This window comes from Hydrogenophaga sp. RAC07 (assembly GCF_001713375.1).
Lineage (GTDB): Bacteria > Pseudomonadota > Gammaproteobacteria > Burkholderiales > Burkholderiaceae_C > Hydrogenophaga.
Genome location: NZ_CP016449.1, coordinates 4,612,744 through 4,670,414, shown reverse-complemented (window position 1 = coordinate 4,670,414; position 57,671 = coordinate 4,612,744). Strand labels below are relative to the sequence as shown.

48 protein-coding genes and 5 pseudogenes (2 of these 53 only partly in view) are annotated in these 57,671 nt (G+C 59.7%); 25 read left to right on the top strand and 28 right to left on the bottom strand.

Going from position 1 to position 57,671, the window contains the following annotated elements:
- The 3 genes and pseudogenes from BSY239_RS21855 to BSY239_RS21845 form a co-directional block, all read left to right on the top strand.
- A pseudogene (locus BSY239_RS21855) lies at positions 1-45 on the top strand (IS21 family transposase); its annotated part reaches 213 nt to the left of the window's first position; the annotation flags it as partial.
- Positions 46-162: 117 nt separating this feature from the next.
- On the top strand, positions 163-507 hold the full coding sequence (locus BSY239_RS22570; protein WP_156775567.1) for a hypothetical protein: 345 nt from the start codon (positions 163-165) through the stop codon (positions 505-507).
- A gap of 118 nt (positions 508-625) precedes the next feature.
- The gene (locus BSY239_RS21845) at positions 626-1,093 is read left to right on the top strand and encodes a helix-turn-helix domain-containing protein (RefSeq protein WP_069048664.1); all 468 of its coding nucleotides are present in this window, start codon (positions 626-628) and stop codon (positions 1,091-1,093) included.
- 50 nt (positions 1,094-1,143) lie between these two features.
- Here BSY239_RS21845 and BSY239_RS21840 read toward each other — a convergent pair whose 3' ends face one another.
- Both BSY239_RS21840 and BSY239_RS22735 read right to left on the bottom strand, forming a co-directional pair.
- On the bottom strand, positions 1,144-1,614 hold the full coding sequence (locus BSY239_RS21840) for a hypothetical protein (protein ID WP_069048663.1): 471 nt from the start codon (positions 1,612-1,614) through the stop codon (positions 1,144-1,146).
- Between the two features lie 33 nt (positions 1,615-1,647).
- On the bottom strand, positions 1,648-1,983 hold the full coding sequence (locus tag BSY239_RS22735; RefSeq protein WP_156775566.1) for a hypothetical protein: 336 nt from the start codon (positions 1,981-1,983) through the stop codon (positions 1,648-1,650).
- A 427-nt stretch (positions 1,984-2,410) separates the two neighbouring features.
- On the opposite strand from BSY239_RS22735, the gene BSY239_RS21830 reads away from it, so the two are divergent.
- The gene (locus tag BSY239_RS21830; RefSeq protein WP_069048661.1) at positions 2,411-5,587 is read left to right on the top strand and encodes an autotransporter domain-containing protein; all 3,177 of its coding nucleotides are present in this window, start codon (positions 2,411-2,413) and stop codon (positions 5,585-5,587) included.
- A gap of 488 nt (positions 5,588-6,075) precedes the next feature.
- A pseudogene (locus tag BSY239_RS23125) lies at positions 6,076-6,168 on the top strand (DUF4113 domain-containing protein); the annotation flags it as partial.
- Positions 6,169-6,225: 57 nt separating this feature from the next.
- Here BSY239_RS23125 and BSY239_RS21825 read toward each other — a convergent pair.
- On the bottom strand, positions 6,226-7,362 hold the full coding sequence (locus tag BSY239_RS21825; RefSeq protein WP_069048660.1) for a sensor histidine kinase: 1,137 nt from the start codon (positions 7,360-7,362) through the stop codon (positions 6,226-6,228).
- Positions 7,363-7,723: 361 nt separating this feature from the next.
- Here BSY239_RS21825 and BSY239_RS21820 point away from each other — a divergent pair, with 361 nt between their 5' ends.
- Complete coding sequence (locus tag BSY239_RS21820; RefSeq protein WP_083240128.1) at positions 7,724-11,863, top strand: GAF domain-containing protein; 4,140 nt, start codon at positions 7,724-7,726, stop codon at positions 11,861-11,863.
- Between the two features lie 32 nt (positions 11,864-11,895).
- Here the strand turns inward: BSY239_RS21820 and BSY239_RS21815 are convergent, their stop codons facing one another.
- From BSY239_RS21815 to BSY239_RS21795, 5 genes are all read right to left on the bottom strand, one after another.
- The gene (locus BSY239_RS21815; protein ID WP_069048658.1) at positions 11,896-12,831 is read right to left on the bottom strand and encodes a hypothetical protein; all 936 of its coding nucleotides are present in this window, start codon (positions 12,829-12,831) and stop codon (positions 11,896-11,898) included.
- A 331-nt stretch (positions 12,832-13,162) separates the two neighbouring features.
- Positions 13,163-14,329, bottom strand: coding sequence for a response regulator (locus tag BSY239_RS21810; protein WP_069048657.1), 1,167 nt, complete (start codon positions 14,327-14,329; stop codon positions 13,163-13,165).
- Entirely contained in the window at positions 14,326-17,247 is a 2,922-nt protein-coding gene (locus BSY239_RS21805) for a PAS domain S-box protein (protein WP_083240127.1), read from the bottom strand. The genes BSY239_RS21810 and BSY239_RS21805 overlap by 4 nt, the downstream gene beginning before the upstream one ends.
- Positions 17,248-17,324: 77 nt before the next feature.
- Positions 17,325-17,564, bottom strand: coding sequence for a hypothetical protein (locus BSY239_RS22560; protein WP_069048655.1), 240 nt, complete (start codon positions 17,562-17,564; stop codon positions 17,325-17,327).
- Between the two features lie 421 nt (positions 17,565-17,985).
- On the bottom strand, positions 17,986-18,699 hold the full coding sequence (locus BSY239_RS21795) for a FliA/WhiG family RNA polymerase sigma factor (RefSeq protein ID WP_069048654.1): 714 nt from the start codon (positions 18,697-18,699) through the stop codon (positions 17,986-17,988).
- Between the two features lie 657 nt (positions 18,700-19,356).
- Between BSY239_RS21795 and BSY239_RS21790 the strand changes: the two genes are divergently transcribed.
- Positions 19,357-19,989, top strand: a complete 633-nt coding sequence (locus tag BSY239_RS21790) for a response regulator (RefSeq protein WP_069048653.1) — start codon at positions 19,357-19,359, stop codon at positions 19,987-19,989.
- A 798-nt stretch (positions 19,990-20,787) separates the two neighbouring features.
- Here the strand turns inward: BSY239_RS21790 and BSY239_RS21785 are convergent.
- Positions 20,788-21,924: a sensor histidine kinase gene (locus BSY239_RS21785; RefSeq protein WP_069048652.1), complete on the bottom strand. Its 1,137-nt coding sequence runs from the start codon at positions 21,922-21,924 to the stop codon at positions 20,788-20,790.
- Positions 21,925-22,002: 78 nt separating this feature from the next.
- On the opposite strand from BSY239_RS21785, the gene BSY239_RS21780 reads away from it, so the two are divergent.
- Both BSY239_RS21780 and BSY239_RS21775 read left to right on the top strand, forming a co-directional pair.
- Entirely contained in the window at positions 22,003-23,085 is a 1,083-nt protein-coding gene (locus BSY239_RS21780) for an ATP-binding response regulator (RefSeq protein ID WP_172823141.1), read from the top strand.
- A complete protein-coding gene (locus tag BSY239_RS21775; protein WP_069048650.1) occupies positions 23,085-25,730 on the top strand; it encodes a hybrid sensor histidine kinase/response regulator in 2,646 nt (881 codons plus the stop codon). The genes BSY239_RS21780 and BSY239_RS21775 overlap by 1 nt, the downstream gene beginning before the upstream one ends.
- A gap of 318 nt (positions 25,731-26,048) precedes the next feature.
- Here BSY239_RS21775 and BSY239_RS21770 read toward each other — a convergent pair whose 3' ends face one another.
- The 5 genes from BSY239_RS21770 to BSY239_RS22940 all read right to left on the bottom strand — a co-directional run bounded on the left by BSY239_RS21770 (position 26,049) and on the right by BSY239_RS22940 (position 30,237).
- Positions 26,049-26,864, bottom strand: coding sequence for a hypothetical protein (locus BSY239_RS21770; protein ID WP_069048649.1), 816 nt, complete (start codon positions 26,862-26,864; stop codon positions 26,049-26,051).
- A 149-nt stretch (positions 26,865-27,013) separates the two neighbouring features.
- Positions 27,014-27,811 carry a hypothetical protein gene (locus BSY239_RS21765; protein ID WP_069048648.1) on the bottom strand — a complete coding sequence of 266 codons (798 nt, stop codon included), beginning with the start codon at positions 27,809-27,811 and terminating at the stop codon, positions 27,014-27,016.
- 137 nt (positions 27,812-27,948) lie between these two features.
- Positions 27,949-28,311: a hypothetical protein gene (locus BSY239_RS21760; protein WP_156775564.1), complete on the bottom strand. Its 363-nt coding sequence runs from the start codon at positions 28,309-28,311 to the stop codon at positions 27,949-27,951.
- Between the two features lie 149 nt (positions 28,312-28,460).
- Entirely contained in the window at positions 28,461-29,933 is a 1,473-nt protein-coding gene (locus tag BSY239_RS21755) for a tyrosine-type recombinase/integrase (protein ID WP_236944221.1), read from the bottom strand.
- 43 nt (positions 29,934-29,976) lie between these two features.
- Entirely contained in the window at positions 29,977-30,237 is a 261-nt protein-coding gene (locus BSY239_RS22940; RefSeq protein WP_069048646.1) for a hypothetical protein, read from the bottom strand.
- Between the two features lie 150 nt (positions 30,238-30,387).
- Here BSY239_RS22940 and BSY239_RS21745 point away from each other — a divergent pair, with 150 nt between their 5' ends.
- The 10 genes from BSY239_RS21745 (at position 30,388) to tnpC (ending at position 36,459) form a co-directional block, all read left to right on the top strand.
- The gene (locus BSY239_RS21745; protein ID WP_069048645.1) at positions 30,388-30,603 is read left to right on the top strand and encodes a helix-turn-helix domain-containing protein; all 216 of its coding nucleotides are present in this window, start codon (positions 30,388-30,390) and stop codon (positions 30,601-30,603) included.
- Between the two features lie 607 nt (positions 30,604-31,210).
- Positions 31,211-31,639 (top strand): Hg(II)-responsive transcriptional regulator, encoded by a 429-nt coding sequence (merR, locus tag BSY239_RS21740; protein WP_069048644.1) that lies wholly within the window; start codon positions 31,211-31,213, stop codon positions 31,637-31,639.
- A gap of 77 nt (positions 31,640-31,716) precedes the next feature.
- A complete protein-coding gene (locus BSY239_RS21735) occupies positions 31,717-32,088 on the top strand; it encodes a mercuric transporter MerT family protein (protein ID WP_069048643.1) in 372 nt (123 codons plus the stop codon).
- 7 nt (positions 32,089-32,095) lie between these two features.
- Positions 32,096-32,377 carry a mercury resistance system periplasmic binding protein MerP gene (gene merP / locus BSY239_RS21730; protein WP_069048642.1) on the top strand — a complete coding sequence of 94 codons (282 nt, stop codon included), beginning with the start codon at positions 32,096-32,098 and terminating at the stop codon, positions 32,375-32,377.
- On the top strand, positions 32,374-32,595 hold the full coding sequence (locus BSY239_RS22935) for a GDCCVxC domain-containing (seleno)protein (RefSeq protein WP_083240124.1): 222 nt from the start codon (positions 32,374-32,376) through the stop codon (positions 32,593-32,595). Before merP ends, BSY239_RS22935 begins: the two co-directional genes overlap by 4 nt.
- A 193-nt stretch (positions 32,596-32,788) precedes the next feature.
- Complete coding sequence (locus tag BSY239_RS21725) at positions 32,789-33,724, top strand: hypothetical protein (RefSeq protein WP_069048641.1); 936 nt, start codon at positions 32,789-32,791, stop codon at positions 33,722-33,724.
- A 166-nt stretch (positions 33,725-33,890) separates the two neighbouring features.
- A complete protein-coding gene (locus BSY239_RS21720) occupies positions 33,891-34,328 on the top strand; it encodes a hypothetical protein (protein WP_156775563.1) in 438 nt (145 codons plus the stop codon).
- Positions 34,329-34,407: 79 nt separating this feature from the next.
- Positions 34,408-34,803: an IS66-like element accessory protein TnpA gene (gene tnpA / locus BSY239_RS21715; protein WP_069048639.1), complete on the top strand. Its 396-nt coding sequence runs from the start codon at positions 34,408-34,410 to the stop codon at positions 34,801-34,803.
- Complete coding sequence (tnpB, locus tag BSY239_RS21710; protein ID WP_069048638.1) at positions 34,800-35,132, top strand: IS66 family insertion sequence element accessory protein TnpB; 333 nt, start codon at positions 34,800-34,802, stop codon at positions 35,130-35,132. Before tnpA ends, tnpB begins: the two co-directional genes overlap by 4 nt.
- A gap of 76 nt (positions 35,133-35,208) precedes the next feature.
- A complete protein-coding gene (gene tnpC / locus BSY239_RS21705; RefSeq protein WP_156775630.1) occupies positions 35,209-36,459 on the top strand; it encodes an IS66 family transposase in 1,251 nt (416 codons plus the stop codon).
- A 55-nt stretch (positions 36,460-36,514) separates the two neighbouring features.
- On the opposite strand, the gene BSY239_RS23120 is transcribed toward tnpC, so the two are convergent.
- The 4 genes from BSY239_RS23120 to BSY239_RS21695 form a co-directional block, all read right to left on the bottom strand.
- Positions 36,515-36,889 carry an FMN-binding negative transcriptional regulator gene (locus BSY239_RS23120; RefSeq protein WP_083240122.1) on the bottom strand — a complete coding sequence of 125 codons (375 nt, stop codon included), beginning with the start codon at positions 36,887-36,889 and terminating at the stop codon, positions 36,515-36,517.
- A gap of 175 nt (positions 36,890-37,064) precedes the next feature.
- Positions 37,065-37,445: a hypothetical protein gene (locus BSY239_RS22555; RefSeq protein WP_156775562.1), complete on the bottom strand. Its 381-nt coding sequence runs from the start codon at positions 37,443-37,445 to the stop codon at positions 37,065-37,067.
- 153 nt (positions 37,446-37,598) lie between these two features.
- Entirely contained in the window at positions 37,599-37,790 is a 192-nt protein-coding gene (locus BSY239_RS22550; protein WP_156775561.1) for a hypothetical protein, read from the bottom strand.
- 258 nt (positions 37,791-38,048) lie between these two features.
- Positions 38,049-41,099, bottom strand: a complete 3,051-nt coding sequence (locus BSY239_RS21695; protein WP_083240121.1) for a transglycosylase domain-containing protein — start codon at positions 41,097-41,099, stop codon at positions 38,049-38,051.
- 678 nt (positions 41,100-41,777) lie between these two features.
- On the opposite strand from BSY239_RS21695, the gene BSY239_RS21690 reads away from it, so the two are divergent.
- From BSY239_RS21690 to BSY239_RS21670, 6 genes and pseudogenes are all read left to right on the top strand, one after another.
- The gene (locus BSY239_RS21690) at positions 41,778-43,382 is read left to right on the top strand and encodes a GAF domain-containing sensor histidine kinase (protein WP_069048636.1); all 1,605 of its coding nucleotides are present in this window, start codon (positions 41,778-41,780) and stop codon (positions 43,380-43,382) included.
- Positions 43,379-43,792, top strand: coding sequence for a response regulator (locus tag BSY239_RS21685; RefSeq protein ID WP_069048635.1), 414 nt, complete (start codon positions 43,379-43,381; stop codon positions 43,790-43,792). Before BSY239_RS21690 ends, BSY239_RS21685 begins: the two co-directional genes overlap by 4 nt.
- A 31-nt stretch (positions 43,793-43,823) precedes the next feature.
- Positions 43,824-44,120, top strand: coding sequence for an integrase core domain-containing protein (locus BSY239_RS23115; RefSeq protein ID WP_083240118.1), 297 nt, complete (start codon positions 43,824-43,826; stop codon positions 44,118-44,120).
- A pseudogene (locus BSY239_RS22930) lies at positions 44,110-44,322 on the top strand (IS110 family transposase); the annotation flags it as partial. The gene BSY239_RS23115 and the pseudogene BSY239_RS22930, both read left to right, overlap by 11 nt.
- 190 nt (positions 44,323-44,512) lie before the next feature.
- Positions 44,513-44,917, top strand: coding sequence for an OmpA family protein (locus tag BSY239_RS21675; protein ID WP_269465945.1), 405 nt, complete (start codon positions 44,513-44,515; stop codon positions 44,915-44,917).
- Between the two features lie 365 nt (positions 44,918-45,282).
- The gene (locus BSY239_RS21670; RefSeq protein WP_069048632.1) at positions 45,283-45,762 is read left to right on the top strand and encodes a hypothetical protein; all 480 of its coding nucleotides are present in this window, start codon (positions 45,283-45,285) and stop codon (positions 45,760-45,762) included.
- A 288-nt stretch (positions 45,763-46,050) separates the two neighbouring features.
- Here the strand turns inward: BSY239_RS21670 and BSY239_RS21665 are convergent, their stop codons facing one another.
- From BSY239_RS21665 to BSY239_RS21615, 10 genes and pseudogenes are all read right to left on the bottom strand, one after another.
- Positions 46,051-48,081 carry a PAS domain-containing sensor histidine kinase gene (locus BSY239_RS21665; protein ID WP_069048631.1) on the bottom strand — a complete coding sequence of 677 codons (2,031 nt, stop codon included), beginning with the start codon at positions 48,079-48,081 and terminating at the stop codon, positions 46,051-46,053.
- A gap of 189 nt (positions 48,082-48,270) precedes the next feature.
- On the bottom strand, positions 48,271-48,492 hold the full coding sequence (locus BSY239_RS21660) for a hypothetical protein (RefSeq protein WP_156775559.1): 222 nt from the start codon (positions 48,490-48,492) through the stop codon (positions 48,271-48,273).
- Between the two features lie 263 nt (positions 48,493-48,755).
- Positions 48,756-49,031 (bottom strand): annotated as a pseudogene (locus BSY239_RS21655) (IS3 family transposase); the annotation flags it as partial.
- Positions 49,032-49,035: 4 nt separating this feature from the next.
- Positions 49,036-50,412, bottom strand: a complete 1,377-nt coding sequence (locus BSY239_RS21650) for an IS30 family transposase (RefSeq protein ID WP_083239850.1) — start codon at positions 50,410-50,412, stop codon at positions 49,036-49,038.
- A gap of 67 nt (positions 50,413-50,479) precedes the next feature.
- Positions 50,480-51,366, bottom strand: a pseudogene (locus BSY239_RS23110) (IS3 family transposase); the annotation flags it as partial.
- A gap of 449 nt (positions 51,367-51,815) precedes the next feature.
- Positions 51,816-52,823, bottom strand: a complete 1,008-nt coding sequence (locus tag BSY239_RS21635; protein WP_069048628.1) for a DUF4238 domain-containing protein — start codon at positions 52,821-52,823, stop codon at positions 51,816-51,818.
- A complete protein-coding gene (locus BSY239_RS21630; RefSeq protein WP_069048627.1) occupies positions 52,820-53,026 on the bottom strand; it encodes a hypothetical protein in 207 nt (68 codons plus the stop codon). The genes BSY239_RS21635 and BSY239_RS21630 overlap by 4 nt, the downstream gene beginning before the upstream one ends.
- 99 nt (positions 53,027-53,125) lie before the next feature.
- On the bottom strand, positions 53,126-53,443 hold the full coding sequence (gene xseB / locus BSY239_RS21625; RefSeq protein ID WP_069048626.1) for an exodeoxyribonuclease VII small subunit: 318 nt from the start codon (positions 53,441-53,443) through the stop codon (positions 53,126-53,128).
- Positions 53,440-55,176: an exodeoxyribonuclease VII large subunit gene (xseA, locus tag BSY239_RS21620; RefSeq protein ID WP_069049148.1), complete on the bottom strand. Its 1,737-nt coding sequence runs from the start codon at positions 55,174-55,176 to the stop codon at positions 53,440-53,442. The genes xseB and xseA overlap by 4 nt, the downstream gene beginning before the upstream one ends.
- A gap of 26 nt (positions 55,177-55,202) precedes the next feature.
- Positions 55,203-57,671, bottom strand: partial view of a UvrD-helicase domain-containing protein gene (locus BSY239_RS21615; RefSeq protein WP_069048625.1) — the 3' portion only. The gene runs 855 nt beyond the window's last position; the window shows 2,469 of its 3,324 coding nt (coding positions 856-3,324); the start codon falls outside the window, past its right edge; it ends in the stop codon at positions 55,203-55,205.

The following is a 57,671-nucleotide window of genomic DNA, read 5'->3' as shown; positions in this document are numbered from 1 at the left end:
GCAACAAAGTCGCGGAAACAGCGGCGCACTTTGCTGCAGCTCCACACACACCGATGCCATATTCTGGAGACCGGAAACGACAGCTATCGGTTCAAAAACAGTTCAGCAGGCCCCAAGTCTGAAAAGGAGAAAACGAAGCACTTATCCACAACGTGAGCTGCTTTGCTCACACAAGCGGGTGGGTCAGCATTCGATGGAAATCTCGGGTCAGAGATCAGTGGAACTCAACACATTGGGGTTCCCTCAGGTCAGGAAGTCATCATTCCTATCGGCACCCAGTTGTTGGTGAGCTGTACCGATGACAAACTCCGACAGGAAATACTTCTTGCTCAGGCAACTCATTGCCATCTCAAGTTGGACTTGACGGTTCCCAAGGTGCCGCTGACGACAAAGCTTCGCTCTCTTGAATGTGGCTTGCTTGGCTTGAAACTGGTCAAGACGGAGCAGGCAGCTCGGTCTCTGCTGGATTTTCAACAGTTGGCTCTAGATTTCGGGAAACCGATCTGAACACTGTTTGATGAGAAGTAATCTTTCGCGGTACCGTGGCCCTTTAACTGTGGCCAAAGGTCATCATGGTGTGTTCCACCCTCACACCTAAAACGCGACACGGCTTAACATATGCCATATGACTACCTTTGCCGATTCCCTTAAACGCGAAATCGCCCGTGTCGCTCGAAAAGAGCTGCGCGACGAAATCACTGCTGTGCGTAAGACTTCTGCAGTTCAACGCGCGGATATTTCTGTATTGAAGAAGCAGCTCAGCGTCCTGCATTCACAGGTTAAGAAGTTGTCTAAGGTGCAAGGCACGCAACCCGTGAAGGCACTGCCTTCAAAAGCTCTCCCTGTCGGTGCAGAAAAAAAAGGCAAGCCAGGCCGCAAGGCGGTCTTCACGGCCGAGCGCCTCAAAACCAACCGCGCTCGCCTGGGGTTCACGCAAGACCAAATGGCCAGATTGCTGGAGGTCTCTGCACTGTCGATCTGGAAGTGGGAATCCGGCGGTGCAGCGCCGCGGGCTTCACGGGTCCCTCAGATTCTCCAGCGGCTTTCCTTGGGCAAACGTGAGGCATTGGCTCTCATCACCGAGGTCGAATGACGATGGGCTTTGTCTAACCCGAGATCTTTAAGTTTCATATGCAGCCGAGCTCAATGCCCTTGTGCCGCTGCAAGTTCAACGATGCGCTGTCGCATCACGCCCTGCTCCAAGGCGATACGTGGTGCCAGCCCTCCTAGTGCCACGTGCGGGGTTTCCAGAAACGACAGCATCTGCCATCCGTCCGTAGTGGCCAAGGCCTCGGACACCGCCTGAAGCACCGGGAACACGTACGGCTCAAACTGCCATTTCGGAACCTTGATGCAGCTGCGCAAATGCTTCACACCAATGCAACGGCCGCTCTTGAGCCAGGCATTGAACGTCACGCGGCTGATGCCGCTCAGCAGAACCGCTTCGCCGGTTGTGATCATGTCCGAGGCATTGATTCGGTGAAACCTGTATTCGGCACCACGGCGCAACAGTGCACTGGTCTGCGCCTCACTGGCGTAGGGGTCTGCCTTGCTTGAGTGACGTGGTTTGACAGAGTCAACGGCAACAGGAAAAGGGGAAGTCAATATTTTCATGGCGCTTGAGTGTTGAGCACCGGTTTTCGCTGTCTAAGAGCAACCGAGCTGAGTGTCCAGCAGCAACCGAAACACGCAGGCCTTCCATTCATTGTCCACGCATGGAATTTCCGACGTGCTCCCTTGGCGAATTGTCACAACGTCCGACGATGCAGTCTTTGAACTCATCACTTCCGTCGTGCAGTAACACGAGCCCAGCGCACAAGGGACATGAGGCGGTGTGGCGAACGAAGCGAATTCGACTTTCTTGACGCCTTGTTTTGGCCGCATTTCCAAGGTGACGTGATCCGCCTTGAACGGCACGTGGAGTTCTGGAGCCATCACGATTCCCAGTTCGGCCAGTTGACCCAGAAACTTGAAAAGGCGCATGACCGTCCATGCCGCGAAGCACCACAGGGCCAAGATCGAGATGTGCGCGGTTGCGAGCGGTGCGTTCCAAAGCAGGCCTAAGACAAATACACCTCGATGCGCTGGTAACGAACGTGGGGCGGCATCGCCGACAGAGGCTCCAGCGTGTCTCTCCTGAATGTTATGCAGGTGCGAGCTCCTGTCCCGCCCCTCCCTTGGGCCGGACTGTGCCCTGATAAGCCGCTGAAACATACCTGTTTTCCCGCGAACAGACTTGAATGTAACCCGTACGATGGGCTCGCCACTACATAGATGAGAGCGGCATCGGCGGGGAATACGCGATCTCGTGGCACTGCCTATCGCAGAACGCGCTGTGTCTATCGACCAAACACCCCATCACCGGCAGGTGGCCACATTGGTTATTCAACAAAAAATCGAATGGAGAGCCATGAACAAAACCTATAAGACTGTGTGGAACGAATCGCTTGGCGCGTGCGTCGCTACCTCAGAATGCGCCGCCCACGGCAACAAGTCCCATGCGCGCAACGCCCTGTCGCTGGCGGCGGTGGTGCTGTTCTTCACACCGCTGGGTACCGCACAAGCAGCTTGCTCGACCGTCGGCTCGACCGTGACTTGCTCCGGCGTTCCTGGTATGCCGCTGTTTCTTAACACTTACACCAGTGCCACCAACAACCTGACGGTCAACGTCAACGCGAGCGCCACAATGAACGGGACGCCGGGCAGCAAGGTGATGAGCCTGACCGGCACCGGCATCACGCTGAACAACTCGGGCCTCATCGACCCTTTCTGGCTGGGGCGGGAGCCCGCTTTGAACGGCGGGGTGGTAATGGGGTCGGGCGTGTCCACCACATACAGCATCACGAACCTGGCGAGTGGAACGATCAAAGGCACTGCCGGAGTGGAGGGTGCGACGCTGAGCAGCCTGGACGGACTGGCGTTGAACGTGAACAACGGCGCATCTGGCGTCACCAATGTCGTCAACAGCGGCCTCGTCAACTCCGTCTCGCTGTTGGGCGCCACGGTCGTTGCTTCGGACGCGCTCATCGTCGGCGTTCGTGGTGGTGGTCAGGTCAACATGACCAACAGCGCCAGCGGCGTTCTAACCGGCCGCACCGCCTTCGAGGCCTCCGCGGCAGGCAACGCCTTCACCAATTTCGGCACCATCAACGGCGGGGTCTCGATGGGCGCGGGCGGTGGTGCCAACAGCTTCACGGCGGTCACCGGTTCCAGCGTGAGCGCAGCGGGCGGCACTGGGCAGGCACTGGGTGGTCTTTCTGGCGTCAATCTGACGTTCGCGGCCACCGGCCAGATCGACGGCGGCTCTGGCGGCGCCAACACGCTGACGTTGCGCAATGTGGCCGACGACCACAGCAGCACCGGCACCGGGACCGTGTCTGCTGCCACCTACGTCAACTTCGCCAACCTCACCGTGCAAGGTGGTAGCTGGGCGCTGCAGGGCGCGCTGATCAGCGGCAGCACCACGCTTAACGGTGGTGTGGCACTGTTCAGCGACCCCGCCGCATTCGGAGCCGGGGTGCTGACTTCCAATGGCGGGGCCGTGCAGGCAACGGTCAATGACCTCACCGTCGGCAACCTGGTGTCGCTGGGCGCAGGGGGCTTGACAGTTCAGGGCGTCAACAGCATGAGCCTGACCGGGACGATTTCCGGTGCGGGCGGGCTCACCAAAAGCGGGGCGGGCCAGCTCACGCTCACCGGCGCCAACACCTATTCCGGAGGCACCACCATCACGGCGGGCACGCTTCAGGGCGACAGCACCAGCCTGAAGGGCAACGTCCTCAACAATGCGCAAGTCATTTTTGACCAAGCTGCCACAGGCACGTATTCCGGGGTCGTAAGCGGTATCGGGGCATTGACCAAAGCAGGTGGAGGCAACCTGATTCTGTCGGGCATCAACACCTATAGCGGCATCACCAGCGTGGATGGCGGCACGCTGTCCGTCAATGGTTCATTGGCCGGTTCGTCCATCAGCGTAAACAGCGGTGGCGCGCTGGGTGGCAGTGGCATCGTAGGCAGCACGACCGTAGCCGCAGGCGGAGCGCTTGCACCCGGCAACTCCATCGGCACGTTGAGTGTTGCCGGCAATCTCAACTTTGCCCCCGGCTCCATTTATCGTGTAGACGTCGATGCTGCGGGCAACAACGACCGCACCAACATTACCGGCATCGCGACTCTAGAGGGAGCTGTCGAGGTCCGAGCGGCACCGGGAAGTTACGCTGACAGCACGTCTTACACCCTCCTCAGCGCCGCGGGTGGTTACACCGGTACTTTCGCCGGCGTGACGACGGACATGGCATTCCTTACTCCCTCGCTGACGTATGACGCAAACAGCGTTTTCCTCACCTTGGCACGCAATGACATCAGCTTTATTTCGGTGGCGCGCACGCCCAATCAGATGGCTACCTCGGATGCACTCGAAAGCGCAAATACAGGAGCGACAGGCGACATGGTGACGGTACAGAGCGCCTTGGTTGGCCTTTCTGCCGAGCAGGCTCGCGCAGCATACGACTCTGTCAGTGGTGCCGGACTGGTAGCTCTTCGCGGCATAGGCACTGGGTTTTCTGCTGGATTCGGCAACCTATTGCAGACCCGTATGGGCACGGTGCAAGCAGGCGGAACAAGAAGTCCGACCAATGCGTTCAGCAATCGGCCCTTGCTTCTCGCCTCAAATGACCACATGTCTGCTTTGAGCGAGCTTGTTTCTGATTCACTGCAGAAGATCAGTTTGTCGGAGGGATTGCTTTGGCCTCCGGTCTCCACCGTACAGGGCCACGGTTTCTGGCTGCGCGGCGCAGGCGGCTTCCAAGACAACAGCGCCGATGCCAACGCATCGGGCAGCAAAGTCAGGTCCACGTCGTTGAGCGTCGGTTTCGATACCCAGTTGGGCGAAGGTCTTCTGGTGGGTGCTGCGCTGAGCAGCGGTACTTCACGACTGAGCTTTGCCAACAACGATTCGGGCAAATCACGCAGCACCGCCCTGGCGGCGTATGGCAGCTTCGTTGCAGGCCCGTGGACCTTCAAGGGTTCGGCCAGTGCGGCTTGGAGCAGCAACAAAATGGATCGAACAGTCACGGTGGGTGCCCTGGTTCGTGAGGCCAGTTCGGACTTTAGCGGTAACACGCTCTCCGCCTATGGCGAGGCTACGTTCAGCATTCCGCTGCTTGGTTGGACTTTGAGTCCCTTGGCGGCTCTTTCAATCAACAGCGACAAGGTCGACGGATTTACCGAAACCGGGGCTGGGGCTCTGAATTTGCAAGTGTCTGGCCAAACCAACACATCCACCAAATCCCTATTGGGCGCCAAGGCAAGCTTTGATGTCGGTAGGGTGCGGTTGGAACCACGCGCCATCTGGGCACATGAGTTTGGGGATGTCAACAAGCCCATGAGCGTCCAATTTCAGGGTGCGGCTATGGCTTCACCATTCCAGGTCTCCGGCGTAGCGCTCAAACGTGACACCCTGATCGTTGGCCTAGGCGCCAACGGGAGCATCAGCAGGGGAATAGATCTTTTTGCCGATGTGCAGTTTGAGCACAACAGTCGTCAGCACAATGCGGGCGTGCTGGTTGGCCTGCGAGCCAACTGGTAGGAGGGTATGAGGCTGTCCGAGCAGCAAATTGCCACTCTCACTCAGCTCGATACGCTGGGTCCTGAGGGTCGTTCTTCTGCTCACGAATGATCTGTAGAGCGATTTCGACCGAAAGCGTTTCGGCCGCTTTCGACCACGACCAAGTTGACGGCATCTAGCCCTTGTCGATTTCTGCCAATGCAAGCGTCAGCCTTTCTTCCAATGTCTCGCGGATAGCGGTTAGGTGCGGTCGCTGAGCTCGAAGCTCTCTCGGATGAGGCGGGTGAGCCTAGCGTCGTCCTGGCTGCGCTGGCTCGCCGCCCAACTCCAGTTTAAAAGTGACCGGATATGGGGGAGACGTCAGTGTGATGCTGCTGGACATCGATTCGTAGAAATCCGAGCAGTTTGTACTTGAACTTGAAGACGGTGAGCTGGGAGCTCTCAATCCACCCATGGCATCAAGCTCGCGAGTGCAACTCATGGTGGCCCTGGATTAGCTCAACGAGCGCTTCGGACGGAACATGCTCAAACTGGCCAGCGCAGATTTGGGTGGTGCACCGCGCAACTGGACCATGAAGCAGGAACTGCGCACGCCGGCATAGACCACGCGCTGGGAGGGCAGCTTGTTCAGCGTAGCCGTAGCGCACTCAATGTGCAAATCACGACGCATCAGCAGCGGGAAGCGTCAGTTTGAAGCATGCCCCACCTCCGGGGTTGAGTGAGGCCGCGACAGTACCCCCATGCCGCTCCACAATGCGCTTTACGTTCGCCAATCCCATACCCTCGCCGGGAAACTGATCGGGATGATGCAAGCGCTGAAAAGGCTTGAACAGCTCGTGTATCTTGTTTGCCTGAAAACCCACCCCGTTGTCCGACACCGTGACGCAAACCCACCCTTTGGTATCGCCGGGTACTGAGGCAACCCGTACGTGTGGGGATTTCACGGTGCCGGAGTACTTGATGGCATTGCCGACAAGGTTGACCAACACTTGGTGCAACAGCCCTTCATGTCCTTGAACTGTGGGCAAATCACCGACTTCAATCGCACAGCCCTGAGCGGGGTGGAGTGTGCGAAGCTCTTCAAGGACCGTTGCGCACACCTCATTCAAATTCAGGCGCTCGAGATGCAACTCCCGATGACCCAAACGCGAGAATTCAAGCAGATCGTGCACCATCTTGATGGCCTTGTCTCCTGATCGAATGCCCGAAACAACCAGGTGTTGCAGGTCATTCTCAAGCGCATGTAGTGCTTCATCGTTCAGCGTTTGCAGCACCATCTTCATGGTGGTGATCGGGCCTCGAAGATCATGGGAGATCCGGGCTGCAAAGGCGTCGAGTTCTCTGTTGATGAGCAAAAGCTCGTCATACCGTAGCTTCAAGTCACCTTGGAGTCTTGCAATCTCCCGCCTCAGCCTTTCTTGCTCCAATGCCTTGGAAACTGTCGTGAGCATGGTGCTCAGTTTGAAAGGCTTGATCACATAGTCAACCGCGCCGATGCGCACGGCGTCGATGGCTGTTTGCAGACTTGCCTGCCCAGTCATCAGGATCGCGCCGACATCTCGATTCCGATGGCGCAGTGCCTCGATCATTTCCAAGCCGCTCATCCCGGGTAGGTTCAAGTCGGTGATCAACAAGTCCGCATCACTCAGTCGTGGATCGGCAAGGGCAGCGATCGGTGAAGCGTAGCCCTGGCAGCTGTAACCCTCGATCTGCAGCACATCGATGAGCGCTTGCCGCTGCACCGCTTCGTCCTCCACGACCGCGATTCGAAACGGACCAAGCGTGGAGGTGTTCATGGAAAGTTGACCTTTGTAGTTCGATCTACATCAAGTCTTGAGCCTAACAGACGATGAAGTGCACATCGGCACAACTTATGCCTTTTTTGTGTACTTAGTTTGTACACCGAGTTTAGGCGTTGGCTGGTGGAAGTGCAGATTTAAGGAATGACTTGCGCTTGAAGCGCACTTGTTCAAAACCTTGAATCAAGCCAGTGGGGGCATACTTGAACGCGGGCATGACTTTGGGCACTTCGCGGCTGTTGGGCCGCTTGGGCTGCGATGTCAACCTGTATCGGAAAATCCAGGATCACCTGTGAAGGTCACAAGTTCTCAACGAGCTCAAGCGTTGCTCAACACATCGGGATGCGCTTCATGCTGAATGAAATGGGCCGTCAACGGACAACTGCAGATGAAGTCTGCCGAGAGTTCAGGCATGACTGAGACTCGGGGACCAACTGGCTTTCAGATAGGCATCCAGTCCCTCTTGCTGCTGCTGGTCGGCATGTCGCTCTTGCCAGGTTTTTTCCTTGTTGCGCAAAACTACCGGCAGGCCCGTGCCGATGCTGAGCAAAACCTCAAACTTGAGCTTCAGTCGGTGTCGGTGCTCGCGCACTCAGGCCAAGAAAACGTGGTTGCGGGCGTGCGCAATATTCTGGAGACGGTGGCTAGTGGGCCCTCGGTGCGCCGAACCGACATTCGGAATTTGTGCTTTGAGTTTCTGGGAAACATCGCCTCTCGCTCTGCCGACTTCGCCAATCTGGGATTTGCCGACGTGCGAGGCGACATACAGTGCATCGCGCGAGGGGCAGGGCAGCAGCTCAATATAGCTGACCGGGATTATTTTCAAACAGCATCGAGCACTCGGAGCTTCACCATCGGTGGCTACATCGTGGGAAAAGTGCTGGTCATACCCGCAATGGGATTTTCCATTCCTGTCTACGACTACCAGGACAATTTTGTCGGAGTCGCCTTTGCATCACTCAACCTGCAGAGGGTGAATTCGGTTCTTCAGGGTTTGATGCTGCGAGAGGGGATCAGGGTGGACCTGGTGGATGCGAACGGCATCTTGCTGGGCTCAACAGGGGCGGGGTTTGGTCAGGTCGGGGCCGATTACCCGGACTCAAGGATCCGAGCTGCCATTGCTCAGGCGGTGCAAGGTAAGGAAGAGGTTTCGACCAGTGAGCACGACGGGCATTGGGTTCAAGTTCGGGCCGTCGGTCCGCAGCAAAGTGGCGCGATGTATGTGGTTGCCAGCGCAAACACCCTTCAAGTCTTCGGAGCGCTCAACGAGCGTCTCCTGGGACAACTTGCGTTCATGTCGACGCTGCTTGTTGCTGGTCTTTTCCTGGCGTGGCGATTGGGCGTGGCATTGGTAGTCAAACCCGTCCTGGCTTTGCAACACAGCATGGATGAGGCGTCTGTATCGCCGCACCGGCTCTCCACGCGGTTTCAACACCGTACGAAGGAATTGCACGGTCTTGCCGCAGGGCTGCAGACGATGGTCGGGCGATTGCGTCACGGGCAGCAGGAAATCGCTCGTGCGCAGAGGATCGCCGGGATCGGCTTTTACGCGCTGGATATCCAAGCGGGTGTGTACCGCATGGACGGGACACTGGAGTCCATGCTGTCCATGGCGCCCGGCGCATCTGGCCACAATGAAGCCGTTTTTGAAGCCCTGTTCGCCAAAGCGGACATTGAAGACTTGAAACGCAAGAGAACACTGCTCTCGCAAAGCGGGGGCGAACTGCGGATCGAACTGGGCTTTCTGCGTCCCGATGGGGAGCAGCGGATTGTTGAGGTGTTTGAACTGCTTTCGGCCGACGTGGATATCCACCGCCCCGATCAAAGCGTCATTTCGGGCGCGATCCAGGACATCACCGACCGCAAGCGCCTTCAGCGCATGTTTGCTCTGCTGGGCAGTGTGAACCAGGTGGCGGTGTTCTCGAAGTCACGCGCTGCGTTGTATTCACAGCTTTGCGAAGTGGCTGTCGGGGTGGGCGAGTTCAGGATGGCCTGGGTAGCTTGCCGGGATGCGGATGGCCACGGTCTGGCGCCCTTGGCGGTGGCAGGACACGACGACGGCTACGTCAACGAGGTCATGCTGCACCAGCAGATTCCTGGTGCAAGCGAGTCGCTGGCAGCCACCGCTTTTCGCACTCAGAAACTCAGCATCATTGAAAATTTTCGTCTCGCGGATGAAGGTGCGTGGTGGCGCACCGAGGCATTGCGCCGGGGGTACCGATCGGCTGCTGCTGTACCCCTGATGTTGGATCAGGAGGTGGTTGCGGTTGTGATCCTCATGGCTGGCAGCGCTCACTATTTCCAAGCCGCCGAGTGTCGTCTGGTGGTGGATCTGGCGGCCAGTTTGTCCAATGCACTTGCCCATCAGCGTGCTGTGCTTGAGCGTGAGCAGGTGCTGGCTGAACTGACGACAACCTCACAAAGCCTGATACGAGCGCAAGCTCTGGTCCAACTGGGCAACTGGACCCGCTACGCTGCCGACAAGACAGCGATCTGGTCTCGCGGTCTCTACGACTTGCTTGGACGTGACCCGGCAGAGGGACCTCCACCGCTAGAGGACGCTCGCCGCAACGTTCACCCAGATGACCTGGAACACTACATGGCGACGATGAATGCAGCCCTTGGCGGTCGCACGCGCACGCCCCGCATGCGGTACCGCGGCCAGCGTGGTGATGGCCAGTGGCGCTGGTTCGAAGAGGTCATCGATGCGCCGGTTGTTGGTGAACAAGGCCAGGTGCTTCACGTGAGCGGAACCGTTCAGGACGTCACGGAACAGATGGAGGCTGAGCGCACGCTGCAGCTGCAGCTGTCTCGAACGGAGCTCCTCAACCAGATTGCCCGAGCGACTGAAGAAAGACATGATCTCAAGAGTGTTTTTTCGGTGGTGTGCGAGAACCTTGAAACCCATTTCAGTGTGGACGTGAGTGCAGTCCTCAAGCGCGGCGACGGCGTTGATGTGTTGTTGGTCGAGCACCTGGGCGAGCGTGGAAAGCACCTCGCAATGGCGGCAGGGCTGCGCGAGGGAACCGTATTTGACGCCACATCCAACGGGTTGGCGAGGTGCCTGCGAGGAGAGCTGATTCATGAGCCCGAGCTGGGCTTCAAAGACCAACCTCTGCCTCGCTCACTGGTGGCGGCCGGGCTGAATGGGCTGGTGCTGGTTCCACTTCAGTCATCAGGGGAAGTTTTCGGTTTGATCCTTGTCGCGCGAACAAAGGCCCGGGCATTCTCCAGCGGTGAGTGCGAATTTCTCCGCCAGTTGGGTGAGCATGTGTCGTTGGCGGCCAACCACGCCCGTCTGATTGAGTCGCTTCAGAAGGCATACAAAGAGCTGGAGGAGGCTCAACATGCGGCACTGCATCAAGAGCGCCTGAGGTTGCTCGGACAGATGGCCAGCGGCATTGCACACGACATCAACAACGCCATCTCACCTGTGTCGCTTTACGCTGACTCGTTGTTGATGCGTGAGGCAACCATCAGCGAGGATGGGCGGCGACAACTGGAGACTATTCAACTGGCGGTGCGTGATGTGGCGGACACCATCGCACGCATGCGCGAGTTCTACCGCCCTGGCAGTGAGACCACACACCGCGGGTTCGTTCAGCCAGGCAAGTTGGTCCTACAAGCGTTGGAGCTGACCAAAGCCAGATGGAGAACCCAGTCACAGATGAGTGGGGTAACCATTGAGGTTGAAACCGACTTGGTGTCGCCTTGTCCAGACATTCTGGTCATGGAGGCGGAGGTGCGCGATGCGGTGATGAACCTCATCCTCAATGCAGTGGATGCGATGCCATCGGGTGGTCAGCTGACTGTGGCGACTCGGGTCGTCGCTAACGGTGGACTGGATAGGTTGGAGATCGAGGTGCGCGACACCGGTGTGGGAATGGACGAAGAGACCAGCCGTCGATGTATTGAGCCTTTTTTCACCACGAAAGGGGACCAAGGATCTGGCCTGGGACTGGCCATGGTTTTTGGTTGCATGAAACGCCATGGTGGTGAAGTGGCGCTTGACAGTCGTCAAGGCGAGGGCACGCGTGTTCGCCTGTTGTTCAATCTCTCCCAACCTGATCGGCCTCTGTCACGGGGATCTGTCGGGATTGCATCGGACGCCATCCGGCTCCAGGGACGGCATATCCTTCTGATAGATGACGACCAGTTTCTTTTGCAGGCTGTGTCCACGGTGCTTCGAGAAACCGGTCATGAGGTGATCGCCATGGCCAACGGTGAGGCTGGACTGGCAGTATTTGAGGAGCACTTGGACAAATCACCTTTTGATATCGTGCTCACCGATCTCGGTATGCCTGGCATTGACGGTCGTGCGGTTGCCTTAAGGATCAAGGCCATGTCACCTGCGACCCCGGTGATCATGATCACGGGATGGGGAAGGAGGATGAGCGAGGACGGAGAAATACCGGACCATGTGGACACGCTGTTGAGCAAACCACCGCAGCGTGGCGAACTGCTCGAAGCGATAGAAAGGCTCACCTCACGCTCGTAGTCACTGTCACAGCGCTTAGCTGATCCGAGAAACTAGGAAACACGCATTAGCACGTGCAGCACGCGAGCAACATGCGCGTTGTGCGTCGCCACCATCATGTCTGTAAACGGCAGACGCCCATCCCAGCCAGGAAGACACTCTACGTAAGATCGCAAGTTGTTGAACTGAACACGCCAGCTGCCGTGTACAGACTCTGCATCGTGGCGGCATTCACGGTACAAGTCCTCAAGCCCGCGCGCCGACAGTGCCAGAACGAGAACCGCCAGCGTAAAGGGTTTGCCTAAACCATTTCGCCGAAAGCTCAGCGCCTCGACAATACCTTCTAGTGCCCTGTCTGCCGGCGCGGTTTGTCCAGCGAGCTCATTTGTGCCTCCAAGCGATTGGGCTTGCCTACCGATTTCTGCACAAATTACCATCGCATCGACTTCCTCACGGAGCATGCGGATCAGAGGGTTTCCGTGGTCTGGCACGTCTGCAAAAGATCTTGGTACTGAGCCTTTGCAGAGGTGGGCTTGAACAAAGCGCATCATAGACATCATGTCCAAAAGCCGCCGACTGGTCCAGAGCTGACTAAGCTGTGGGTCATCCAGGACGGATATGAGTTTGTTGATCTGCGAGTATTCGTCGGACAGGTTTGAGGATGCAAAATTCTCTTCGGTGAACTTGTGTCGTGGCAGGGCGATCTGCCGCGCCCGCGCAATAGGGCTGTCGACTAGTTGAGGCAGACATCGCGAAACCGTGCAGCCAAGCGCAAGCCATTCTGCAACGTCCCCCTCCCCTTGAGGCAAGCCAGCCCAAGTAGCGCTGACTTCATCCACGAATCCTTCCAGTAGTTTTGACCTGCCGAGCAAGATGCCCTGCTGGTCGCGCATCTCGCAAGCCTCCGTCCTCAACGAAAAATAGGCTGCAGCAAAGCCGGCTGCAGTCAGCACCAGCACGAAGAAAACGAGCGCTGCGTACATGTTCATCGAGAGTCAAGTGTGCAGGCACTCGATGCGTGCAAAAGACGCGTGAGATAGCGGTCGGGCGCCACCAGGCACTGGTCGCCTACAGGCATGGTGACCCTCAATTTCGAGCGCGACGAGTTGGTCAGTTGGCTGCATGCGTTCAGCACACTCAGATCAAATCTGCGTGACTCATGCGACAACTCAACACGAGACGAATGCATAGCAAACATAACTTCTCCGAGGAAGAAAACCCAAAGCGGAACTGTTCATACTTGACCTCTCTGCGTAGATACTGAAAACTAAACAAACCCACCCTTCGATCCAGTCTGAAGATGGGGGACCCGGTCGTCCCTCAGGGTCCAGTCCTCAGATGCTGGGCAACCTTCTTCAGAAGCAAATCGCGATTGAAGGGTTTGGCGACGAAGTCCACTGCGCCAGCCTTCCTGCTGTCCACAATCACCTGCTTTGCAGTCTGGCCGGTCAACATGATCACAGGGATATCCAGATTGAGTTGACCGCTCCTGATCTCACGCATTAGCAAAATTCCGTTCGAATCAGGTAGTAGAAAGTCCATCAGAATCAAGTCAGGTCTGTTCGTGAGAAGGTAGCGCTGGGCGTCCATTGCCGTGCCCACAGCCTCGACGTCATAGTGTGCGCTGCTGAGCAACTGCTTGAGCAGACGGCGCATGTACTCGTCGTCATCCACCACCAGCAGCTGCGGCCGACTCACTTTGGCGTGCTTCACCAGATCACGCGTGGCCTTCAAGGGTTCGGCTAGCTCGCTGGTGATGGTGTCAACCCACTCTCGCAAAGGCTCCGTTGCCTGCACCACATCTTCAAGCGTGGGGATCAATGATTCGCGCTGCAGTACGCCAAAAGCCTGTTCGAACCTAGATGGGTCCCGCACAGTGAGCGCGTTGTCAAGTCCGGTAGCCAAGATTCGCTCAGACAGGCCACCCATGGCACGACTGACCGAGGCCTGAGCCTGACGTGCAGTGGATTGCGCATGTTGAGCGTGGATGCGCCCAACCTTGACCTGCTGCGCCAACTGCTCCTCCAGCGCTTCAGCTCGGCGCGCCAACGTGGCCAACTCCGACAGCGGTGCCAGAGCGAGTTCCTGGTGAAGTGCCTCAAGTGCGAGATGCACCGACATGGCCAGTCGCTTGGCATCGTGCACCAGTGGCCAGAACAGCACATAGTCGTCGAACACATCCTGCAGGCAGAGATCGAATGCGCGGCCCACGCTTTCCTTATCGCAAAGCAAGAGCGTACGGTGCATGAGTGACTGGATCACGTCGCTACGCCGATACAAACCCAGGTAAAACCGTTCGCAGGCCTCCACCGACTTGAAGGCTAGCACAAGCACCTGCGGCCTGACCCGATCAAAGACCGCGTCCGACTTCATTGGATCTGTCGTGGCTTCTACGTGCGGGTAGCGCTCGCGCAGCATGCTGCAGACCTGTTCGCCGTCTACCGCGTTATCTCCAACCACGAGGATGCGAGCTTCTCTGTGGCTCATTCAGTGTCCTTTTGCGCCCAAGAGCCGTCCTGAAAATGCGGTACACCGGTATGCTCGGAAAGACGGGTCATCACGTGTGCCAGTGCGTCTTCCATCGATGCCAAATGTCCGTGCATCTGTATAGCCACAGCGGTGGGTGCCTCGCGCTCAATACGTTCGCAGCAGGCACCCAGAGAGACCGCCCCGATCGCACGCGAGGAAGATTTGAGGCGATGAGCCAAATCGGCCATGCTCGCGAAGTCACCCCTACTGGCGGCTCTGTGCATTTCGTCCTTGGTGCTGAGCGCGGACAGCACGAAACGCTGGCGAAAGTCGGCTAGCAATTCCGGGTCGTCGCCAACCAGCCGCGAAAGAGCATGGTCGTCGTACGCGCAAAGGCCCAGCTCGACGTCGAACACATCAACTTCCTCGCAATCTACGTGATCCAGTAGTTCCAGTCGGCACACTTCCTCCGGCGGTAGCCAGCGCTTGAGCATCTCGCCCAGCTGGTCCGTTTGTACTGGCTTGCTAAGGTAGTCATCGATGCCGGCGGCGCGGCAGCGATCGATCTCGCCGACCAAGGCGTTGGCGGAGAGGGCCAAGATTGGCAGACGCGACCCGTCGCTCTCTTCTTCCCGAATGGTTGCTGCCAGCGTATACCCATCAAGGCCCGGCATGTGCAGATCGGTAAGCAACATGGCATGGCGCTGCGAGGCTCGACCGTCACGCCATCGTGCCAACGCATCCGGTCCGTTGTCGACCATCTCCGCCGCTACGCCCAGCAAGGCGAGCTGGTGACCAATCACCTTCCTGTTGATTTCATTGTCTTCAGCTACCAGCACCAGCGGACCACCCGCCAGTGCAAAGCGTGGTCCGGCTGACATGGTGATCGTTGGCTTGTCGTCTTCGATCTGCTTCGGTGCCTGTGCTGGCTCGAACGGCAGGGTCACCTTGAAGCAAGATCCCTGACCCTCCACGCTCTCAGCCTCAATCCAGCCCCCCATCATGCTGGTCAAGCGCTTGCATATCGACAAGCCCAGGCCAGTTCCGCCAAAGCGTCGCGTTGTCGTTCCCTCGGCCTGGACAAAAGGTTTGAAAATACGTTTCAACGCATCTAGAGGCATGCCAATACCGTTGTCGACAACGCTGATCTCCAGATGTCCTGGCAGCTCAGGCCCGCATAGCCGCACCCGTAGTTCCACTCGGCCGGCGCGCCCGGTGTCTGTCGAAAACTTGAGTGCGTTGCCCAGCAGGTTGTAAAGAATCTGACGCACCCGACCGCTGTCACTCTGGATCCAATCCGGCACGCCTTGCGCAACTTCCGCATGCAGGGCGATCGAGCAAGACGCCGCCGTGGCACGCAGTGCGTCGCACACACTGTCACTGAGCCTTTCGAGGGAGACCGGCTCGCGCTTCAGCGTGAGATGACCAGCTTCGATTTTTGAAAAGTCCAGGATGTCATCAATGATGTTCAACAGCGCTTGAGCCGATTCTCCGACGGTATCCACCAGATCACGTTGGTAGGGAGATAGCTCCGAACGCTGTAGCAGGTCGACGCTTCCCACCACGCCGTTCATGGGGGTACGGATCTCGTGGCTCATGGTGGCTAGAAACGCACTTTTCGCATCACTGGCCGCCTCAGCTGCACGACGTGCCTCTACCAGCGCCTGAGTTCGCTGCTCCACCAGATCCTCGAGGTGATATTGGTGACGTTCCAACTCCTCGGAGAGCCGTCGCCGTTCTGTCACATCAAGCATCAGCGCCAAGTATTGAGTCACTTGTCCCTTGGCGTCACGGATCGGCGTGATGGTCGCGTCCTCGACGTATTCCACGCCGTTCTTACGTCGGTTGAAAAGTAAGCCGCGCCAGGACCTGCCGGACAACAGGCGATCCCACATTTGGTTGTAGGTATCTCGTGGTGTCTTACCCGATTGCAGCATTCGCGGGTTACGCCCAAGAAGTTCATGAATGCCGTAGCCTGAGCTGGAAAGGGCTGCGGCATTGACATACTCGATGTTGCCTTCCAAATCGGTGATCACAACGCTTTGCGCGCTCTGCTCCACCGCCATAGATAGGAGGCGGACCTCCTGTTCCTGCACATGGCGCTGTGTAATGTCGCGCATGATCACGACAAAGCGTTTTTGATCCAGCACACGGATACTGACCTCAGCCATGAGGCCAGTGCCGTCGTTCCGCAGCACCTGCCAGTCGGCCAAGGTTTCTGCGCCCTTGAGCACACGCAGCGCAGTGCGGGCAAGTCGCGGGTGTTCACTGGCTGGTAACAACTCTTGGAGACGAATCTGCCGCAATTCGTCCACGCTACGACCCAGCATGCGGGCAGTCGAGCGGTTGGCGTCGATCACGCGGTAGCTCCGGTCGAGCAGCAGCATGCCGTCGCCCATCTGGTCAAAGAGGTTGCGCCGATCGGCGTCGGCGCTCTGGATCTGCTGGTGGACTCGCTGCGTGTTCAACCAGTGTTCTGCTGAGCGCGCGAGGTCACGCAACAGGCTGCGCTGCTCTAATGTGAGTTCGCGCGGTTGGTGATCGATCACGCATAACGTGCCCATCGCATGGCCGTCCACCATCAGTGGCACACCTGCATAGAAAATCACCCTGGGTTCACCGGTTACGAGCGGGTTGTCTGCAAAGCGCTCATCTCTGCGGGAGTCCCGTACCTCGAACAGCTCGGTCTGCAAGATAGCGTGGGAACAGAACGCCAGCTCGCGCGGGGTTTGCTGCGCGCCGAGACCTTCGCGCGCTTTGAACCACTGACGAGTTTCATCGACAAGACTGACCAGTGAGATTGGGCATCCGATAAGCTGGGCGGCAGCGCGCACGAGGCCGTCAAGCACAGGGTCGGCTGGCGTGTCGAGCACGCTAAGGGAGTCCAGTGTGGAGAGGCGAAGAGCTTCATCAGATCTCAGAGGTGCGGATTGCATGGCGACGCTTCAGTGGAAATGAAATAGGGTTGTGCCCCGTGCCCGGCGGGATACCAGATCGACAACGGTGATGAACTTTAGAAAGTCTCCGGCGCGGTGTCTGTCAGGAGTTCTTGACGCAGCCTCCTGCTGGCAGTGTTTCCCGGGCAGTTGATGCGACACGGCACGCTCTGCGGCAACAGCAGACGTACACACAACGTCAGCCCCGTCGATAAGTCTGGAATCTGCGACAGCAACAGCGACAGCAACAGCAACAGCAACAGCAACAGCAACAGCAACAGCAACAGCAACAGCAACAGCAACAGCGACAGGAACACATGGCAATAAGCGCGATCTGTCGCATCGCGTCAGTGACTACATCGCACCCAGCGTGAACAATTTGTCGTCATTTGCATTCCATCCGGACATGCAACGAAAACGCCCGGTTGAATCGACCAGAAAGAAGCTTGCAGCCCCACCAAAATCCATGAAGCCAACCGAGAAGGCAAGTGCCCAGAGGAAGTCTTCAGTGACTTTCCACCGCCTCCCTGAGGCCACACACTCAGCCAGTTTTTCAGTCTGGAGAGCTGAAAAGGTAGGCAGTCCCGAGCTTTCCGCAGGAATGGCGGGACGACTGAAAGCATTGCTCGATCGCTCGGTTTCGCCAACGAACGGACAGGCTGTTCGCTATGAGCGCAACACGATTCTTCGTGTCGGAACCGAAGGCGCTGCACGGCCTGACCGATGAGCCAAGGAGGGTCAATGCGCTTGCAGACGAGCACGCAACATCGTGATGGCGTTGCTGCGCAATTGGCACACACGCGATTCGGTGACGTCCAGATCCAAGGCTATCTCGCGCAGCTTGCGATCATTTACATAGCATTCGACGATCACATATTGTTCGCGCTGGGGTAGGCCAACAATAGCCTCCACCAGCGCCTTGCGCCGACGCTGGTTCTCGATCTGACTGAGTGGGTCGGCATGCCAGTCGCCAAAGGCACCGTCCAACACCGATTCGCCCTCATCGTCGAGCTGGTCGATGTCTTCCATGTGCACAAGCTGCATGAGGTGCACCTTCCCCATCAGGGCGTGATACGCCTGAATGTCCAGGTGCAATTCGCTGGCCACTTCCTGCGCGACCAGCTGGCGGAGCAGCCTTTGTTGCAGGCGTTGCACCGCGCCATCAATGTCGCGGCGGCTCCGACGGCTGCCGCGAGGCATCCAGTCGCATTCACGGAGCTCGTCGATCATGGCACCGCGGATGCGGGGCATGGCGTATTTTTCGAGTTCACCCTCCTCCGGCACGCAGCGGTCCATTGCGTCACACAAGCCGATCATGCCGGCTTGAATCAGGTCGTCCACCTCTACCGAGGCCGGTAGTCGCGAGACCATGTGATACGCCGCCCGATGCACTATTGGGCTGTACTTTTTTAGCTGTTCGTTGCGGCTGAGCGGGGCTGTGTTCGAAGTCATGCGTTTCTCCAGTGGTATGCGACCTTCACAACGCTTGGAAACACCGTGGAATTGGTGCACGCCACCAGCGGGGGCCTTGTGGGAACTTTAAAAAGGCATGGGGTCTTTGTCTGTCAGGAGTTCTCAACAGGTCGACCCGACAGTGCATCCGGGGGGGGCATGCATCTGGGTCGCGTTTCACCATGTATAGGCTGGTATCTCATGAACGATGCCTGGGCGAAAAGGACACTTTCTCGGACCTACGCGCCACCACCCGATGTCGACTGCGTGGGCAACTCAGTCAAGCTGTTGGTGCAGCAAATGCCCGCCTCGGCGTATCGCACCCGAACGAATCGCAGTTGTGCCGTGCTGTTCGAGGCAACCGACGGCACCTACGGCCGGGGGTGGCCGACCGACAGGGGGGTAGAGCCCCAGCACGATCACACGCGATGCGCTCGATCTAGCTGATGCGCGAGCTGACGTGTGCCAAGTAAAACTGATGCTGGATGGCAGCAATCACGCATTGAGCCTTGAAATTTCTGGGCGGCGGCACGCAATTCACGCCCTGTGGCGACGGGCAGATGGAATCCTTGACTTGCCTGGGCATGCGCGAACGCGCCCCAGGCGTGCACACTTGAAGCATTTCAGCGGGTGGTCATTAGCTGGGACAATGTGCCCATGAGCCGCTGTTACTTACTCGACGACCATTCCTTGCTGCGCGATGGCTTGCGCTTGGTGCTGGAGAAAAATGGCCACAAGATCCTGGGTGAGGCGGGCGATCTCACGCGTGGCAGTATGGAGATCCGCGAGATGGAGCCGGAAATCGTGGTGCTTGACCTGCACCTGAATGGACGCTCTGGGCTGGAGCTGTTGGAGGAACTGCGCAAGCGCCGATCACAAACCCGAGCCATCGTGCTCACCATGTCCGCTCAGCCGCGCAACGTGGCTGAATGCATGCGCCAAGGCGCCCGAGGTTATCTGCTCAAAGGCGGCCCTAATCATGAGTTGCTGCTGGCAATCCAGCAGGTGATGGCCGGACACACTTTTCTGGGGGAAGGCGTGTCCAATCTCATGGCCGCAGCGCCACCCGAGGGTGATGGGGTAGCCGCGTTGTCTGCGCGCGAACGTCAGATTGTTGTGCTGGTGGCAGAAGGCCAATCCAGCACTGAGATTGGCCGATTGCTGCATCTGTCGCCCAAGACGGTGGATACCTACCGAAGCCGACTCATGGCCAAGCTGGGCACCCCCGATCTACCGGCACTCGTGCGCTACGCTTTGACTAAAGGTCTGATCGAGCCCGAAGGCCAATGATCCCCGGCGTAGCACCGCCGCATCCCAAACCTCAGTCTGCGCGGCGGGAGATCGCGCACCCACTGCGTACACTGCAACACAGAAGCTGAAACCTTTCGACTGACACGGGAGGCGGTTATTTCTACAGTGGACATGATCCCGCCGGGCGCATCGGGCGAACCGATCTCGTCCGGTGTTCGACCTGAAATCAGGTTCCCCAGTACTCCAGCGAAACCCGTCCTCCACCGGGGTGGTTCCCAACGCCTTCGTATGTCCGCCAAAGGTGGTGCTGGTATTGAAAGACCCGCTGCATTTCCAAACCCATGCGCAAGGATGTGAAGGCACCAGACATCCGCAACCAAATCGAATGCGTCTACGGCGAAGCCTACTGCGCGCCTTCCACTTCGAGCACCAACGTCTAGCCCTCGACGTGGATTTGATGCTCGGCTCCACCGTTCGGCGGTCCATCGTGCGCACCCTCTCCCCTGTGCGCCGCGCCATGGCCGGAGGCTGCCATGAACCCGACCTCTCAGCTCTGCGCCAATGCTAGTCCGCCCTATTGGTTTTGGTCCATTTCTGCAGCGTACCCAAGGAGACCACCCCTATCTCAACTTTCATCAAGACCAATCATGGATGGCATGAACCCCTAGTGCGCTCCGCGCGATGACCAATTTCTGGCACCTTGCTGTCTGTTCAGTCTGGATACAAACCTACTCCTGCGACGGATCCGTGAGAACTTCCTGCACTGGCTTGCCCGCGAGCGCAGCCGCGCGATGTCAGGCATTGCGAGACCGCCGAGCAGCGCCACAAAGTGAGGGCCTAAGCCCGTTGCAGCGTGACGGTGATAGTCGCACCTTCCCCCGGCGTCGCGCTGGCAACCACCTGCCCGCCATGTCGCTCCACGATGCGCTTGACGTTGGCCAGGCCCATGCCCGCACCCGAGAACTCACTGCGAGGGTGCAGCCGCTGGAAAGGGCGGAACAGCAGGTCGGAATGCATCGGCTCGAAGCCCACGCCGTTATCGCTCACCACGACGTCGATAAGGCTCTCGCCTCGCGGTTGGGAAAAGACGGACACGCACGTTTTCGGCTTCGGTTCGCTGTATTTGATGGCGTTGTCCAGAAGGCTCAGAAACACCTGGAACAGCAACCCCTCGTGACCGAGCACTGTTGGTAGTGGTCCGATCTCGATGCGGCAAAGTTCAGCAGGTCGCTTCGGTGCCGCCGCCTCCACGCAGCGGATCAACAAAGGCTCCAGCGGCAGCGGTACCAGTCGCAGGTGGCCATGTCCCAGACGTGCGAAATCCAGCAGGTCACTCACCATGCGCAGCGACTGGTCGCCCGACCGCACCGCACGTTCCAGCAGTTCCCGCACGTCTGTTTCCAATTCAGCGCCGATCTCTTCGCGCAAGAATGCCACGATGCCGCGCACGTTGTTGATCGGGCCGCGCAGGTCGTGCGCCAGGCGCGCGGCAAATGCGTCCAGATCCTGGTTCACTGTCGTCAGTTCTGCATTGCGCTGCACTAAAGTGGCCTGCAGTTCGCGGTTGGCGCGTTGCAGCTTTTGTACCTGAAGTGCGCGTACCACCACAGCCTCCAGCGCTGAAAGCGCGAAGGGTTTCTGCAGGTAGTCGACTGCGCCGCCGCGCAGCGCCTTCACCGCTGAGTCAATCGTGGCATGGCCGGTCATCAAGATAGCCGACATATCGGGGTGCCGAGCCTGCGCACGCCCTATCAATTCGATGCCGTCCATTTGCGGCAGTTGCAGATCGGCGATTAGCAGATCGGTCTGCGCGAGCGCGGGGTGATCGAGAGCCTGGGCAGGCGTGGAAGACACATCGACTTCGTATCCGCGCGTACGAAGAAAGGTTTGCAGCGTACGCACGAGGAGATCTTCGTCGTCGACGATGAGCAAGCGCGGACCCGGTTTTTGGTCGTTCTCGTTGTACTTGATCAAGGTCTGCTTTCGTGATGTCGGTCAGCGTACGTCGGGAGCACAATGCAAACCACGACAAGAATACCCTTTGCTACGCCCATGGATGAATCTACACCTCTGCGTGTGCTTTGCATTGAAGACGATCCTGACGATCTTGTACTGGTTCGGCTGGCTACTCGGCACTATCCCAGGCCACTGCACTGGCAGTGCACCGACAACGCGCAGGGCGTGACGGCCGCGCTTGCACAGGGGGTCGATTTCGTTTTGAGTGACTATCACCTAGGAGGCTACTCACCACTCAGGGCAATCGCGGAGATCGCAGCGCGGGGCATGGACATTCCGTTGGTTGTGGTGAGCAATGCGGTGGGTGAAGGTGCTGCGGTGGAGGTCCTGCGCGCTGGCGCGGCTGACTATGTAAGCAAAGATCGGCTTGCCACTCTGCCTATGGTGATCACCCGTGTACTTGAGGCGCGCGACCAGCGAGAACGCCAGCGCCGCCTGCTGGCTGACAACCAGGCCTCAGCCTTGCGCCTACAGGTACTGGCTGCCGAGTTGGTGCAGGCCCAGGAAAATGAACGCCGTCACTTGGCGGACACCCTGCATGACAGTTTGGGCCAAACACTGACTGCCCTGCAATTGCATATGCAGGCCGCCGATGCGGCTGAAAGCAACGACGAGGCTACTTCACTGCGCAAGAAGTCATATGCCATTCTGCGAGACGCGATTTCGCAGATGCGAACCTTGTCGTTTGCGCTGCGCCCTGCTCAACTGGATGACCAGGGTCTGTTCGCCACTGTGCAGTCTCTGGCAGAGGTCATGCTGACTCCGACCGGAGTGGACTTTGAGCTCCAGACCCTTGGACGAGAACGCAAGCGCGGCAGTGTTCAATCTGCTTTGGGCTTCCGCGTGGTGCAGGAAGCTGTGACCAACGCGATGCGCCATGCTCGACCTGAGCACATGGTCGTGCGTCTGCGTTTTCGTGACGCCGGCTTACTTGAGGTGGTGGTTGCCGATGACGGGGCTGGCTTCGACACACGCCGTCCTCGCTTGAGCGACAAGTCCGCCATTGGGCGTGGCCTGAGCACCATGGGCGAGCGCTGTGAACTGACTGGAGGAAGTCTGCGGGTGCGCAGCCAGCCGGGCCGTGGAACGGTGTTGCGCGCCCGCTTGGGAGAGCTTTGATGATGGCTCCGGAGCGCTCCGCCAGCGCCACCCAACACACAGGTTGGCGCACCTGGATAGCGCCTTTGGCTTTTGCACTTCTGGCGCTCACCTTCACCTTCGACCTGAGCACCCAGCAGGGCTTTGCTCACGGGATTCTCTATCTTCCGGTGGTCCTCATTGCCCTGCTGGGGCGAAATTCTGGCGTACTGATGGCCATCACTTTGACTGCTCTTGTGCTGGTACCTGTGGCAGGCTGGCTGTCGCCACCACCACCTGCAGGCTTCCCTTTGCATCTGCTGGTGGCCAATCGGGTAGCGGCTATGTTTGCGCTTCTGCTGGCGATGGCAGTTGGTCTTTTCACCTTGCGCCTTCAGCGCCGTCTGGTCGTAATGCATGAGAAGGCTCAGAGTCAAGCAAACCTGTTGGAGATTGCGGGTCAACTGGGGCAGTTGGGTGGTTGGTCATACGACTTGCGCACCATGCGCGTCGATTGGTCCGCGGAAGTGGCGCGGTTGCACGGCCGTCCGTCCGGTTACCAGCCCGACGTCGAAGAAGGTCTGTCCTACTACTTGGATCCCGATCAGTCGCGCATCGAAGCAATGTTCAACGCCTGCCTGCAGAGTGGGGAGCCCTTTGATGACGAGTTCCAGTTGCGTGCATTCGATGGGCAAGTGCGTTGGGTCCGGGTGGCGGCGCGCGCACAGACAGACCCACGAGGGAAGATCATCCGGCTGCAGGGAGCATTTCAGGACGTGAGTGCACACAAGAACACCCAGCGTCTGCTTGTCGAGAGTGCACAGAGTTGGCGCCGCTTGGCAGAGGCCATGCCCTTCATCGTTTGGACGACCGACTCCCGGGGGCACATTGACTACATCAGCCCAGCAGTCACGCAACTCAGCGGCGTGTCTCAGCGAGATGCGCTTGGAGAGGGGTGGCTCGACCTGGTGCATCCCGATGACCGCAGCAATGCAATCTCGGTTTGGACCGACGCTCGGCTAAATCGCCAGCGCTACGAGAACGTCTTTCGGTTGCGCGACCGGAACAGCCAGTACCGCTGGCATCTGGCGCGTGCTATCAAGCAGCACATCCTTCCCGATATGGAGAAAGCCTGGTGCGGCACTGCAATCGACATCCACGATCGCGTCGAATTGGAGCGGAATGCGGTGGATTCACGCAATCGATACGAGGCAGTCCTTGAAAGCACCAATGACGCGGTACTGGCTTTGGATGCCGACTGGCGCGTGACCGTGGTCAACAGCCGTGCCGCCAATCTCCTACAACGCGATCGGCAAGACTTGATCGGGCGCACTGTATGGGAAGAATTTCCTCAGGCGCGTGGCTCACTGTTTCAGAGAGAGTATGAGCGCTGTCAGCGCGAGCAGGTCATGGTGCGGTTCGAGGAGTTCTTCGCGCCGCTGGACGCGCTGTTTGAGGTAACCGCCTACCCCGGGCAAGACGGTGGCGTCACCATCTTCTTCCGCGATGTGACTGAGCTGCGCCGCGTTGCTGAACAAATACGCCAGTTGCGGCGACTGGAAGCCATCGGACAACTCACTGGTGGCGTGGCTCATGACTTCAACAACCTGCTGACTGTGGTGATGGGCAATGCCGAAATGCTTCGCGACCAATCAACTGAAGGCAGCATTGAGCGCGAACTGGTTGACACCATCACTGAAGCAGCCGCGCGCGGTGCGGCGATGACCCAGCGCCTGCTTGCATTCGCGCGCAAACAGGCCTTATCACCGGCACCAGTGGATGTGAACCGGTTGGTCAGTGAGATGGAGCCGCTACTGCGCCGCGCACTGGGAGAACACATTCGAATCGAGGCGGTGGAGGGGGTGAATCTGTGGCCTGCGCTGGTGGATGCTGGTCAGATGGAGAATGCGCTGCTCAACATGGCCATCAATGCACGCGACGCCATGCCCAATGGGGGGAACTTGCTGATTGAATGCAACAACGTTCACCTGGATTCCACCTACGCGGACAAGAATCCCGGCGCGCAAGTGGGTGACTACGTGGTGGTGACCGTCACAGACACGGGTACCGGCATGACGCCCGAGGTGCAACAGCGGCTGTTTGAGCCCTTCTTCACCACCAAGCCCAAAGGTCAGGGCACGGGGCTTGGTTTGTCCATGGTGCACGGATTTGTGAAGCAGTCCAGTGGTCATGTGACGGTTTATAGCGAGCTCGGCCAGGGCACTGCCATGAAGATTTATATCCCGCGTGCGGACGCTGCACCGGCTAAATCGGTAGCCCCCACGCAGGAGGAGGTTCCCCAGGGAAGAGGCGAGCTGGTCCTACTTGTTGAAGACGACGACATGGTGCGTCAATTCGCCAGCGCTCAGTTGCACGCCCTTGGCTACCGCACACTGACAGCGGCCAGCGGCCTGGCAGCGCTTGAACTGTTCGGCCAACATCCCGACATTGACCTGCTGTTCACCGATGTTGTGATGCCCGGTGGCATGAGCGGACGGAACCTGGCTGATCACATCCACTCTCTTCGGCCAAATTTGCCTGTGCTCTACACATCGGGCTATACCGACAACGCCATCGTTCATCAGGGTCGGCTTGACGCGGGTGTGATGCTGCTGACCAAGCCCTACCGGCGAGGGGAGCTTGCCCAGCGTTTGCGTCAAGCGCTTTCTCCAAAAGGAAATAAGTGATTTTTTCTTGACTTCCTCAATGCCGCGCAGCTCCAAGCGCTTCCTGACGGCCGCCATCCGCTCGCTACGCGTGAATGCACATTCGCAAGTGCGCAGCCTCCTGTGAGGTCGAAAAAGGATGACGCGTTTTCTCTGGCAGGTACCGCTCATCAATAGACGCACAACCTGTGGCGCTGTGCAGCGAACTTGACGCTTGAGCTAGGAGCCAGTGATCCCGTCAGGGATCAGCGCACCAGAGATAGTCAACTCCACGTCAGGCTTCATTGATGGAAAGCAGATGCGTTTTCACTGGTGCGAGCTTGACTCTTGGGGATTTTGTCATTGCCCACCTACCTTGGCAGCAATCCGCCGCTCCTCCCCCACGGTGCGGGCACACACGACCAGCCGCTCATCGCACACAGCGTGTCTTCCGTTGCTCAGCGAAATCAGGGTTAGCGGTGCACCCTTGTCGACCATCAACACCTTGCCCACTGGGTACACACCGCGATCAGTCTCCAGCAGCCACGGAAAACTCCAGTCATCAGACGAACTGGCAGACACTAGAACGCCGATCGACTCGCGTTTGGTGATCTCCGCCGGAATGAAGATCTTGAGTGCGTCATATGCCAAGAACAGAAGCCCTGCGGTGACCACGAAGGACCCCAAGCCGAACGGGCTCGGTTTGGGGCGAGGGGTTTCAACTGGATCTGGCGCCACCTCTTCCTCATGTTGCTCTTCAATCTCATCCTCACTGGCGCATACCATCGCGCATTCTTCGGCCTTCCATGCCAGCATCCAATCGTGAAACGCTTTGATCAGATCAATCTTTCGCGTGGACTCGCCTTGCGCCGGGCGCAGCAGAATGTGAGAGCCATCAGGGCTCGTCAGCATGGGGGTGGGCGGGGTAGTCAAAGGGACTGTTTGCTCCCAATGCTGTGTTTGCCAGTTGGGGAACGCTTCCCAAATGACCTTCTCAGGACGGACGCCGGATTTCAAGGCAAGCATGGCCGGCGTGATGTGCTCCAGCTTGTGCCCGACAAAAATATTTAAGTGCCCGGTCAGCTCGATGCAGATGTTTCCTCTCCACAATTCGTGGACGATCGTCTTGCTCTGCTCCGTCGTGCTTTCCGGGTTGGGGGGTGTTGTGTCGGTCATCTGATTTCTTTCTGATTTTTTCGTGATGCAGTTGTGATGGATTCGTGATGTGCGAGGTCGCATATCCAAAATCTCACGAAAGAGATCTGTGTCAAGGGCGCGGCGCGAGGATTTTTTGAAGGTCTGGCGGCCGGGTCCTGCCCTGCGATTCAGGGACGCAGGTACTTGACCGACAGCGCGCGCTCCTGGACGGTAACGGGCCAGAGGTTGTGCAACGGGGTGACAGCCAGCGCCACAACCCCAGTAAGACGCGCCACCTGCTCGGGATCCACCTCAAAGGCGGCACGGTCCAGATTCAGCACGGCGCTGATGGTGTCGGCCATGCCGGTGCTGCGGCGGGCGAGCTGGCGCAACGCGTCGTGCAGCAGGTCAACACGCAGGGTGTTCGGATCCGCCGGCAGCACCACTGGACGATCATCCTCCCGGCCGTCATCGGTGCTTTCATCAGCGCCTTGGTCAATACCTTGGTCAACGCGATGTTTCGCACCGCCCTGCGCGCCCTGCTCCGCACCGCCCGACTCGGCGACGGGAAGCAGCACGGTGAAGCGGGAGATGGGCGCCACAAACGCAGCAGTGAATGCCATGTCTGCTTCGCCCGGTGACAGCATGGGCGAGAGGTAGGCACGAACGCCTGCGTCCAAGGCGCCCTTCCACGGCGTGAGCAGCTCCAGCTGGCTCGCATGCAGACGCGGCTGGAGGTACGCACGGCGTACCGTTGCGTCGCTAAGCGCAGTCTTGATGAATTCGATCAGCATTGGTGGCATGTGCAGGGGCAACTGCGCATGCACCGAGGCACACAAGTCGGCGTTGGCCCAGTTCGGGTCGAACAGGCGGCCCAGGCTCAGGCGCTGCGATGTCACCTCTCTGGGGGAGTTCTTCATGAACGCGGCGAACTCGGCTTGGTTGAAGGAGGTGGTGACGATGCGGTTGCGGGTGGGTTTGTTCATTTGAAATCCTGAGATGTGTGGGAATGCGATTCGGATCGGGTGGTGATTGATGTGGCGGTGAGACCTCGGTGCACGGATGCGGCTTGCTGCACCGAGGAACAAGCGGGATCAGACGGCCGAGACCACTTGCGAAGGCTTCACTCTCGGCCAGAGGGGTCTTGCGGATCGCCCGAGGCGGTCTTCTGCTCGGTGTGGACGTCCTTGCGGTCGATCAGGACGGTCGAGCGCAGGGTCACGTTGAAGTGGTGGCCCTTGTGGTCCATGGCCACCTGAATGCGCTCCCTACTGAACCAGTCCACCAGGGCTGCGCGCTCTGACGGTTTGAGGTTTTTAGTGGCCGCCTCGAGTGCGACAAAGGCGAAGGTGGACACGTGGTGTACGCGCCCAGGAATCAAGCGGCGGGTCTTGGGCGCGGGGTGCTTTCGCCAGATCAGACGAGGCTTGCCGTTGACACGGGTCAACGGAGGTTTGCTCGAGAAAATGAGGGTGCGAATGTGCATGGTGTGATCCTTGAGGTGGATGCCCGCAGGCATCGCGAATGAGGGTGAAGACGTCGACGTCTGAAAAGGTTTGGGCAAAGCTCCGCCCTTCCTGCTGTCCCGAGCGAACGTTCGGGCTGCGGCAGGTGGGGTATCTGCTTGTGGGTTTGCTAGTCCTGCGGAGAACGTTCGGCGGAGGTCGCCGAGCGCAAGAAGGACAGCGGGCTCAGTGGTTGCGCCTTGGTCGTGTTCTTTCGGCGCGCAGCTGAGCGGGGGAACAAGACCTCAACGGGTTGCTCTTTGCTGTGCGGGTCACCCGTTGCCGTGTCGTCTGCGTGCTGATGCGACGCAGTACGGGTGCACTGTGCACTTGCGTAGTCCACCCCCGCAGACGCGGCACTCTCGATGGGTTGAAAGGCTTTCGCATATTGGTGCTCCACCAGTTCCAATGTCTGAGCTTCTTCGGACAAGCGGATAACGCTCCCCTGCACCGGTGCCACCGAGATGTGCTGCTTGAGCAGGCGCTCCATGGCCGAGCCGTCGCGCCGCGTCAGGTTGGGCACGTAGCGGCTGTAGACCCGAAACAGCATCTCGGTGCTGGTGTGGCCGAGCTGGCGCGCGATCCACTCCGGTGCTTCGCCCGAGGCCAGCCACAAGGTGGCCGCGGTGTGGCGCATCTGGTAGGCCCGGCGGTGCGGGATGTCCAGGTGGCGCAAGAGCGGTGACCACACCCGGTTCAGAAAATTCTGGTTGTCGATGGGCGTGCCGTTGCGGTTGCAGAAGACGAACTCGGAGGTCTTGCCCGTCACCTTGAACTGCGCCTGCAGCGCATCGAACACCAGATCGTTCATCTGGATGTCGCGCACACTGCCGTCGGTCTTGAGCTCGTCCTCTTCCTTGAGCACGATGGCCTCGCGCACCAGGATCAGACGGCGCTCAAAGTCGATGTACTTCCACTTGAGGCCGTGGGCTTCACCCGTTCTCATGCCAGTGAAGAAGCGCACCGTGAAGTACTGGCGGTAGTCCGCCCGCACAGTGGTGAGGATCTGCTGCACCTCGTCCAGGGTGAACGGCATCACGTCGCTGCGCTTCATCTTCAGCGGCTTGATGTTGCGGAACGCGGAAGTAAACTCGAGGCGGTCGGCTGCTTCGTTGAGGATCTGGCGCAACGGCTTCATCACGGAGTTGATGCGACGGTTGGACAATGTGCTCTGGGATTTTCGGGTGGTTACTTTGGCGAGTGTTGCCCGAAATGCCAGTACGTCTGCCTTGGTGATCTGGCCGACCTCCTTCTCCCCGAAGTAAGGGATGAGGTACTGGTCGATCGACCCACGCTGCGTGACCTTGTAGCTGCGGCGCCAGGAGACTTCCGACTCCGAGAACCACATGTCGGCGAACTCCTTGAAGGTAGGTGTGCCGGTGCGTGACATGGGGTTGCGCTGCAGTTCTGACTTGCCTTCTTCTGCAGCGGCTTCGGCCACCGGCTGACCCGATGGCAGAGGCTTGCCGAAGGTCTTCTGGTAGTCGAAGGTGCCGAGGGCGATGTCGCCTTCGATGCGTTCAAGGGCCTTGTGGAGGCGCTTGCGGTTGACCGGGGTATCAGGCAATGCAGTCTGCTCGCGCATCCGCTGGCCCTGAAGCACGAAGTCCAGGAACAGGAGCCCAGATTCTGAGCGGCGGCGAATACTACCCACGGAGCGCTCCTCCGTTGGTCATTGGAATGGGAGAGCTCGACATGTGCGAGTAGCGCGCCATGTCCTCTTGGATGTGCTCCCAGATGTAAAGCGTCTTGCGGCCTCCGAAGGGGCGGATGTAATGACGACCCTCGATCAACACACTGTCCTTCAGGCGATCTCGGATCGTCCTCGAGTCATATTTGATCAAGGCCGACAACTCCGCGGTCGTCAGATATGTTTGAGGGCCAGCTTCAGGGATAGCGACTTGCATGGTGGATGTCCTTTCAATGAACAGTTACACTGGGAGACCAGTTTGCAAAAAACCAGGTCTTTTTGATCTCCTACAGGTCAGTGTATCTGATTTTTACGCCGCCACAAGTCTTTTTGGTCTTCAGAAGATCATTTTCTACAAAACAAGGTCATGATCCGATGTCACTTCGCCCGACTGCTCGGGGAGCGAAAGCTCAAGATCGCCGACGTTGCCAGGGATACCGGAATCAATCGCGGCACTCTGACGCGGCTGTATTACGAGACAGCTGAACGAGTGGAGATCGACGTGCTGGACAAGCTGTGTGACTACTTCGGCATCGATTTACCGGAGTTGCTCGAGCGAACGAGCAGCTCCGATCAGACCTGATCAAGGATCCGAGCTCACCTGGCCTCCGACAGGAAGGTGCTCAGGACCTTGGCGACCTAGAAGGATCCTCGAAGTCACCAACGCATGCTGACGCGTTGCCTTTCACACAGCTATGGTGCGTCGCCAACTGGGAGAGGCTTTGTCGTTCGTGAAGCCGAACTAGGTCGTCCTTCTGGAATACAACGCAGTCCGCGTTTTGGCCAAGCCCCGAGTTGAGGAACTGGATCTTCCAGCTCGTTTTGCACTTCAAAATTCGTGCTGGATGGCAGTTGTGCAGCGACAGCCGACTTTGTGATTGGAAAGCTGAGCCCGCAGTCGTTGCCGCATTTCGGTCATCCAGGACCAGGCAATTTAAGGAGTTGAGTGTCAGCTCGTGAGGGTGCTGCAGACGTTGGAGCGCAGTGCGGCCAGAGAGTGACGGCGATCCATGAGTCCCTCGAAGAACCACTTGTAGCGGCGTTCAGCGAGTTCGACATTGGCTTGTCTCTATTCGCTCAGCCGGAGGTGCATGGACACCGCAGACAAACCGCAGCGCCGAGCATCGATCAGCAGGGCTCGCAGCTTGGACTGCGCTACGCTGGAACCGTAGCTAACTACGGAGCATCGAATGAACCTGCACAACGATCACCTGACCATTGGCGAGTTTGGTGCCCTTGCCGGCGTCAATGTGGAAACGATCAGGTTCTATCAGCGCAAGACGCTGCTGTCCGAGCCACCGCGGCAGGCCGGGAGCATCCGCCGCTATGGCGCTGCCGACGTTGAAAGGCTGCGCTTTATCAAGTCCGCGCAGAGTGTGGGGTTCAGCTTGGATGAAGTCGGGGAGCTTCTGAGGCTTGAGGATGGTGCCCAATGCAAGCAGGCAAGCGCCCTTGCAGAAGCGAAACTTGTCGAGATCCGAAGGAAGTTAGCGGAGTTGGCGCGCATGGAATTGGCTCTGTCCGGCCTGGTGAAGGCTTGCCGCGTTGGTCGGGGCAAAGTGGCTTGCCCCCTGATCGCTTCCTTTCATGCACCGACCGAAACCAGTAGCTCTGAATGAGCCCAGGTCCGCTGGAGTGACCATCCCGAGCCAATGGCCTTGACTCCGTAGCCTAGTACGGCCTTAGTCTTGGCAGCATGAAAACCGAGAAACCGCCGACACAGGGAGCTACGAGCTCCGCATCACCTGTACTTGGGGCAGCGATCTTTGCCGCCTTTCTGGCCTCTCTTTGCTGCGTTGCCCCACTGGTACTGGTCTTAATTGGCGTGTCAGGCGCCTGGATAGGACAGCTCGCTGCCTTCGAGCTGTACCAGCCCATCTTCCTTACGATAGCCGTTCTGGCCCTCTTCATGGCCTGGCGCAAGATTTGGCGCGCACCTGTGTGCGAGGACGATCGCGCCTGTGCCACGCCAGAGGGCAAGCATGCCCAGAAAGCTGTTTTCGTGATGGGGGTGATCCTCCTCCTCGTCGTTCTTGGATTTCCTCTTGTCGCCCCACTGTTCTATTGAGGTTTACATGAAAACTGCACTCTTTCTTATCGCGCTCTTCGCAGCTGGTCCTGCTTTCGCCGACACCCAGACCGTCACCTTGTCTGTACCCACAATGAGCTGCGCGTCTTGCCCCGTGACGATCAAGGCCGCGCTATCAAAGGTGCCTGGCGTCGCCTCCATTAAGAGCGACCTCGCCAAGCGGCAGACGACTGTGGTGTACGACGACACCAAGGTAGATGTGGCGACCCTTTCGAGGGCCACTGAAAACGCCGGCTTCCCATCGACACCCGTGAAGGTGGCCAAGTGACAGCGCAGCCGGAACTGATCTCCGTGTTGACCTGCCCAAGCTGCGGACACGCGAAGGTCGAGACCATGCCCACGGATGCGTGTCAGTGGTTCTATGACTGCGAGGGGTGCGGCGCAGTGCTAAAGCCAAAGGCCGGCGACTGCTGCGTCTACTGCTCCTACGGCACCGTTGCGTGTCCCCCGGTACAGGCGAGCGGGTCCAAAGGCTGCTGCGGCTGATATCAGCAACCAGCATCATTTGAGTTTGCGCGAAATTTGTGGCATGCGGCTTCCATGTCCGGGACAGACTTCTACAACCCAGGGCCTGGCAATTCTTGGAAACCCCCTGCCAATACGCGCGCGTGCGTGCGGTCCTGTCATCGAGATCAGACCACCCTCTCGTTCACCAACGACCCCCAGGACTGACTCTTCTATGGGCCTGCACGCCTTTGCCTTCCTGGTTCTCACCGTTGCGGCAGGAGGCTTTGCTGTAGCCTTCTACGCATTGCGAAGCGAGGCCGATGAGATGCGGGGGCAGCACGGAGCCTTGCTCGGCAGGTCACAGCTCCTCGAAGGGTTGTTGGATGAGGTCTGCGCGTCGTGGATGGGTATGCCCGGGTGGGGAGAGCCAGGTGCAGAGTTGCTAGCGTTGGGTCGTAACGTCGCAAACTGCCTGCCAAAACTTTTGAACAAATCAGGCATGCGCGCAGGGCAGTACAGACTTACACGACAACGGCTCACTCAGGAAGATTTTGTGTCAGCGGGCCTTGCGCATGACTTCTCTCAGATCAACATTCTCCTGACCAGGCTCGATGAGCCATCGATTTCTCAGCTCTGGGATAGCCGGAGAATGCTGGACTTGATGTCCATCTTGCGATTCATTCAAGTTCGTCTGAGCCTGAGCAGTCCTAAAACGGCGAACATGTCAGCAGCTCCAAACCACGGCAACCCGCTTCTCAGCATGCTGCGCGAGGAGGTGGACGCGGTCGACATCTGCGCCGAGATACAGAACCAGGTGCAACGCCTGAACGCCAGCGCCCATCTTGTTAAAGAAAATCCACAAGGTGAACAGGCTCTGCAGGCCATTGTTGAAGCGCTGAGTTTCAGGCGCAATGGCTTGGGTAAGCCATTTACCTTGGCTGGGCTCGTGCTGTCCTTGTCAGGAAAAGGCCTGGAGGACCTGTACAGGGAGTGCCGTCACGACGCAGAAACTGTCAATGGCAGTTGGCGAGTGCAGTTCAACGGCCTGCGATCCTACGTCGAGTCTCTCCCGGGTTGGGATGGGCGCTTGCCATTTGCAGACATGATGGTCGCCACTCACAATTCGTATGTTGCTGACGAACTGAGTGTGCTGATGCGTGTTGCGTAGCGGTGTGAGACCTCTCGGACTGACTTGCTGCAGGCCTATCAACTCGTCAAAGGGTGCACGTCACCTGACTAGCGTGGCAACAATCAGGCGCGGTTCTCGAGGTTGGCTCGAATCTGACAGAACAATTCTTCACAGCTCAAAAGTCCGAACTGGCCAAGAATTCTTTATGAACTTGAATCGAATCATTGCTGTAGTGTTGACAGCATGCCCGCTGTCATTTGGTGCCTTGGCGGATGACGATGGGGATAACCGCAGGTACCGGTCGGGTTCGGAATACAAGCACCAGTACAGAGATGGCAACTGTAAAGTCGAACGCAAACAAGACAAAGACGGTGAGTTCGAGGAAAAAATCGATTGCAAAGGCGGTTACTACCGGAGCGATGTGCGATCAGAGTTCAAGGAAGAGTTCCGAGATGGGAACTGCAGGGTGAAGCGAGAGTTGCAAAGGGACGGCGACTACAAGGAAGAGCGCAAGTGCAAGGGCTATCAGCGCTCTTCTGCACGTGGCCCGATTTATGTGGAATCCGAGCCGGTGTATGTCTACCCGCCTGCAGTCGTCATTGAGCCTGGTGTGACCATCCGCGGCACCATCAACATTAGATAGCACGTGCCGGTACGGTCCAGCGTATGCGTCCGGCAATCCCATCTTGAGATAGACCCAGCGTCGAGGCATCGTGTGCACGATGAAGATCATGCACACCATGGCGAACGACACGATCGCCCAGCGCCCCAAGCGGCGCTATTACTCCCCAGAACTCAAAGCTCAGATCGTGGCCGAATGCCAGGACTCCGGCGCGTCGGTTGCCGGCGTGGCACTCGCACACGGAATCAACGCCAACATCGTTCACCGCTGGATGCGCGAGCAAGGGGCCGCCCTGCTGCCAGCGCCCCGGAACGAGTTCGTTGCGCTGAATCTGCCTCCACCAGTTGAACAGGTCCCAGCAACCGAGAACAGCTCGCCGCCCGTGGCGCGTGCGATTCACGTTGAGATTCGGCGCAGTGCCAGCGTGGTCACCGTGAACTGGCCGCTGGAAGATGCAGCGTCCTGTGCAGCCTGGCTGCGCGATTGGCTCCGATGATCCGCATCGATGCACTGTGGCTCTCCACCGAGCCGCTGGACATGCGAGCTGGCACCGAGACAGCGCTTGCCCGCGTAGTGGCTGTTTTTGGCGCGGCGCGCCCACACCACGCTTACCTGTTCGCCAATCGACGGGCCAACCGCATGAAGGTACTGGTGCACGACGGCATCGGTGTCTGGCTGGCGGCCCGGCGCCTGAACAGCGGCAAGTTCGTCTGGCCTCGCGATGCCACCACCACCGCCACACTCAGCCGAGCGCAGTTCGATGCGCTCGTGCTGGGCCCGCCGTGGAAGAACGTCGGCGAGGCTGGAATCATCACCGTGCTTTGAGTGCTCCGGTCGCTGGCCAGGCAATCAGAGCTTGCACCGATGCGCGAGGGTGATGCTCGTCGCATCATCTTCTCCCGTGATCACCACAGACTACCTGGACACCTTGGAGCCGCAGCAGATGCGCGCGGCTCTGCTTTCATTGATGGGGGAGCTGGCCGAGCGAGACGGCGTGATCGCACGCCAGGGCCAGGAGGTCGTCTTCAAGCAGGCCCTGATCGACAAGCTCACGCACGAGAACGCGCTGCTCAAGCGCATGAAGTTCGCGGCGCAGTCGGAGCGCTTCAGCACCGAGCGGAAGAGCCTGCTCGATGAATCGTTGGACGAAGACCTGCAGGCAGTGGCCGATGAGATCGAGCACGCGACGCAGCCAGTGGCTGGCTGCCAAGACAAGCAAGTCCCCAAACGCGCACTGCTGCCGGCCAATCTGCCGCGGCGCGAGATCCGCCACGAACCCGAGTCCACCACCTGCGCCTGCGGCTGCCAGATGGTCGATGCCCTGAGGGTCGAGTTGCTGCAGCACCGCGTGCTGCATGCCGACGAGACGCCGGTGGCCATGCTCAAACCGGGCAATGGCAAGACACACCGGGCCTACCTCTGGGCATATGCCACGGGAGCCTTCGAGATGACGAAGGCGGTGGTCTACGACTTTTGCGAGAGCCGCGCTGGCGAGCACGCTCGCACTTTCCTGGGTGACTGGAAGGGCAGCTTGGTGTGCGATGACTTCAGCGGGTACAAAGCGCTTCTGGCGGCCGGCGTCACCGAGGTGGGCTGCCTGGCGCACGCGCGTCGCAAGTTCTTCGATCTGCAAGCGGCCAACCAGAGCCAGATCGCCCAAATCGCGCTGGAGCAGATGGCCCGCATTTATGAGATCGAGCGGGAGGTCAAGGAGCTCAGCGCCGAGCAGCGTCTGGCAGTCCGGCGGGAGAGAGCGAAGCCGCTCTTGGACGCCCTGCACGAATGGATGACGCTGCAGCGGCGCAAGGTTCCCGACGGATCGGCCACAGCCAAGGCGCTGGACTACAGCCTCAAGCGCTGGGCAGCACTCATTCGGTTCGCCGATGATGGGCAACTGCCCGTAGACAACAACTGGATTGAGAACCAGATCCGGCCCATCGCCATCGGCCGCAACAACTGGCTGTTCGCTGGCAGCCTGCGCGCGGGCCAGCGGGCGGCAGCGGTGATGAGTTTGATCCAGTCGGCGCGCATGAGCGGACACGACCCTTGGGCATACATTGACGATGTGCTCAGGCGCCTGCCGACCCAGCCGAACAGCCGCATCGCCGAACTTCTTCCGCACCATTGGCAACGCAAGTCGCGGGCAGCCTGAAGCCCGATCCGCCTCGGGCGTGGGAAGGGCATCAACAAAACCAGTTGCAGGCAGCCTATGGCTTGATAAGGGAAGCGATTGCCCTCGAACCAGGGGCCGGGTCGAGCATCAAATTGCTTACAAGACTTGATCGGTCTGCCTCGGTGCGTTGTTGCGAGAGAAACTTCTTGCCCACCAAATCCCGTATTTCGATCTCAAAGCCGACGAGATGATTTTTCATCTGGGCGAGGAACTCAGGCGATGCATCAGCGGTTGACCATGGTTGGGGAAGTCTGTCTTCGTGAGTGGCCGTTAACCTGGAAAGATGTGCTGTCATCCAATCAGTGCCTTCAACAAAGCGGAGCGTTCCGCAGGCCTGAACTGCAACGTAGTTCCAACTCGGCGCGTTTCTGCGCTTGGATTGTCCATTGACGTACCAACGCGGGGAGATGTACGGTCCAGCTCACCAGCCCTCTTCTGATGCGAGTTCTCACCGTCTTGACGTGAGAGCAAAGTAGTGTTTCCTGCCCGCAGGATGCCCGCAGTGGGCTGATGAGTTCACAAAGCATTTGACCCATGAAGAGCGCCCCTTTCGGGGCGTTCTTCATGGGTTGATGAAAAACCGGTCAGTTCGCCGTGCCTCGTATTTGTGAGCGGACCTGTCCATCGACAGACACCGCGCCCCTGACTTGTGAGCCCACCGAAGCAGCACCTTCAGCCTTCGCGTCAGATACTGCTGACAGGGCAGCGCCGCTTCGGCCCTCATTTTGGTATCGAGCGTCCGATCGCCCGTTGACGCCCGTCATGGCGCGAGCTCGAACATCGCTTGAGATTCCACTGTGTGTTCCCAGTCGGACATCGGCAATGCCAGTGTTCGTGCCGACATTGGCATCGACGCCAACGCCCGTGCCAATACCCAATCCTGCGGCCTGGGCGTTGAATCCCCAAGAAAGTGCGGTGGCCATCAACACGGCGGCGGGAAACGTCATCTTCGAACGGACAGTCATGTGTGACTCCTTTGCAGTTGAACAGGGCTTCAGTCTGCAGCACAAACCCATTTACATGCATGTCTGCTGCGTAGGAGATGTAACGGGCCCCGTCTGTGGGTGGTGGTTTGAATGTGTATACAAGAAGCCTTGCGAAACAAGTGGAGCTCGACCCTAGGTGATGAACGTGCTTTCATGGGTCGGCAGTATCAAACGGGTGAGGCGGTGGACGCTGTGCTCAGCGACTCGTTCGACCTGGTGGGTCAGGTTGATATGGGTGATCACTGGGAAGCCACGTTTGACTTCAACGCCATGCTCTTCAACCACGGCACAGCGCCAGAAACGACGGTGGATTTTGTCACGCATGGAAGGACTTTTTGGTACTCACGTCGGGCCCAGCTGAGTGTCAGTAAATAGCCCAGAAGAAGAATGGCTTTTAAGTCGGTGCGCCTCCACTTCATGCATTCTTTCGACCTCTTTTGCATACAGCATCATTCAATGGCTCACTGACTGATGCTGGTTGATGACTGAGAATCAAACACAGCCCATACGCAGCTCGGCTCAGGCCAGACCACTCAAAAACGGGCTGGGAAGGCTTGCTGGCGCGAGGGCAACCTTGGCGCATCACGGCTCGCGTGGACAACCGCTCCCGGGCCCGCCCTCGAGGTGGGCCATCAGCACCGGCGCCATCGAGCGCAGGAGCTGCACCGGCAGACCAGAGGTGAAGCGGTGGTCGGCCGCGTTCGATCCCACCACGTAGGCGGTCACGCTGCCGAAGTGCCGCGGCCCCAGGTAGAACACGAAAGTGGCGGTGCGGTTCAGGGCCAGGCCGCCGCGCCCGTTCACCACAACGCGGTTGTCGCCGGTGCCGGTCTTGCCGCCGGGCGACAGGTCGTCCCCCGAGGCGGACTGGAAGCTGCCGGCGAGCCGCCGGGCCGTGCCCGCTTCCACCACCTCCGACAAGGCCTTCTTCAAGGTCTGTGCCACTTCGGGCGCCATGACCCGTTCACCCACCAACGGCGTGGGCCGCAGCGCGGTTTCCCAGGGCGTGCCCTGCGCGAAACGCAGGTCTGAAATGCGGTGCGTGGGCCGGCGGATACCACCATTGACGACGATGCCCATCAACTCGGCCAGCGCGGCGGGCCGGTCCCCGGAACTGCCCAGCGCCGTGGCTAGCGAAGGCACCAGGTGGCCGAAGGGGTAGCCCAGGCGGGCCCAGCGGCGGTGGATTTCCAGGAAGGCCTCCACCTCCAGCATGGTGTGAATGCGCGCGTCCTGCGCATTCTTGGCGCGCGTGCGGAACAGCCACCGGTAGACCGCCTGGCGTTCGGTGGCGCTGGCGGCGATCGCTTCGCCGAGCGTGGCGCGCGGGTGCTGCAGGCGGTAGGCCACCAGCCAGAGTTCCAGCGGGTGCACGCGGGCGACATAACCGCGGTCCGGCAGGTCGAAGGCTTCGAGCGCGAAGCGCGCGTGCAACTCGGCCACACGGGGCTCCGTGGGCGCCTTGTCGCCCAGGCGCGCCGACAGGAAGGCGGCCAAGGCTTCGGGCGACGCCGTGGGCTCCAGGTAGCGGAACACCGCGGTCAGCCGGTCTGCGCCGGGGCGCAGGCCGTCGAGCAGCATGGCGCGCAGTTCCGCCGGGGTGCGGTTGTCGGTCTTGCGCCAGAAGCGGCGCAGGAAGGCCTGGCCTTCGCGGTCGGCGAACAGGGCCAGGTAGGCTTGGCGGCGCGGATCGAGGTTGTCCTCCAGCAGCCGCGCGGTGCCGCCGGGTCCCTGGTAGATGGTGTGGTGCACGATCTCCTGCAGCAGGCGCACGAAGGGCAGGTTGATGGAGGCCTGCATGGACTCGCGCAGCGTGGGTTGGCGCGTGTCGTCCTTGCGGTTGAAGTTGTGGAAGCTGTGCAGGCCGCCCCCGGTGAAGAACTGTTGGTGCGGGCTGGCAGAAAAACGCCGTTCCATCGCGGCTTCCAGCATCGCTCCCAGGCTGCGGTCGTTCGGGCCCGACAGGTATTGCACTGCCCAGCGGCTCAGGCTGTCCTGCGGGCTGACTTCGGTGGCCTTCAGCGCTGCGGGCTCCAGCAGAGCCAGTCGGCCGTGCAGCTCGGCCACCAGTTCGAGGTAGGTCGCCAGCACGCGCAGCTTGGCGGTGGAGCCCAGCTCCAGCTTGCTGCCTTCGTTGATGTCCAGCGGCTGCTGGGTGGTGTCGGTCTGCACCCGGACCAGGTTGCCCTGCGGTGTGCTTTCCAGCAGGGTGAAGCTGTAGCGCACCCCGCCCAGGATGTCAGGTTGCAGCAGGCGCTCGCCCATCAGTCCCTGCGAGCTGGCGAAGGCCGGATCGGTCAGGCGCCCGAGGTAGGCGCTGACCGCTTCCTGCAGCTTTCCGTTCAGCGTGGTGCTGGCCTGGGCGTCGAGCCGGTCCAGGCTGTGGAGCGAAGTGCCGAGCAGGCCGGCCAGTTTGGTGCGCACGGCGGTCGCGCCCTTGCTCGCGGGGAAGGGTTGCCGCGGCGGGTTCTTCACCATGTCGCGAAACACCAGCGTCTGCCGCAGGGCGGCGTCGCGCCAGGCGGCATCGATGATGCCCGCCTCCGTCAGCAGTCGCAGGTGGGCGTCGGTGGCGCGGTCGAGGTCCTGGCGGCCTTGCGCCAGATACCACGAGGGCCGGCGGTGGGCGATCATCAGCGCCACCGCCTGGCGCAATGCCAGGGCCCGGGCCGCTGGATCTTGCGCCTCGGCGCCGGAGCCCGAGAGTGCGACCATTGCTCCCTCGAAGTCGGTGCCGAACCACACCCACAGGCCATCGCCCAGGCCGTGCACTTCGCCGTGGCGCGGCGCGGCTGACAGCGGCACCGTGTTCAGGTAGTCCAGCACCAGCTGGCGGCGCGTTGGCAGCGTGTCGGCGCTTTGCTGATAGGCCCGCACCGAGGCCGAGACCATCTGCCGCAGCTTCTCGCGCGCGTCGTGCGTGATGCCGCCGGGCGAATGGCGGTACTTCTCGATCTGCGTGGCCAGCGTGCTGCCGCCATGCGTGTCGATGTCGGAATCGATGTGGCTGCCCAGCTGCGCGAGCACCGCGCGCGTGAAGCGCACCCAGTCCACCGCCGGGTTCATTTGCGGGCGTTCGGGGTCGAGCAGATCGCGGTTTTCGATGAAGAGAAGGGCCTGCACCACCACCGGCGGCACGCTCTCGAAGCTCTCGAAGCGCCGGTAGGGATAGCGAAAGGCGTGCAGCGATTCGCGGCTGCAATCGAGCACCGTCAGGCCCGTGTGGGTCTTCTCCGCGTAGGGGGCAAACCAGCCGCGCTCCAGGTGGGACCGCAGGGCGTCGTCCTGGCGCGACTGCTCCGCGATCTCGAAGCCGCGCTCCTGCAGGCGTGTGGTGAAGGTGGGAATGCCGGCGTAGCCCATGCGCTCGTCGAACGGGCCTTGCACCGGGAACCGGATGTGGTCTGCGGGACCGGGGGCGACGTGGTGTCTCAGGGTGTCGGCGTAGCCGCTGAGTTCGCGTGCCTGCCAGTAAGAGGTCTGGATCTCGCGCCGCAACAGCATCGCGGCGACCGCGCAGACGATCAGCAGGACCAACTGCCACGGCAGGCGAAAGCCGGTCGGAGCCTGGTACCCCGGTGAGTCGCCGATGCGTGCCGTGTGCAGTTTCTCCCCGATGCGTTGATCGAACATTGTGTGCCCCATTGCTGAAAAGCACCCCGAGAGATCCTGTACGCATGCCGGCGAAGTATCGAGAAGGCAGCCGATGCCGGTCCAAATGGTGCCGCACATTGGTACTCGGTGGTCACCATCTTGTCCCTGTGCAGGTCCTGTGTCACGCATGGCATGGACGGGTGGCGACTGGGAACCGACCGGCAACAGAGCAACGAGAAAGCGATCACAGAACGGCCTGCCTAAGGGCTTCGACGACAAAGACAGCACCTCACTTAATTTTGATCTACATGACGCAGACACCAATCCGGCGTCCTTGGTGTTGACGTAGCCGAGCTGATCACTGAACAGGATGTGTGGCCAATCGATCACCGTCAGCCACGATCGTGGGCATCAAGCAGCGCGCGCTGGAGATGGGGGCCTTCCTGCACGTCAACTTTGCGGGAACAGACCGACCTGGCTGCGGAGATGAGGACGCAACACATCGCTGATCTCCACCGCAAGGCCGCGGCTCAACCTGCTCACCTCCGCACGCGCAGGAAACAACCTGAAAGAGGGCATGAACACCGCAAGTGGAACCTAGAGTCTTTATTGATTTTTCCGTGCCAGAGTTGGCAAAACTTTCCTCGCCATGCGGCGTGGCGCTCAAATTCCAAGCGTACTTCCTCAATCGGTAGTAGATTGCCCGTAGGAGTTCACATGTCCTTCCCAACCCCTCAGAACGAAGTGCAACGCCTAGCAGCGCTTCGGGATTTTCAGGTTCTGGATACGCCACCGCAGAAGCTGTACGACGACATCACCGAACTCGCCGCCAACATCTGCGACACGCCCATGGGGCTGATTTCATTGATCGACGCTGACCGCCAATGGTTCAAGTCGCGCCACGGTGTGACGCTCACCGAGACCCCACGCAGCGAAGCCATCTGTGCGCACACGATCATGGACTCCAAGAGGGTGTTTGTGGTCAGCAATGCCCCACAGGACCCGCGCTTTTCGGACTTCCCTCTCGTATCCAGCGGTGTGATCCGCTTCTACGCAGGCGCACCGATCACGACGTCAGATGGTCATGTTCTAGGCGCTGTGTGCGTGTTGGATGGCCGACAACGTGAGCTCCTGCCGCAGCAAATGCGTCAACTGCAGAACTTGGCCGATCTAGCGATGAATCTGATCGAGAATGATGGGCCCAGCCAGCGCAAATTGAGCCCGATTCCGAAATCGGCACAAAAGGACGTCTGGACCATCAAGAGCGTTCTCGATGAGGGGCGCGATATGTGCTCCTTCATCGATTCGCAGCACCGGTTCCAGTATGTCAATCCAGCCTACGAGACTCACTGGGGCCGACCGCGCGCGAGCCTGATAGACACACACGTCGTTCAACTGGTCGGGCGTCGGGTCTATGAGGATGTCATCAAGGCCGGAATCGATCAAGCGCTCGCTGGACAGGAGGCCCGGCTCAGCCTGGCCCAGGATTACCCAGGCGTAGGGCTGCGCCGCATGGAGGTACGTCTCATCCCGGCGCGCGGCGAAGATGGTGAGGTGCGGGGCGTGGTCGAACAATCCCGTGACATCACCGAATTGACCCAGCAAGCCGATGAACTGCGCGAGCACGTGGCGGGGATGGACAGGCGTCGAGCTGCGCGAGACAGATTCTTGCAGGCTGTCTCGCACGACCTCAAGGAGCCGGTGAATGCCATCAACAACGCCACGCCCATGTTGATTGAGCAGCTCGACGGCAAGCTGGAACCCTTGGAGGAACGGTGTCTGGGCTACATCGCCCTTGCCGGAAAGCGCTTGGCTCGATTGCTGGAAGACATGTGGCTGCTCGGAGAACTGGAAGCACACGGGCTGGATAAACGTCGCCACTCGGTCCGAGCGATGGTTCTGCAAAGTATGGAGCTGCTGAAAGACCCGATTGCGCAGCGACAGGCCCAGCTGAATCTGAATGTCGGGGGAGAGCTGGTAGTGGACGCGAACGCATTCGAACTGGGTTTGCGGTGTGCGATCGAGTATCTTCTGCGGTGCACTGCTGCGAGACCTGCAAACATGGAATTGAGCTTGGATTTCGACAACGCCACGGCTCGGCTGTCCATCACCGATCGAAGCATCTTGATGCCGCAGAGTTCCCTAGTGACTGAGCAAGGCACCCACTTGGACGCAAAGGCCGTGAGCGCCAGGGGGTTGCCGCTGTCGCTGGCGATTGCGCGGCACATTGCTTCATTGCACGGCGGATGGCTGCAAGAGGACAAGACACCAGAGGGTTGGCCTCGGCAGACCTTTTTACTGCCGCAGGGGGATCTTCCGTGAAATTCGAACGTGTACTGCTCATCGATGACAACGAGACCGACAACTTCTTTCACAGTATCGCTCTGGAGAAAGCCGGCTTCAACGGTGAATTGCTTGTTTTTGAGCAACCTGCAGAAGCTCTGGCTTATTTGTTGCAGGACCAGATCTCGGTGCCCACTTGTGTCCTGCTGGACATCAACATGTCGCAGATCAACGGATTTGAAGTGGCCCGAACGCTTGCGGAGCGCCTCAAGCCGCGCGCACTCTTCAGCCTCTTCATGCTCAGCTCTTCGAACTGGTCCGATGATGTTAATGAGGCCAAAAGAATTCCGCTGATCGCTGGATTCTTGGTGAAACCTCTGACTGCCGCCGTAGCAGGAACGTTGCTCTTTCAATCGAATGAACAAAGTTCCGATGCACCGTCGAATTGACCCACCGGGTAGCTGATGCAGCGGGCGAACCTTGTGGGTCGTTTGGTTTTTGAGAAGAGCCGACCTGTCGGCAAACTTGGAGTTCAACGCTTCGTCAAACAGCATAGTGGGCAAACAGTCAACGAAGTCGGCGGCTTCTACTGCGCTGAACTGCGCGTCAAGAGATGCCCGAACTGTCCTGACGCAGCTGCCAGCGGCGTTCGAGCACTTCAATGAGGTCCACCCACACTCGAGCTTGAGGATGAAATCGCCGTGCGAGTTCAGGCGGCAACTGGTTGAGCAGTCACGCCACGCTCAACCTGATCAACCGACGCTACATTGCGTATAGGCCGTGTCTGGAACTACGGGGGCAAGATCAGGTGCTCGTGAAGAAGCAGCTGCGCCGGGACCAGATGGCGACATTCTTCGTCAACGAGCCTCCGTGTTTGCCGGGCATGGAGGTTTGCGGTAGCGATCACCACTGGGCCCGCACGCTGCAGGCAATGGGGCACACCGTGCGCCTGATGGCTCCGCAGTTCGTCAAGCCCTACTGCTGGAACGACGCCATCGGCAACAAGGGCGACATCGACATGGTGTCGGTGGGCTTGGTGTACCGGTTCGGGGGCCGACGCCCCAACCGATTCAGCGTGCCGCGGCGCCAGAGTCCATGGTTATGGTCGCGCCACCGGCGCCGGCTCCCATCGTCGTTCAGGCCCCCCACCGGCGCCAGTTGCCCCTGCGGTGATCCCGCCCAAGCGCGTGAGCCTTTCTGCCGAATCGTTGTTCGGCTTTGACGCGGACACCGTGAAGCCTGAAGGTCGGATGGCGCTCGACAAGTTTGCCCGCGATCTGGCGGGCGCCACGTTTGACTCGATCCGTGTGGAGGGACACACCGACCGCCTGGGCTCGAACGCTTACAACCAGAAACAGCCGGAACAGCGCGCCGCGGCGGTGAAAAATCACCTCGTGACTTCCGCTCGCCTGGATGGAGCGAAGATCTCGGCTGTCGGCAAGGGCGACACTCAGCCGGTGACGCGCCTGCAAGACCGTAAGACTGTAAGGGCATCCAGCGCATCACCGCGCTCGTGGACTGCCTGCCTGCAGCCCGATCGCCGCGTCGACGTGGAAGTGATCGGCACACGCTGAACAAACTGCCCAGTTGCCCTGTTGGAGCCGTCAATCTGCCATGGGACGGTTCAATCTGGAACACCCCCCCCGATCCACAACTGGACATACCGGGCCGCACAGGCGATTCGAGAGCTTGGGCTTGTTCGAATGGGGTATCCACAATATATGGTGGCGGGCAACATTCAATTCGTGGATTATGGGTACATGACGCTATTGCCCAGCGCAGCGGCTGCTTGCCGTGAATGGCTCAGCACCACGGGTTCGCCCGTCGCTGGATGAATAGCCTTGCGGTCGAGCGCAGTGAATACCTTTTGTGGAAGGACACCGATGATGCCTTCACCCCGTAGGGGGCGTATCTTCTGAACCAGGACCAAGAGTGAGTCATGCACCTCGCAAAACATTCCCTCGTATCCGCACTGGCTGCCTGTGCCTTGCTGCTGCTTCCCGCGACCAGCATCGGCGAAAGCGTGCTGGTTGGCGCGGGAAGCGCCAGTGCAGGTCAGGAATTTCGTATCGTCATCCCGAGCGTCCTGCGCGTGTTGGAAAACAGGTACCCCGTATCGCTGGTCGCAGAGTCCACTGGCAACTGGAGTGCCCAGCAGCGGCTGGTAGTGGCGTCCAATATGAAGCGCGGGTTCTGCGTCACCTTGCGCGTGAGCGTGCCTGAAGTGCAAGCCTGGCGCCTGCGCACGCCGCAAGTCCGTGACATCACACAAGAGGCGGTGCGCGATGGTTACCGCTTATGTGCGTCGCGTCCGGGCCGCTACGCGCTGGTGTTGAATCACGAGTTCGATGCGGCAACACAAAGATCCGCATTTGGTGCCTTGCTTTGGCCAGTGCAGACAGACATCACTGCACTTTGAACCGGACACCGGTGCGCGAGTTAGGGATCTTCAAGTGGTGGTGCAAGGTCGCAGCGCGGCTCATCGCCGATCTTTGTGGAAAAGCAATGCCAGCGTACTGAACTGGAGGAAGGTGCACCAAGTCCGGGAGACTGGAAAACAATGCCTCACCCAGTCAATAAATCAGGATCTCGAGGCGCCAGATCACGGGGCTGGCCGATGTGAACACCATCGCGAGCGCCACGGCGGCTCTGCGTCAGCCAAGTTGGGCGCCCAGCGAGGATGCCGGCTTCACAGTGCGTCCCTTATTTAAACCGGGACGTCGGTTTGGAAGTCGGCCTGCTCGGGCGTGGGTAGCTCCAGGTAGAAGGTGCAGCCCTGGCTGGGCGCTGTATCGCACCAGATGCGGCCACCGTGGCGCTCGATGATGCGGTGCACCAGCGCCAGCCCGGTGCCCACACCTTCGTAGTCCATCGAATGGTGCTGGCGCTGGAACATGACGAACAGGTTGCGCGCGCGGTCCCGATCAAAACCAACACCGTTATCACGCACGTACACGGTGGCGTGCCCGTGGGGCCCGCTCTGCGCGCCCACCTCGATGCGTGGCTCGGCACTGCGGCGGGTGAACTTGACCGCGTTATCCAACAGCTTGCTCAGCACCTCGCCCAGCAGGATCGGATCGGCCTCGATGATGGGCAGGTTCGGATCGAGCACCCATTCGATGCGTTGGCCGGGTTGCTCGGATCGCAGGTGGCTCACCACGCCTTGCACCAGCGGGGTCAGGGGCACCGGGCCGATATCCAATGGCGCACGACCCAACCGCGTGTACTCCAGCAACCCTTCGATCATCTGGCTCATGCGCTGGCTGGCCGCCACGATCGACGCCTGGAACTGGAGCACCTGGGCGTCCTTCTGCGGATCCAGGACCTCCTGGCTCAGACCCACGAACTGACTGATGTGGCGCAACGGCGCACGGATGTCGTGAGCAATGCTGTACGAGAACACCTCGAGCTCCTTGTTGACGCTGACCAACTGGCTGCTCTGCTCGTCCACCTGCGCCTTCAGTCCGCGGTTGGATTGATTGAGCAGGTCGTTCAGGCGCTTGGCCTCGGTCAGGTCGCTCACCACGCACGAATAGCCCTGCAACTCGTCGCGCGCATTGCGCAGCGCGGTCAAGGTGAAGCGCGCCCAGAAGCGGCCGCCGTCGCCGCGCTGGGCCCAGCCTGTTTCTTCCACATGGCCATGGGTCGAGCAGCGCTCCAGCAGTTGTGCTAGGTCCAGAACGCTTTCGCCCGGCAACACCGTCGTGAGAGGCAGTCCGATGCTGCGGCTGCGCGAGCGCTGAAACAGGCGCTGCGCGCTGTCAGTCCATTCGTTGAACGAGCCGTCCAAGTCCAGGAAGGCGATGCCGTATTCCTGGATCGCGTCGGACATGAGGCGAAAGCGCTGCTCGCTGGCCTGCAGCTCGGCGGTTCGCTGCGCCACGCGATCCTCGAGTTCGAAGTTGGCGTGAGAGACAAGGTCTTCGGTGCGGCGGCGGTCGGTAATGTCGATCTGTTCGATGAAGAAGCCCTCGACGCGATCGTCCTGCAGGTCAGGCAGGTAGTGGATCTCGAAGAAGCCGCCACTGCCATCGGGCAGCGCGCGCTCAGCCTCGAAGCACAGCTTCTCGCCGCTGAGCACCTTGGCCACCTTGGGCAGGATCTCGCGCAGCATGTCGCCCGCCATCACGTCGCTGATGTGGGTACCCACCATGTCATCAGGCAGGCGGCCGTGGCCGCGCGCGTGCGCCGCGTTGGAGAAGCAGCACACCAGATCTTTGTCGTAATAGGCCAGGCGCGACGGCGTACGGTCGGTGATGGTCTGCAGCAGGTCAAGTCGGGCCAGCAGATGGTGCTCGATCTCGGCGCGCTCGGTCACGTCGATCACCGTCGTCTGGGTGTGCAGCCAGTGGCCTTGCGCATCCGTCTCAGGCAGCGAGCGGAATTCGGCGGTGAAGAACTTGCCGCCTCTGCCGAACAGGCGCAACTGCAGCACGCGCGTCTCAGTGGCACCGCGCGTGGCGCGCACATGGTCGATCAACGCGTCGCGCGAGCTGTGATCCAGGATGCCGGCCAGCGCATCAAAACTTGGGCAGTTGCTACTTTCCAAGCGATCGAATTCGCCGCGCTCCCAACCCAGCCAGCCCAGCAGGGTCTGGTTGATACCGACAATATCGAGCAGTTCATTGAGGTTGAGCAGGCCACACGACGCACTTTCGTAGGAGCGCAGCGAGGAAGGCTCAGTCTCGCTCGGCGCAGTGTGCAGCGTCGGGCGTCGGGGTAAGTCAGGTTCGCTCATGACGGTGGCAGCTCCCTTGAATTCCGCTGTTCGATGTTTGCGGTCTGATCGCGCCCGCAATGTGTGCAGGGGTATCTTCACGTGAGTAGCTTGATCGCGCAAGGTTCCTCACCGATTGAGCAGGTGCTCGTCTTCGGGGCTATGATCCGCCCAACTCCAGTTTAGAAGTGACCGGATATGGGGGAGACGTCAGTGTTCGCGGCTCAGCGCCTTTTGACCCACCGCCGTGATTGCACCGCGAGCCCCTCGAAGGCCGTATTCGTAACCAATGATGCGGCGGCTGACCTCTTCAACAGTCTGCTCGACCTGCGCATTGAACTGGCGTTCGACAAGTTCTTGGTTTCGCACTGCCTGAGCCATGACCAGAAAGTAGGTCGTTGCACCACCGATGGCCAGCACCACCAAAGGCAAGAGAAGACTCTTGATCGAAATCCTCGGCGGGTGTATTGGCAATTTGATTCCGTGTTTGCAATGGTGCTCATTGCTCCTATCGACACGACAGGGCTGTCGCTTGAATCCATTCAACGGCTCGATCAATCACGATTGAATGCTCGAACGCGCACAAAGATACTAGGCGCAGCATAGAGGGTTTCGCAAAATCCCCTCGCAACGTCTGTGGGTGTTCAACCTGAAAGGTAGAAGCTGGGCTTCCCCCAGTTTCCCGGACGGTTTGCTTAGCCCATTAAGCCTTGCTCAAAGTCGACTGGGCTGAGGAAGTCTAGCTTTGAGTGTTTGCGCACCGGGTTGTAGAAGCGCTCGATGTAGTCGAACACTTCGGACCTGGCTTCTTCCCTCGTCCGGTAGACCTTGCGGCTGAGCCTCTCGGTCTTCATGGATGAGAAGAAGCTCTCCATCGCAGCGTTGTCCCAGCATTCACCACGACGGCTCATGCTGCAGGTGATGCCCTGTGCCTTGAGCAACTGCTGGAAGTCGTCGCTGGTGTACTGGGCGGATTCAACCGGTCGTCGCAACACCGGGTTGGTCAGCCGATTTTAGGTAGTCATTGAGCGCTTCCGCCGGAGTCTTCCAACCCAACGTCTTGCGTGGCCTGTTGTTCAAGGTCAGTGCCACGGCTTGAATCTCTTGCTCGCTCCAGCGAGACAGGTCGGTGCCTTTGGGGAAGTATTGGCGCAGCAGCCCGTTTGTGTTTTCGTTCGTACCGCGCTGCCATGGACTGCGAGGATCGGCAAAGAAGACCTTCACCCCGGACTCGATGGTGAACCGTGCATGGTCGGATAGCTCCTTGCCACGATCCCAAGTCAATGACTGCCATAGCTGGGTAGGCAGCTTGGTCACTGTTCTCTTGAGGGCGTTGGCCATGGTTATGGCTCCGTAACCTGCCAGCGCAGGACCATTCTTTGTTCGAGGAATCAGTCCATAGCCTTCCTCGCGCGGCAGGTGCACGAGCATGGTGAAACGGCTTGACCGTTCCACCAGCGTGCCAATGGCCGACCTGTCCAGGCCGATGATCAGGTCCCCTTCCCAGTGACCGGGTACCGCACGATCTTCTATCTCAGCAGGGCGGCTGGAGATCATCACCTCTTCACTGACATGTGCCCATGCCTTGGCTTGGGACCTGGCCCGGGGTGTGCGCAAAGCACGCCCCGTACGCAGGTAGCTCACAAGCTCACGCTTGAGGGCGCCTCTGCCCTGGATATAGAGCGCTTGGTAGATGGCTTCGTGAGAGATGCGCATGGACGGATCATCCGGGAAGTCGACCTGCAGGCGGTTTGCAATCTGCTCTGGCGACCAGCCATTGACCCATTTGCGGTCACCACGATGAGGCTTGTTGCGGCCGATGAAAGGAGCCTGTCGAGGTCCAGCCACCTCCCGTCCTTGGGCATCGCGGATCTTGCCATCCAGACGGTCTTGGACATAGACGCGCAAACGCTGATTCGTCACAAGCTTGGCAGGCTTGGGCCTTCTGGCGACCAGATCCGACTTCCACTGCGCTACTGAGGCCCGGTACTCGAGCTTGCCACTGCGGGTCGCAGCGTTGCGCGTCAACTCCCGCGAAACAGTTGAGGGGCTTCGACCAATACGACGAGCGATCTCCCGCACGCTGACATCTTGAGCTCGCAGAAGTCCAATCTCTTCTCGCTCCGCGAACGACAGATATCTTCCAGATACAGGTTTCGACATGAACAATGGCATGCCGCCACGATGCCGGAACCAGCGCGAGCCCACCGCCTGCGATACGCCTACCGCCTCGGCTGCCCTCTCACTGGTGATTCCGGTTGCAATCTGTACCCAGAACTGGCGCTCGACCTCTCGCCGAAGTGCAGGAGCCCCCGGGGAGCGCATCGCGTCTCTCCCTGTCAATTGCTTCATCCATCCTGCGGGTCGCCCCATACACACCTCCTGGTTGAAGGTGTTGCGACGACCAGTTGAATCCGCCCTGACTGCCCTGGTCCGAGTGATGCATCAGCGAGCTGGGTTTGCCGCGCCGCCAAAGGGCCATCAACAAAGCATCGCTCACCATCTTGGCCTGCATGGTGTCGCTCATCGACCACCCCACGATGCGACGTGAGTACAGGTCCATCACCGCCGCCGCATACAGCCAGCCCTCGGCCGTCCAGATGTAGGTGAAGTCAGCCACCCACTTCTGGTTCGGACCATTGGCCTCGAAGTCGCGCTGCAGATGGTTGGGCGCGATGTGGTTCTCAAGCCTGCTGCCCGTATCGCCAGGTAGCCTGCGTCGCTTGTGACGGGCCTGCAGCTTGGCCAGGTGCATCAGCCGGATGACCCGGTTCATCCCGCAACTCTCGCCCAGCGCTCGAAGGTCGTGCCAGACGCGTGGACTGCCGTAGGTGCGGTCGCTGAGCTCGAAGCTCTCTCGGATGAGGCGGGTGAGCCTGGCGTCGTCCTGGCTGCGCTGGCTCGGCGCTCTGCCCATCCATTCGTAGAAGCCGCTGTGGGAGACCGCCATTACCCGGCACATGGTGCGGGTGGGCCAGACACTACGATGCCGCGCGATGAAGCCGTACTTCACTGCGGGTCCTTTGCAAAGTAGCCGAGCGCTTTTTTTAGGATGTCGCGCTCCGTGGTCACACGTCGCAGTTCGCGTTGCAACCGCTCCACCTCGGTGGCGGCCTCACTGCGAAGCGGCCGGTTCGGCCTGAGGTCCAACACCCCGCCACGCTCCTGGGTGACCCAACGTCTGAGCACGCTGGTCTGAATACCCAGGTCCCGTGCAATGTGCGTCACGGTGGCGCCTGGCTGCTTGCACAGCTTCACTGCTTCACGTTTGAACTCGTCCGTGAAGCTCCTTCGGGTTCTTGTCATGCCTATCTCCTGAACACATCATGTCATTGGATGTGTCCGGGAAACTGGGGGAAGCCCACCGCCCTGCTCGGCGACATTAGCGCCAAGGATGACGCGGTGAAACTATACCTGGCGGGAAACGGCGAGCAAGAGCCCGCAGTTCGTGCGGCGGCATTGCTCTCAATAGAACCACGGTCAACTGTTCAAGCGACAACGCTCGTTAGCATTTCCCGCGAACTTTCAGACGAACAACGTAGGGCACTTCGTGAACAGATTGAAGTGCTACGAAAACAGCAGATCACTCTTGTGGAGGGTGGGCCAGCGGTTCGGGGGATTCCAAACTAGCTTTCTCAGTCGAAGCGGTAACTGGGGACGGCACCTTCAGGGCTGCACGGAGCGATGCCATAACTGCTAAACATCGCTCGGTCATTCGCGCCGGACATCGCCGGCGGCGTCCCCGCTCTCGCTCACTAAAAAGCACCCGACCTTTCGACCATCCTGGGACCGTGACGCGTGGCTTCGTCCGCCGCGATCATTTCCTTCGCCATCTGGAAGTCGCTCTTGCAGGAGAACACATAGCGTTCTGCCTCTAGTATCTGCAATGAGTTGAAGTGCTCGACGCTTTCGGGTCGGCACTTCACCACGCCCCCCGTTAACATGGCTTCGACTAGCGGCATGGTCTCCGAGCGCAGCGCCCGCAGTTCTGCCGCATTGCCGATCCTAGCCGCCAATAGCCTGTCGATGCGCTCGATCCCATCGATCATCGTGTCCAGATGCGTTTTGCACATGAGGCACAGTGCCAACGTGGGAGTCAGCGGGAAGTAAATCTGCACCCCCTTGGATCGCAGTCCCAAGGTTCCGCGCACGCCTTCGCCTGGCTCGTTGTATCGGGAGAAAGGGTGATCCCCCATAAGAAATGGATCGCTCTCATCGGTCTGCAACAAGTGCCAGACCTTGTCCGCCAGCAAGGGCGCCAAATCATTTGGCGCATTGGTGATCATCCGGGTGTAGTGCGTCTTTCTGGCGTTCGCCTTGTCCCCAACTTCCGGCTCCAGCTCAAAAAATTCCTCTGGCGCCCCCTCGGACCGGAAGTAGCCCTCCATGCGCGCGGACAGGTCGTCAAGCGTCGCCATGGCGGCCTTTGTTCGCACAAGCTGCACGGCAAGAAAGCCGGCCAAGGTGGCCTTGTCCAAATGCCATTCGGGGTCGATCCGCAGGCTCTGGATGATTTTGGCGGTCACTTCGGCCGCCTTGGTCTCGAGGCTGCTCAGCGAAGGCTCCAAAGTCATCGGCACTCCCTGGAATTCAAAGTCGTAGATGGCCCGTTCGGCGGCTACGCCCACCTTGGACTTCTTCGACGTCGAAAACGCAAAGACCTTGTCGCTAAGCTTGTCGTAGGCGTAGACCAACTCATTCTTGCCGGAGCAGAATCGGCGCAACATGAACTTCGGGACGTAGTGCTGTAGGGGGTCGCTCATGTCTTCCCCTGGCGAGCGGAACAGTCGATCATGTGGATCGTGATCGTTCGCCGCTCGTATTCCGTCAGGTCTGCTTCCAGCATCGACTCAAGCTCCTGCGGCGTCGATGGACGGACCCCAGTTGGTAGCGCAGGAATGCAAGACAGCTGACCGTGAAGGCGATCGATACGGTCATCCGATACGACGAGACTGTTGTAGTTCATAGGCTTTTCATGTGTTCTCGTTCAGCCCGCGGGATTGAAGATCGAGGCGCGCAAGCCTCACGATGCTCAGATACGCTTAGCGACAAGAAGCTCTTCCTGTCAGAACGGAATGTCGTCATCCATATCGTCGAAAGATGTCGGTGCCGCCGGCTTGGAAGGCTGTCCGGCAGCTCTGGCAGATTCACGCTCAATTGCGGGTTGCGCAACTGTGGCGGAGGCGCCCACGCCCGCCCCGTCCAAAGCCGCCTTCAAAGCAGTCTCCACTGCGTCGATGCGCTCTTTGCAAACACCGTACGCTTCCACTGATTCCTGGACGATAGTCAGAAGATCATCAATATTTGGCTCGGCTTGGTCACGCAGCGTCTCGGCATGCTGCTGCAGGACGCCAAACGCTTTTCTAAAAGTCTTTTCTGTCATCTGGTGCTCCTTTGTTGTTTGGGCGCTGGAACGACATCGGCCGTCCCGTCCCGAAACTGGATGCTGAGTCTGGAAGACGCCTGTGCGACCTCCTTCGATGTCACCGGCCTGCCGTCCCCATTTCTGACGATCGCGAACCCGCGGCCAAGCGTTTTTTCGGGGCCTTGGCCAGCTACCTCACGCACCAACGCTTGTGCGCTGCTACGCGCCTGCTTGATAGCACCCACAGCACGCTCCGCAACGCGCTGCAGCTGCGACTGCACCGCAAGTCCGGCAGATCGCGTGAGAGCCGCCGTCCGGTCAACCACAGTGTTGTATCCGACGCTTGTGACCGACCTAGCCTCGGCCAATGTGGACAGTGCATCGATGCGAATTGCTGTCATCAGCGCGGGAACGGCTTGCCGCGCCATGGCGATGTCCATGCTGGCACCCGCACGAACCTCGTTCAGCATCGCCGCCACCTGATTCGATCCGTCATGCACCTGGCGAACCGCGTTTATGGCGATCTCGTTCAGAGCCGCCACGCTGTCGTGCCGGGCACGTGCGACATGAGCTGTCGCATCGGCCCGGACTTGGGCATCTGAGCGTTCCACGTCCAGTCTGGCGTTGCGGCAATCCTGTGTTGCCGTGGCAAGGATCGATTCCCATGCCCGCTGGGCTTCACGGATTCGTCGCACGATTTGCTGCTCGATACCGGCGATCACCTTGCTGGGTGTATCGAAGCGCGTGTTCGCCACCTCGTCGGGCAGCGTGCTGTCCCTTTCATGGCCGATGCCCGTCAGCACCGGAATGGACTGCTCGCAGATGAAACGAGCCAAGTGGTAGTCGTTCAGCCATGCCAGGTCGTTGGCCGCGCCGCCACCACGAATCAGTACGATGGCATCGGGGTGTCCTGTGCTGCTCATATCGCGAAGCGCAGCCAACGCGGCGCCCACAATCTCGCGAGCAGCACCCTCCCCCTGAAACCGGCTGTGAGCGTAGACAAAGCGGCAGATCCCATGCCGCCCCAATCGATCTGCCTCTTTCTTAAAGTCACCCAAACCTGCAGCCTCTGGTGGCGATACGACCAGTACAAGTTGAAAATCGGTTGGCGCGGTGAGCTTTCGATTGCATTCGAAGAGCCCTTCCTGCTGCAGTCGAGTCCGTATTTCACGCTTCTTGGCTTCAAGGTCGCCAAGTGTGTACTCCGGATCGATCGCATCGATCTCCAGGCTGAAACCGTATTGCGGCTTGAAAACCGGCCTTGCTCGCACCAGCAGCTTGATCCCAGCGCCGATGACGGCCCCAGTAGCCTTCTCAAACTCTGGGAGGATTCGCGCCACAGTGTTCGCCCAAATCATGCCTTTGGCCTTCGCAACTGGCTGTCCGGCACCATCGCGTTCAGACAGTTCCAGGTACACATGGCCCCCGCGCAGGGTGGCTTCGTTGACCTCGACCATGGTCCACACACCGTTTGAAAATGCTTCGGCAACGGCCGCAGAGACACTGCTCAGGAGTCGCGAAAGGGGTACGCCGCGCCGAACAGTCGTCGTGTCCGAGTTCGAAGAAGCGATGTCTGAGACGCTGCCGGGCGAGGGTGCCAACGCAAGTTCGGCCGGCAACCATACGTGGAAGGCGGCAAGCTCAACGCCGTCCTCCACGTACCAGCGCTTGACGCCCCCGTCGAAACGCGCGCCAAGCGCCTTGGCAGCGTCCTTTTCCCGGTAGGGTACGTCAAGGTATTGGCGAGCCATGATCCAGTCCGATTCGAGTTGCTCTTTTACCTGGGCTGAGAGGGACACGACGTCATGAACGCGCAACGCCCGCAGTGCCGCCCGACAACGGGCGAGAAGTCCTGATCAAGCAAACGAAGTGCAGCCTTAGCCGACTTGGTCTTCTTCAGCGCCTTGCTCGGCGCAACCGGCATGGTTTGGTCCGAGCGGATGTTGTGCAACACGATTCCATTAATTTTTTGTCCGTCCAGCTCGTTCACCATGGGACGCATCAACGTCGCCGTGTCACTTGCGCCCCGGGATGAGAAGCGGATGAGGTGAAGAGTGCTTCCATACCGCTCGTTCGTTCTTAGGCCCCAAGGCATATTCACTTGCAGCCCCACAATCACAGTCGTCGGCTCGCAGAATTCGCCGCCAATCGCATTTATGACTTGCAACCCTTGTCGAACTGCGCCAACGGCGTCACGCCACAACGTCGGATCTTCTCCGCTGCTGGGCAACTTGTACTTGGCCCATGCGGCGAGAAAAACGTCTTTGGGCGTTCCCTCACCGTTCGCGATACCTCGAAGGGCGTGCATTACCGCAATCCGTGCCCGCACACCAACCTCCAGATCCAGATCGATGCGCAGCTCCAGGCGATATCGGTAGTGGTACTGGAGCCCACAGCGCACATACGTTTCGAATGCCGAGTAGTCAACGGGCGGGGGCGGGACGCCCTTGAGGACCGGCAACTCAACAACCGCCCCCGACGCAGCCCCGCCGAAGCTTTCCTCCGCGTACGTCCTAGGAAAGTGTTCCAACTGCTCGGCCCGGTCATTGCCACCGAACTCCTCATCGTCGTACAGGCGCAGGTAGGTTCGAGCCCGCGAAGTGGCAACGTACAGCAGGTTATTTCGCTCGACCGCTGTTTCGAACTCGTATTCGGCGGCGCTGCTGCCCAGCACCTCAGGGGGAACAATGTCCAGGATTGAGTCCGGCGAAACCCACGTAGGAGCCGCAGAGCCATAGCTGCCGTCCTCCACATATCCCACGTGTACCGCGTCGTACTCCAGGCCTTTGCTACCGTGGACGGTTTGCAGTCGAACCGCGTCCATTGCCAGCGCTTCGGGCGGCAGCTCCCGATCCACATAGGTGTCCCCAATACGCTGGCGCAGTCGCTGCCGCATGAGATAGCGAGAAAGACGTGCTTCGCGCACGTCGCCATCGCCGTTGCGCACTGAGTAGGCAAACTGCCAGAGTGCAAGCCGGCTGACTTGCCCCGCGATGCTGCGATCCGTTAGGTCGATCGGGAAAAGCCTCCTCTCCAGGAGCATGTCACAGACAAAATCCCACGGTTTGGTCGAGCGTGTGACGCCGGTGAGCAACCGATTGAGGATGCTCACAACCTCAACGCCTCTAGGAGACAGGCCCGGCGGGACGTCGCGAAGCCATCGTCCGCGCTGCCATCGCATCTCTTCGCTGCCCGCGGTGAGCAGCGTGCGGATGTCGGCAAGGTCCATGCCGTAGCTCGGGTCACCGGACAGGCCGATCAAACCCCAAGGCTGACGTTCCGCGAGAATCTGCATGAGGCACAAGAGCTTCTTGATCTCGGCACGTTGCGAAAGCTCGCCGATGTACAGAACGGGGATGGCTGCCTCACCCAGGGCGCGAGCCAACCTCTCGACATCAGCACCCTTCCTCGCCAATACGGCCTGGGAACCCAGCGGCACACCGGCATCGAGGCATGCCCTGACGCCATCCACCACGGCCGCAGGCACGTCGGTCTTGATGCCACAGGTGATCAGCGTCGGTATTACGCCGCTCTCGCCCTTGGACGACACATACGGGCCCAAGGGAAGACTGTCCTGGAGAACGTGTGCCCGTCCAACTTGTTGCACGAGCTCGACGATCTCCGTGGAGCTCCTCCGATTCACGTCAAGAGAGTACTTCCCCGTTCGGCCGTCGGTCGCCGATTTGACGAAAGTATTCTCAAATCGGAGCAGGCTCTTGACGGATGCGCCGCGCCAATGATGGATTGCCTGCCTGACGTCACCTACAACCCAAACGGTCTTGGCCTTGAAGGCGAGCTGGCGAACCAACTCGACCATCGCTTGGGTCACATCCTGGTATTCGTCCACGAGAACATGGTGGAAGCCATCCACCAGCTCGGCGAAGGGCTGACGGTCCTTTTGAAGCGCCGTGGCAGGTAGAGCGACCAGATCGACGAAGTCCACCATCCCCGTGCGTCGCAGCTCGGCTTCATGAAGTGCGAAGAGCTTCGCCACATCCTCGCGCTTGGCAAGGACCTCCGGCTCCGCTGCCGCGAGTGACGGCAGCCGCTGGCTGTACATCTCCGGGGTCACCAGTTCTTCCTTGAGACGCTTGATCCCGGTAATGACTGGCTGCAGCCAGTCATACGGATCTTCCAGTCGGGAGAAGTGCTTGAGGTCGGCTTGAGGGAGGGCACGAACTAGCAACGACATGACGCTCAGTCGGTCCGCTACGAACACATCCTGTGGTAGGTCGAATCTCTGGTG

Coding starts and splice junctions, on each gene's coding strand:
- BSY239_RS22940 (WP_069048646.1), bottom strand. CDS start 30,237: ATGCAAGTCGCTATCCCTGAAGCTGGCCCTCAAACATATCTGACGACC.
- BSY239_RS21745 (WP_069048645.1), top strand. CDS start 30,388: ATGATCCGATGTCACTTCGCCCGACTGCTCGGGGAGCGAAAGCTCAAG.
- BSY239_RS21670 (WP_069048632.1), top strand. CDS start 45,283: ATGCACCTCGCAAAACATTCCCTCGTATCCGCACTGGCTGCCTGTGCC.
- BSY239_RS21720 (WP_156775563.1), top strand. CDS start 33,891: ATGAACTTGAATCGAATCATTGCTGTAGTGTTGACAGCATGCCCGCTG.
- merR (WP_069048644.1), top strand. CDS start 31,211: ATGAACCTGCACAACGATCACCTGACCATTGGCGAGTTTGGTGCCCTT.
- BSY239_RS21840 (WP_069048663.1), bottom strand. CDS start 1,614: ATGAAAATATTGACTTCCCCTTTTCCTGTTGCCGTTGACTCTGTCAAA.
- BSY239_RS21775 (WP_069048650.1), top strand. CDS start 23,085: ATGATGGCTCCGGAGCGCTCCGCCAGCGCCACCCAACACACAGGTTGG.
- BSY239_RS21690 (WP_069048636.1), top strand. CDS start 41,778: ATGTCCTTCCCAACCCCTCAGAACGAAGTGCAACGCCTAGCAGCGCTT.
- BSY239_RS21695 (WP_083240121.1), bottom strand. CDS start 41,099: ATGTTCGATCAACGCATCGGGGAGAAACTGCACACGGCACGCATCGGC.
- BSY239_RS21790 (WP_069048653.1), top strand. CDS start 19,357: ATGAGCCGCTGTTACTTACTCGACGACCATTCCTTGCTGCGCGATGGC.
- BSY239_RS21630 (WP_069048627.1), bottom strand. CDS start 53,026: ATGAACTACAACAGTCTCGTCGTATCGGATGACCGTATCGATCGCCTT.
- tnpA (WP_069048639.1), top strand. CDS start 34,408: ATGAAGATCATGCACACCATGGCGAACGACACGATCGCCCAGCGCCCC.
- BSY239_RS21665 (WP_069048631.1), bottom strand. CDS start 48,081: ATGAGCGAACCTGACTTACCCCGACGCCCGACGCTGCACACTGCGCCG.
- BSY239_RS21845 (WP_069048664.1), top strand. CDS start 626: ATGACTACCTTTGCCGATTCCCTTAAACGCGAAATCGCCCGTGTCGCT.
- BSY239_RS21780 (WP_172823141.1), top strand. CDS start 22,003: ATGGATGAATCTACACCTCTGCGTGTGCTTTGCATTGAAGACGATCCT.
- BSY239_RS21770 (WP_069048649.1), bottom strand. CDS start 26,864: ATGACCGACACAACACCCCCCAACCCGGAAAGCACGACGGAGCAGAGC.
- BSY239_RS21650 (WP_083239850.1), bottom strand. CDS start 50,412: ATGAAGCAATTGACAGGGAGAGACGCGATGCGCTCCCCGGGGGCTCCT.
- BSY239_RS22550 (WP_156775561.1), bottom strand. CDS start 37,790: ATGCGTGACAAAATCCACCGTCGTTTCTGGCGCTGTGCCGTGGTTGAA.
- xseA (WP_069049148.1), bottom strand. CDS start 55,176: ATGGCTCGCCAATACCTTGACGTACCCTACCGGGAAAAGGACGCTGCC.
- merP (WP_069048642.1), top strand. CDS start 32,096: ATGAAAACTGCACTCTTTCTTATCGCGCTCTTCGCAGCTGGTCCTGCT.
- BSY239_RS21815 (WP_069048658.1), bottom strand. CDS start 12,831: ATGAACATGTACGCAGCGCTCGTTTTCTTCGTGCTGGTGCTGACTGCA.
- BSY239_RS21805 (WP_083240127.1), bottom strand. CDS start 17,247: ATGCAATCCGCACCTCTGAGATCTGATGAAGCTCTTCGCCTCTCCACA.
- xseB (WP_069048626.1), bottom strand. CDS start 53,443: ATGACAGAAAAGACTTTTAGAAAAGCGTTTGGCGTCCTGCAGCAGCAT.
- BSY239_RS21725 (WP_069048641.1), top strand. CDS start 32,789: ATGGGCCTGCACGCCTTTGCCTTCCTGGTTCTCACCGTTGCGGCAGGA.
- BSY239_RS21635 (WP_069048628.1), bottom strand. CDS start 52,823: ATGAGCGACCCCCTACAGCACTACGTCCCGAAGTTCATGTTGCGCCGA.
- BSY239_RS21820 (WP_083240128.1), top strand. CDS start 7,724: ATGAAATGGGCCGTCAACGGACAACTGCAGATGAAGTCTGCCGAGAGT.
- BSY239_RS21735 (WP_069048643.1), top strand. CDS start 31,717: ATGAAAACCGAGAAACCGCCGACACAGGGAGCTACGAGCTCCGCATCA.
- BSY239_RS22735 (WP_156775566.1), bottom strand. CDS start 1,983: ATGCGCCTTTTCAAGTTTCTGGGTCAACTGGCCGAACTGGGAATCGTG.
- BSY239_RS22555 (WP_156775562.1), bottom strand. CDS start 37,445: ATGACTGTCCGTTCGAAGATGACGTTTCCCGCCGCCGTGTTGATGGCC.
- BSY239_RS21760 (WP_156775564.1), bottom strand. CDS start 28,311: ATGCACATTCGCACCCTCATTTTCTCGAGCAAACCTCCGTTGACCCGT.
- tnpB (WP_069048638.1), top strand. CDS start 34,800: ATGATCCGCATCGATGCACTGTGGCTCTCCACCGAGCCGCTGGACATG.
- BSY239_RS21830 (WP_069048661.1), top strand. CDS start 2,411: ATGAACAAAACCTATAAGACTGTGTGGAACGAATCGCTTGGCGCGTGC.
- BSY239_RS21810 (WP_069048657.1), bottom strand. CDS start 14,329: ATGAGCCACAGAGAAGCTCGCATCCTCGTGGTTGGAGATAACGCGGTA.
- BSY239_RS21825 (WP_069048660.1), bottom strand. CDS start 7,362: ATGAACACCTCCACGCTTGGTCCGTTTCGAATCGCGGTCGTGGAGGAC.
- BSY239_RS21795 (WP_069048654.1), bottom strand. CDS start 18,699: ATGACTTCGAACACAGCCCCGCTCAGCCGCAACGAACAGCTAAAAAAG.
- BSY239_RS21765 (WP_069048648.1), bottom strand. CDS start 27,811: ATGAACAAACCCACCCGCAACCGCATCGTCACCACCTCCTTCAACCAA.